Source organism: Paenibacillus sanguinis 2301083 = DSM 16941 (assembly GCF_000374825.1).
Lineage (GTDB): Bacteria > Bacillota > Bacilli > Paenibacillales > Paenibacillaceae > Fontibacillus > Fontibacillus sanguinis.
On sequence record NZ_KB895382.1, the window covers coordinates 1 to 55504 of the forward strand.

67 protein-coding genes and 1 riboswitch (1 of these 68 cut by a window edge) are annotated in these 55504 nt (G+C 50.9%); of the genes, 26 read left to right on the top strand and 41 right to left on the bottom strand.

All coding sequences use genetic code 11. The features are described 5' to 3' along the window. On the top strand, positions 1-258 hold a 258-nt coding region (locus tag C557_RS0112030), incomplete at its 5' end, for an integrase core domain-containing protein (RefSeq protein WP_018752118.1). A gap of 260 nt (positions 259-518) precedes the next feature. After that, on the top strand, positions 519-1472 hold the full coding sequence (gene dnaI, locus C557_RS0112035) for a primosomal protein DnaI (RefSeq protein ID WP_018752119.1): 954 nt from the start codon (positions 519-521) through the stop codon (positions 1470-1472). A gap of 138 nt (positions 1473-1610) precedes the next feature. Here dnaI and C557_RS24715 read toward each other — a convergent pair whose 3' ends face one another. Then, positions 1611-1766, bottom strand: a complete 156-nt coding sequence (locus tag C557_RS24715) for a hypothetical protein (RefSeq protein WP_018752120.1) — start codon at positions 1764-1766, stop codon at positions 1611-1613. 286 nt (positions 1767-2052) lie between these two features. On the opposite strand from C557_RS24715, the gene trxA reads away from it, so the two are divergent. Next, complete coding sequence (gene trxA / locus C557_RS0112045; RefSeq protein WP_018752121.1) at positions 2053-2370, top strand: thioredoxin; 318 nt, start codon at positions 2053-2055, stop codon at positions 2368-2370. Positions 2371-2481: 111 nt separating this feature from the next. Then, the gene (uvrC, locus tag C557_RS0112050; protein ID WP_018752122.1) at positions 2482-4482 is read left to right on the top strand and encodes an excinuclease ABC subunit UvrC; all 2001 of its coding nucleotides are present in this window, start codon (positions 2482-2484) and stop codon (positions 4480-4482) included. An 11-nt stretch (positions 4483-4493) separates the two neighbouring features. Here uvrC and C557_RS0112055 read toward each other — a convergent pair whose 3' ends face one another. Both C557_RS0112055 and C557_RS0112060 read right to left on the bottom strand, forming a co-directional pair. Further along, positions 4494-5654, bottom strand: a complete 1161-nt coding sequence (locus C557_RS0112055; RefSeq protein ID WP_018752123.1) for an epoxide hydrolase family protein — start codon at positions 5652-5654, stop codon at positions 4494-4496. Positions 5655-5749: 95 nt separating this feature from the next. Further along, positions 5750-7465 carry a CPBP family glutamic-type intramembrane protease gene (locus C557_RS0112060; protein ID WP_018752124.1) on the bottom strand — a complete coding sequence of 572 codons (1716 nt, stop codon included), beginning with the start codon at positions 7463-7465 and terminating at the stop codon, positions 5750-5752. Positions 7466-7959: 494 nt separating this feature from the next. Further along, positions 7960-8118, top strand: a riboswitch (cyclic di-AMP (ydaO/yuaA leader). Between the two features lie 105 nt (positions 8119-8223). Between C557_RS0112060 and C557_RS0112065 the strand changes: the two genes are divergently transcribed. Both C557_RS0112065 and C557_RS0112070 read left to right on the top strand, forming a co-directional pair. Continuing rightward, positions 8224-9558 (top strand): TrkH family potassium uptake protein, encoded by a 1335-nt coding sequence (locus C557_RS0112065; protein ID WP_018752125.1) that lies wholly within the window; start codon positions 8224-8226, stop codon positions 9556-9558. 16 nt (positions 9559-9574) lie between these two features. After that, positions 9575-10243: a potassium channel family protein gene (locus C557_RS0112070; RefSeq protein WP_018752126.1), complete on the top strand. Its 669-nt coding sequence runs from the start codon at positions 9575-9577 to the stop codon at positions 10241-10243. Between the two features lie 103 nt (positions 10244-10346). On the opposite strand, the gene C557_RS0112075 is transcribed toward C557_RS0112070, so the two are convergent. Next, on the bottom strand, positions 10347-11258 hold the full coding sequence (locus tag C557_RS0112075) for a LysR family transcriptional regulator (protein ID WP_018752127.1): 912 nt from the start codon (positions 11256-11258) through the stop codon (positions 10347-10349). Between the two features lie 215 nt (positions 11259-11473). Here C557_RS0112075 and C557_RS0112080 point away from each other — a divergent pair, with 215 nt between their 5' ends. From C557_RS0112080 to rpsN, 11 genes are all read left to right on the top strand, one after another. Further along, a complete protein-coding gene (locus C557_RS0112080) occupies positions 11474-12145 on the top strand; it encodes a succinate dehydrogenase cytochrome b558 subunit (RefSeq protein WP_018752128.1) in 672 nt (223 codons plus the stop codon). Positions 12146-12272: 127 nt separating this feature from the next. Continuing rightward, entirely contained in the window at positions 12273-14087 is a 1815-nt protein-coding gene (gene sdhA, locus C557_RS0112085; protein WP_018752129.1) for a succinate dehydrogenase flavoprotein subunit, read from the top strand. Further along, a complete protein-coding gene (sdhB, locus tag C557_RS0112090; RefSeq protein WP_018752130.1) occupies positions 14032-14817 on the top strand; it encodes a succinate dehydrogenase iron-sulfur subunit in 786 nt (261 codons plus the stop codon). Before sdhA ends, sdhB begins: the two co-directional genes overlap by 56 nt. A 546-nt stretch (positions 14818-15363) precedes the next feature. Then, on the top strand, positions 15364-15732 hold the full coding sequence (locus tag C557_RS0112095; protein WP_018752131.1) for a RidA family protein: 369 nt from the start codon (positions 15364-15366) through the stop codon (positions 15730-15732). A 203-nt stretch (positions 15733-15935) separates the two neighbouring features. Then, positions 15936-16085 (top strand): 50S ribosomal protein L33, encoded by a 150-nt coding sequence (rpmG, locus tag C557_RS24470; RefSeq protein WP_083930140.1) that lies wholly within the window; start codon positions 15936-15938, stop codon positions 16083-16085. 12 nt (positions 16086-16097) lie between these two features. Then, on the top strand, positions 16098-17297 hold the full coding sequence (locus tag C557_RS0112100) for a GTP-binding protein (RefSeq protein ID WP_018752132.1): 1200 nt from the start codon (positions 16098-16100) through the stop codon (positions 17295-17297). Between the two features lie 94 nt (positions 17298-17391). Continuing rightward, on the top strand, positions 17392-18099 hold the full coding sequence (locus tag C557_RS0112105; protein WP_018752133.1) for a metal ABC transporter ATP-binding protein: 708 nt from the start codon (positions 17392-17394) through the stop codon (positions 18097-18099). Then, the gene (locus C557_RS0112110) at positions 18045-18929 is read left to right on the top strand and encodes a metal ABC transporter permease (protein WP_018752134.1); all 885 of its coding nucleotides are present in this window, start codon (positions 18045-18047) and stop codon (positions 18927-18929) included. Before C557_RS0112105 ends, C557_RS0112110 begins: the two co-directional genes overlap by 55 nt. Beyond that, on the top strand, positions 18910-20151 hold the full coding sequence (locus C557_RS0112115; RefSeq protein ID WP_018752135.1) for a metal ABC transporter substrate-binding protein: 1242 nt from the start codon (positions 18910-18912) through the stop codon (positions 20149-20151). Before C557_RS0112110 ends, C557_RS0112115 begins: the two co-directional genes overlap by 20 nt. A 44-nt stretch (positions 20152-20195) precedes the next feature. Further along, positions 20196-20618, top strand: a complete 423-nt coding sequence (locus tag C557_RS0112120) for a Fur family transcriptional regulator (protein ID WP_018752136.1) — start codon at positions 20196-20198, stop codon at positions 20616-20618. A 22-nt stretch (positions 20619-20640) separates the two neighbouring features. Then, a complete protein-coding gene (rpsN, locus tag C557_RS0112125; RefSeq protein WP_018752137.1) occupies positions 20641-20910 on the top strand; it encodes a 30S ribosomal protein S14 in 270 nt (89 codons plus the stop codon). A 115-nt stretch (positions 20911-21025) separates the two neighbouring features. On the opposite strand, the gene C557_RS0112130 is transcribed toward rpsN, so the two are convergent. The 6 genes from C557_RS0112130 to C557_RS0112155 are packed head-to-tail and all read right to left on the bottom strand — an operon-like array spanning position 21026 to position 25057. Beyond that, on the bottom strand, positions 21026-21724 hold the full coding sequence (locus C557_RS0112130) for an ABC transporter ATP-binding protein (protein ID WP_018752138.1): 699 nt from the start codon (positions 21722-21724) through the stop codon (positions 21026-21028). A 22-nt stretch (positions 21725-21746) separates the two neighbouring features. Then, the gene (locus tag C557_RS0112135; protein WP_018752139.1) at positions 21747-22508 is read right to left on the bottom strand and encodes an ABC transporter permease; all 762 of its coding nucleotides are present in this window, start codon (positions 22506-22508) and stop codon (positions 21747-21749) included. Continuing rightward, positions 22483-23535 carry an ABC transporter substrate-binding protein gene (locus tag C557_RS0112140; protein ID WP_018752140.1) on the bottom strand — a complete coding sequence of 351 codons (1053 nt, stop codon included), beginning with the start codon at positions 23533-23535 and terminating at the stop codon, positions 22483-22485. Before C557_RS0112140 ends, C557_RS0112135 begins: the two co-directional genes overlap by 26 nt. A gap of 51 nt (positions 23536-23586) precedes the next feature. After that, positions 23587-24345 carry a class I SAM-dependent methyltransferase gene (locus C557_RS0112145; RefSeq protein WP_018752141.1) on the bottom strand — a complete coding sequence of 253 codons (759 nt, stop codon included), beginning with the start codon at positions 24343-24345 and terminating at the stop codon, positions 23587-23589. Positions 24346-24359: 14 nt separating this feature from the next. Further along, positions 24360-24707 (bottom strand): cupin domain-containing protein, encoded by a 348-nt coding sequence (locus C557_RS0112150; RefSeq protein ID WP_018752142.1) that lies wholly within the window; start codon positions 24705-24707, stop codon positions 24360-24362. 17 nt (positions 24708-24724) lie between these two features. Continuing rightward, positions 24725-25057 (bottom strand): cupin domain-containing protein, encoded by a 333-nt coding sequence (locus C557_RS0112155; protein ID WP_018752143.1) that lies wholly within the window; start codon positions 25055-25057, stop codon positions 24725-24727. A 140-nt stretch (positions 25058-25197) separates the two neighbouring features. On the opposite strand from C557_RS0112155, the gene C557_RS0112160 reads away from it, so the two are divergent. Next, positions 25198-25884, top strand: coding sequence for a Crp/Fnr family transcriptional regulator (locus tag C557_RS0112160; RefSeq protein WP_018752144.1), 687 nt, complete (start codon positions 25198-25200; stop codon positions 25882-25884). 73 nt (positions 25885-25957) lie between these two features. Here the strand turns inward: C557_RS0112160 and C557_RS0112165 are convergent, their stop codons facing one another. Genes C557_RS0112165 through C557_RS0112175 form a run of 3 tightly spaced genes read right to left on the bottom strand, consistent with a single transcriptional unit; the run spans position 25958 to position 28962 of the window. Continuing rightward, complete coding sequence (locus C557_RS0112165) at positions 25958-26980, bottom strand: CobW family GTP-binding protein (protein ID WP_018752145.1); 1023 nt, start codon at positions 26978-26980, stop codon at positions 25958-25960. 21 nt (positions 26981-27001) lie between these two features. After that, positions 27002-28012 (bottom strand): TIGR03943 family putative permease subunit, encoded by a 1011-nt coding sequence (locus C557_RS0112170; RefSeq protein WP_018752146.1) that lies wholly within the window; start codon positions 28010-28012, stop codon positions 27002-27004. Between the two features lie 14 nt (positions 28013-28026). Beyond that, positions 28027-28962 carry a permease gene (locus C557_RS0112175; protein WP_018752147.1) on the bottom strand — a complete coding sequence of 312 codons (936 nt, stop codon included), beginning with the start codon at positions 28960-28962 and terminating at the stop codon, positions 28027-28029. Between the two features lie 282 nt (positions 28963-29244). On the opposite strand from C557_RS0112175, the gene C557_RS0112185 reads away from it, so the two are divergent. The 4 genes from C557_RS0112185 (at position 29245) to C557_RS0112205 (ending at position 33114) form a co-directional block, all read left to right on the top strand. Beyond that, a complete protein-coding gene (locus C557_RS0112185; RefSeq protein ID WP_018752149.1) occupies positions 29245-29628 on the top strand; it encodes a DUF3024 domain-containing protein in 384 nt (127 codons plus the stop codon). Between the two features lie 129 nt (positions 29629-29757). Beyond that, a complete protein-coding gene (locus C557_RS0112190) occupies positions 29758-30579 on the top strand; it encodes an AAA family ATPase (RefSeq protein ID WP_018752150.1) in 822 nt (273 codons plus the stop codon). Between the two features lie 17 nt (positions 30580-30596). Next, on the top strand, positions 30597-31730 hold the full coding sequence (locus C557_RS0112195; RefSeq protein WP_018752151.1) for an NAD(P)/FAD-dependent oxidoreductase: 1134 nt from the start codon (positions 30597-30599) through the stop codon (positions 31728-31730). A 172-nt stretch (positions 31731-31902) separates the two neighbouring features. After that, complete coding sequence (locus C557_RS0112205) at positions 31903-33114, top strand: GTP-binding protein (RefSeq protein WP_018752153.1); 1212 nt, start codon at positions 31903-31905, stop codon at positions 33112-33114. A 1195-nt stretch (positions 33115-34309) separates the two neighbouring features. Here C557_RS0112205 and folE2 read toward each other — a convergent pair. Continuing rightward, positions 34310-35233, bottom strand: a complete 924-nt coding sequence (folE2, locus tag C557_RS0112210) for a GTP cyclohydrolase FolE2 (protein ID WP_018752154.1) — start codon at positions 35231-35233, stop codon at positions 34310-34312. A 210-nt stretch (positions 35234-35443) separates the two neighbouring features. On the opposite strand from folE2, the gene C557_RS0112215 reads away from it, so the two are divergent. The 4 genes from C557_RS0112215 to C557_RS0112230 are packed head-to-tail and all read left to right on the top strand — an operon-like array spanning position 35444 to position 39005. Next, positions 35444-36829: a right-handed parallel beta-helix repeat-containing protein gene (locus tag C557_RS0112215; RefSeq protein WP_018752155.1), complete on the top strand. Its 1386-nt coding sequence runs from the start codon at positions 35444-35446 to the stop codon at positions 36827-36829. Further along, positions 36826-37422: a nitrous oxide reductase accessory protein NosL gene (locus C557_RS23445; protein ID WP_040676905.1), complete on the top strand. Its 597-nt coding sequence runs from the start codon at positions 36826-36828 to the stop codon at positions 37420-37422. Before C557_RS0112215 ends, C557_RS23445 begins: the two co-directional genes overlap by 4 nt. Before the next feature lie 28 nt (positions 37423-37450). Further along, positions 37451-38272, top strand: coding sequence for an ABC transporter permease (locus tag C557_RS0112225; protein WP_018752157.1), 822 nt, complete (start codon positions 37451-37453; stop codon positions 38270-38272). Then, on the top strand, positions 38265-39005 hold the full coding sequence (locus C557_RS0112230) for an ABC transporter ATP-binding protein (protein ID WP_018752158.1): 741 nt from the start codon (positions 38265-38267) through the stop codon (positions 39003-39005). The genes C557_RS0112225 and C557_RS0112230 overlap by 8 nt, the downstream gene beginning before the upstream one ends. A 126-nt stretch (positions 39006-39131) precedes the next feature. Here C557_RS0112230 and C557_RS0112235 read toward each other — a convergent pair whose 3' ends face one another. From C557_RS0112235 to C557_RS23465, 27 genes are all read right to left on the bottom strand, one after another. Continuing rightward, positions 39132-39785 carry a M15 family metallopeptidase gene (locus tag C557_RS0112235; RefSeq protein WP_018752159.1) on the bottom strand — a complete coding sequence of 218 codons (654 nt, stop codon included), beginning with the start codon at positions 39783-39785 and terminating at the stop codon, positions 39132-39134. Further along, the gene (locus tag C557_RS0112240; RefSeq protein WP_018752160.1) at positions 39782-40099 is read right to left on the bottom strand and encodes a hypothetical protein; all 318 of its coding nucleotides are present in this window, start codon (positions 40097-40099) and stop codon (positions 39782-39784) included. The genes C557_RS0112235 and C557_RS0112240 overlap by 4 nt, the downstream gene beginning before the upstream one ends. Before the next feature lie 5 nt (positions 40100-40104). Continuing rightward, positions 40105-40389, bottom strand: a complete 285-nt coding sequence (locus C557_RS0112245) for a hypothetical protein (RefSeq protein ID WP_018752161.1) — start codon at positions 40387-40389, stop codon at positions 40105-40107. A 60-nt stretch (positions 40390-40449) separates the two neighbouring features. Continuing rightward, the gene (locus C557_RS0112250; protein ID WP_018752162.1) at positions 40450-40641 is read right to left on the bottom strand and encodes a hypothetical protein; all 192 of its coding nucleotides are present in this window, start codon (positions 40639-40641) and stop codon (positions 40450-40452) included. Positions 40642-40655: 14 nt separating this feature from the next. Further along, on the bottom strand, positions 40656-41549 hold the full coding sequence (locus C557_RS0112255; protein ID WP_018752163.1) for a pyocin knob domain-containing protein: 894 nt from the start codon (positions 41547-41549) through the stop codon (positions 40656-40658). Beyond that, positions 41549-41836: a hypothetical protein gene (locus C557_RS0112260; protein ID WP_018752164.1), complete on the bottom strand. Its 288-nt coding sequence runs from the start codon at positions 41834-41836 to the stop codon at positions 41549-41551. Before C557_RS0112260 ends, C557_RS0112255 begins: the two co-directional genes overlap by 1 nt. Next, positions 41833-42423, bottom strand: coding sequence for a putative phage tail protein (locus C557_RS0112265; RefSeq protein WP_018752165.1), 591 nt, complete (start codon positions 42421-42423; stop codon positions 41833-41835). Before C557_RS0112265 ends, C557_RS0112260 begins: the two co-directional genes overlap by 4 nt. Beyond that, entirely contained in the window at positions 42413-43501 is a 1089-nt protein-coding gene (locus tag C557_RS0112270; RefSeq protein WP_018752166.1) for a baseplate J/gp47 family protein, read from the bottom strand. Before C557_RS0112270 ends, C557_RS0112265 begins: the two co-directional genes overlap by 11 nt. Position 43502: 1 nt before the next feature. After that, complete coding sequence (locus tag C557_RS0112275) at positions 43503-43907, bottom strand: DUF2634 domain-containing protein (RefSeq protein ID WP_018752167.1); 405 nt, start codon at positions 43905-43907, stop codon at positions 43503-43505. Further along, positions 43894-44166, bottom strand: a complete 273-nt coding sequence (locus C557_RS0112280) for a DUF2577 family protein (RefSeq protein ID WP_018752168.1) — start codon at positions 44164-44166, stop codon at positions 43894-43896. The genes C557_RS0112275 and C557_RS0112280 overlap by 14 nt, the downstream gene beginning before the upstream one ends. After that, the gene (locus tag C557_RS23450) at positions 44166-45251 is read right to left on the bottom strand and encodes an XkdQ/YqbQ family protein (RefSeq protein WP_018752169.1); all 1086 of its coding nucleotides are present in this window, start codon (positions 45249-45251) and stop codon (positions 44166-44168) included. Before C557_RS23450 ends, C557_RS0112280 begins: the two co-directional genes overlap by 1 nt. Continuing rightward, positions 45248-45892, bottom strand: coding sequence for a LysM peptidoglycan-binding domain-containing protein (locus C557_RS0112290; protein WP_018752170.1), 645 nt, complete (start codon positions 45890-45892; stop codon positions 45248-45250). The genes C557_RS23450 and C557_RS0112290 overlap by 4 nt, the downstream gene beginning before the upstream one ends. Beyond that, positions 45889-48000 (bottom strand): phage tail tape measure protein, encoded by a 2112-nt coding sequence (locus tag C557_RS0112295; protein WP_169338228.1) that lies wholly within the window; start codon positions 47998-48000, stop codon positions 45889-45891. The genes C557_RS0112290 and C557_RS0112295 overlap by 4 nt, the downstream gene beginning before the upstream one ends. 164 nt (positions 48001-48164) lie before the next feature. Beyond that, complete coding sequence (locus tag C557_RS0112300) at positions 48165-48692, bottom strand: membrane lipoprotein lipid attachment site-containing protein (RefSeq protein WP_018752172.1); 528 nt, start codon at positions 48690-48692, stop codon at positions 48165-48167. 51 nt (positions 48693-48743) lie between these two features. Next, positions 48744-48911, bottom strand: coding sequence for a hypothetical protein (locus C557_RS24975; RefSeq protein ID WP_154656224.1), 168 nt, complete (start codon positions 48909-48911; stop codon positions 48744-48746). 23 nt (positions 48912-48934) lie between these two features. Continuing rightward, the gene (locus tag C557_RS0112310) at positions 48935-49369 is read right to left on the bottom strand and encodes a phage tail assembly chaperone (RefSeq protein ID WP_018752173.1); all 435 of its coding nucleotides are present in this window, start codon (positions 49367-49369) and stop codon (positions 48935-48937) included. Positions 49370-49399: 30 nt separating this feature from the next. Beyond that, entirely contained in the window at positions 49400-49864 is a 465-nt protein-coding gene (locus C557_RS0112315) for a phage tail tube protein (RefSeq protein ID WP_018752174.1), read from the bottom strand. A gap of 2 nt (positions 49865-49866) precedes the next feature. Next, a complete protein-coding gene (locus C557_RS0112320; RefSeq protein WP_018752175.1) occupies positions 49867-51183 on the bottom strand; it encodes a phage tail sheath family protein in 1317 nt (438 codons plus the stop codon). Position 51184: 1 nt separating this feature from the next. Then, positions 51185-51388, bottom strand: a complete 204-nt coding sequence (locus C557_RS23455; RefSeq protein WP_018752176.1) for a hypothetical protein — start codon at positions 51386-51388, stop codon at positions 51185-51187. Beyond that, a complete protein-coding gene (locus C557_RS0112330; protein WP_018752177.1) occupies positions 51388-51792 on the bottom strand; it encodes a phage tail terminator family protein in 405 nt (134 codons plus the stop codon). The genes C557_RS23455 and C557_RS0112330 overlap by 1 nt, the downstream gene beginning before the upstream one ends. A gap of 10 nt (positions 51793-51802) precedes the next feature. Beyond that, positions 51803-52279: an HK97 gp10 family phage protein gene (locus tag C557_RS0112335; RefSeq protein ID WP_018752178.1), complete on the bottom strand. Its 477-nt coding sequence runs from the start codon at positions 52277-52279 to the stop codon at positions 51803-51805. Between the two features lie 11 nt (positions 52280-52290). Further along, positions 52291-52626 (bottom strand): hypothetical protein, encoded by a 336-nt coding sequence (locus C557_RS0112340; protein WP_018752179.1) that lies wholly within the window; start codon positions 52624-52626, stop codon positions 52291-52293. Continuing rightward, positions 52626-52955, bottom strand: a complete 330-nt coding sequence (locus C557_RS0112345; protein ID WP_018752180.1) for a phage head-tail connector protein — start codon at positions 52953-52955, stop codon at positions 52626-52628. Before C557_RS0112345 ends, C557_RS0112340 begins: the two co-directional genes overlap by 1 nt. Next, positions 52952-53107 (bottom strand): hypothetical protein, encoded by a 156-nt coding sequence (locus tag C557_RS24980; RefSeq protein WP_018752181.1) that lies wholly within the window; start codon positions 53105-53107, stop codon positions 52952-52954. The genes C557_RS0112345 and C557_RS24980 overlap by 4 nt, the downstream gene beginning before the upstream one ends. Next, entirely contained in the window at positions 53107-54030 is a 924-nt protein-coding gene (locus tag C557_RS0112355; protein ID WP_018752182.1) for a hypothetical protein, read from the bottom strand. Before C557_RS0112355 ends, C557_RS24980 begins: the two co-directional genes overlap by 1 nt. A 2-nt stretch (positions 54031-54032) precedes the next feature. After that, positions 54033-54623, bottom strand: coding sequence for a DUF4355 domain-containing protein (locus tag C557_RS23460; protein ID WP_018752183.1), 591 nt, complete (start codon positions 54621-54623; stop codon positions 54033-54035). 169 nt (positions 54624-54792) lie between these two features. Beyond that, positions 54793-55504: the 3' portion of a minor capsid protein gene (locus C557_RS23465; protein WP_018752184.1), read on the bottom strand. It continues 284 nt past the right edge of the window; 712 of the gene's 996 nt are visible here — the last part of the coding sequence; the start codon falls outside the window, past its right edge; it ends in the stop codon at positions 54793-54795.

Sequence of the window (55504 nt, forward strand, 5' to 3'; positions counted from 1 at the left end):
CAACTTAACACGTATCGCATGAAGGCCAGCATGAGCCGCAAAGGCAACTGTTATGATAATGCTTGTATAGAGTCTTTTCATAGCATTCTGAAGAAAGAGCTGATTTATTGCAAGCGATTTAAGACCAAGCAACAAGCCTACGATGAAATCTACCGCTATCTTGAGTTTTTCTACAATCGCAAACGGATCCACGGTTCACTAGGCTATTTATCACCGGTTCGTTTTGCTGCGCAGTTCAATAAGAGAAGAGTCGGTTAAAGAGTGTCCACTTTCTTGACAGAGGTCCATTCCTCATGCTAATCATTATAAAATGGCCGATTTTTAGGAAAAAGCCCAAAATTAACATGAGAATTTCCTGTTATATGTGCTATTTGGTGAAATACGGGCGAATTAGCATGAGGATTTCCTGTTAGAGGTATATTCGTTTTTGATTTGCTTCCGAATGGATCATGTCAACCTCTGGTTTTTGTTTTAATTCAAATCTAGTGATAAAAAGATGGATAAGAAGGTGAACTGCCATGGATTCACTCGGAGAGTTGCTGACGCAAATGAAAAACCCGCAGCTTAAGCAACGACAGGAGGAGCTTGCTGCTCGGCTGCTGAACGATCCGCTGGTAATGGAGTTGCAGAGTCAGCACCCGGAACTGGACCAAAAAACGTTGACGCGTGGAATGGCCAAGCTGTATCAATATGTGAAGGACAGTAATCATTGTGCCAACTGCCCCGGTCTGGACCGTTGCCCTAATGATTTCTCAGGTCACTTCACCAGGGTTACAGTCGAACAGCTAGGAGAAACCTCGCAATTGGTGGATCGTCAGGTGCCGTGCCCCAAGCAATTGCAATATGAGCGGGAGCTTGCGGTCAAGAAGCGGATTCATAGCTTCTATGTAGATGAGCGGGCGTTGGAGCAAGGCTATGATGATGTGGAGATCATGGCGAAGGATGCGATTCGGGCGCCTGCGGTGAATCAAGTGTTTGGTTACATTGATGGGACGAAGGAGCAGGGGTTGACGGCCAAGGGATTATACCTGGAGGGAGCTTTTGGCACAGGCAAAACTTTTCTCATGTGTTATATGCTCCATGAATTAGCGAAGGAAGGTCACTCCGGCGCCATTGTGTATATGCCGGAATTTGTGGAAGAACTGAAATCAATGATGCAGGATAGCGAGAAGCTGCGCGAGACGGTGGAGACGATGAAGCAGGTGGACCTCCTGATCTTCGACGATATCGGGGCAGAAAACCTGAATCCATGGGTGCGGGATCATATCCTGGGGTCGATCCTGAATTACCGTATGAACCGCAAACCTACCTTCTACACCTCTAATTATTCCCTGAGTGCCTTGGAGAAGCATTTGAGCTTTACGAGCAAGGACGGAGAAGAGCGTCATAAAGGCCAGCGTCTAATGGACCGGATTGCGCCGTTCGTCGATGTCATACAAGTAAAGGGTGCAAATAAACGCGGACAGGGCTGATTATGGCCCTGTGTAGCCTGTGTAGCCTTGGATACCCTAAGCCCTCGTCAAACATAATCAAGAAGCCCCGTTCCCCTCTGGTGAGGGAAGCGGGGCTTGCTAAGTTGATTTGCTGGGAGTGGATGATTTCCAAGCACACTAGCTGCCGAGGAATTTGATGATGACCATGCCGAAGAAAATGATGCTCATCAGCGTGAACATGCCAAAGAAACCGTTCATCAAATCAAAAAAATCATTGCGGGGTTCTTCGTTGATATGTTGACGCGGGTCGTTTGTCTGTATCTTGGCATCCATGGCGATAGGCCTCCTCAAAATAAAGATTATATATTTTGAAAAACATCAATGATGCATGTCATAGACAAAGCCGTTTTTGGTTAATATTAGTATAACCAAAGCCCCTTCCATTTGTAAAGAAGGCTTGCTCACGCACTTTCTTTTTTTTAGTGGGTTGTGGTATAATGACTTGGCAGTCCCCTCGTGGTCTGCTCATATTTACTATCTCGTAAAAAACATGAGTTGTTCGTGGTCCTTGCTGGCATTGCCTTCAGGCCCTGGGCACAAACATAAGGAGGAATTGGTTATGGCCATCGTAAATGTAACCGATCAGTCTTTTAATAATGAGCTTGAAGGGCAAGCACCCGTTCTTGTCGACTTCTGGGCTCCGTGGTGTGGTCCTTGTAAAATGATCGCTCCGATTTTGGAAGAACTGTCAGGTGAAGTGGGAGATGCGGTGAAGATCGCTAAGTTGAATGTCGACGATAACCCGGAAACGGCTTCTCGTTTTGGTGTTATGAGTATTCCTACATTGATTCTGTTCAAGGATGGTCAACCGGTCGATAAGATCGTCGGCTTAAATTCCAAGGACACGCTGAAGAACCTGATTGCTAAACATCAATAAGTCAGGCTATCAGGCACATTGTCTGGTGCCTTGGATGACGCCTCCGGATGGACCGGGGGCGTTTTCTGTGTTAATTTATCGTAATAAGCAGAGGAGAAAGGAGGGGAAGGCATGGATTCCTTTACAAGTGAAGCGCTGGAACAGGATAAGGCGATGGAAGCGATTCGTCATAAGCTGGCGTTGCTGCCTGACTTGCCAGGTTGTTATTTAATGAAGAACAAGGATGGCTTGATTATTTATGTAGGTAAAGCCAAGGTTTTAAAAAACCGGGTCCGCTCTTATTTTACCGGCAGCCATAATGGCAAGACGCAGCGGCTTGTCTCCGAAATCCGCGATTTTGAATATATCGTGACCGGCAGCAATATGGAAGCACTTATTCTGGAATGTAATCTGATCAAGAAACATCATCCACGGTTTAACGTACTGTTGAAGGATGATAAGACCTTTCCATACATTAAAATTACGAATGAACGACATCCCCGGTTGGAAGTAACGCGGCGGGTGCTTAAAGATAAAGCAAAATATTTTGGCCCTTATCCTAATGCCTATGCTGCTCAGCAGACCAAGAAGCTGCTGGACCGTATGTATCCGCTTCGCAAATGCAACGTAATGCCCAAGGAGGTTTGCCTGTATTACCATATTGGGCAATGCCTGGCGCCCTGTGTTCAAGAGGTAACGCAGGAGACCTATGATTCCATGATCCAGGAGATCGTGTCATTCCTGAGCGGTGGACATGAGGAGATCAAGCGGGAGCTGCAGCGCAAGATGCATGAGGCGGCCGAGGAACTGCAATTTGAGCGGGCCAAGGAACTGCGTGACCAGATTATCAATATCGATGCCCTGATGGAGAAGCAGAAGATTACGATGAACGATGCCAAGGACCGCGATGTGTTCGGCTACGCGGTGGACAAGGGCTGGATGTGTGTGCAGATCCTGTACATGCGTCAAGGGAAAATGATCGAGCGCCACGCGTCGGTCTTTCCGTTCTACGGGGATGCTTACGGCGATTTCCTGTCTTATGTCACGCAGTATTACAGCGAGAATCCGGCGCTGCCCCAAGAGATTTTGCTGCCGGAGATGAAGGAGTCTGTTGATACGGCGGACGCTGGTACGTTGCAAGCCGAAGGAGCAGAGGTTGAAGCGAATTCCTCTGCCGATAGGGTGGAGCAAGAAGATACTGTAGCGGAGGCAGCTCTTGACGCGGATAGAGAAGAGGGTACTGGCGGAGAGAACTTCACGCTGGATTCGACTTCCGGAGCGGCTGCCCTACAGCAGTGGCTTGGCGTGAAGACGCTGGTTCCACAGCGCGGACTGAAGCGGCAAATGATTACAATGGCCACGGAGAATGCCCGAGTGTCATTGGACGAGAAATTTCGCCTCATTGAACGGGATGAAGAGCGGACCTCCAAGGCAGCCGAGAATTTGGGCAAGGCTATTGGCTTGGAGAAGGTTACGCGAATTGAAGCATTTGATAACTCCAATATCCAAGGAACTAATCCCGTATCGGCGATGGTGGTCTTCATCGACGGCAAGCCGGCTAAGAAGGAGTATCGCAAATACAAGGTCAAGACCGTGGAAGGCCCGGATGATTATGAAACGATGCGTGAGGTGATTCGCCGCCGTTACGAGCGGGTGCTGAAGGAGGACTTGCCCCGTCCCGATCTGATTGTCGTCGATGGCGGGAAGGGACAAATATCGGCCGCCAGCGATGTGCTGGAGAACGAGCTGGGCCTTGATATTCCAGTGTGCGGCCTGGTCAAGGACGCGAAGCACAAAACGGCGCAACTCATGGCTTATGATCCGCCGGAGCCGGTCCACCTGCCTCGTGACAGTCAGGAATTTTATCTTCTGCAACGCATACAGGATGAGGTGCATCGCTTCGCGATTACGTTCCATCGTGAGCAACGCGCCAAGTCGATGGTCACCTCGCAACTGGATGCCATTCCCGGAATCGGGGAGAAGCGCCGCAAGGCGCTATTAAAGCATTTTGGTTCACTCAAAAAAATAAAAGAGGCCTCCGTCGAAGACTTCCGGCCTCTTTCTATAGGGGATAAGCTGGCTCGCGAGATTATAAATGCCCTTCGGGACGAGGAGCCACCGGAGGAGTCATAAAGTTAAGTTTATCAAGCCGTATTTGCCTTTCTAAAAGGCCTGCAAAATGCCCGGATATCCTCTGCCATAAGCTCTGGTTCTTCCATTGCCGTAAAATGCCCGCCGCGTGGTATTGTGGTTATTGAAGCAATATTAAAGTTCTGCTCTACCCATTTTATTGGTGGCTGCATGATATCAGCAGCGAAAAGAGCAAGTCTGGTTGGTACCGATATATTCCCAATTGGCGGCAGCGAGTGGGTATTTTCATAGTAAATTGCCGTCGATGTTGCGATAGAATTTGTTACCCAATAGATCATGATATTTGTAAGTAGCTCATCTTTACTGAATTTGTTTAGAGGATCCCCGTTGCAATCGCTCCATGTCCTGAATTTTTCCAGAATCCAGGCGGCTAGACCAACTGGAGAATCGGCAAGCCCATATGCAAGCGTATTTGGCTTTGTGGATTGGATTGACATATAAGCTCCCTCATTGGCCATCCAATTTTGGGAGCTTTGTCTATATTCAAGCTCTTCTGCTGTAAGATGATTTACATCTTTTACTTGCAACAAGTCGCGGACAATACCGACATCTGTCAGGTGTATGCCATATAACAGTTCCGGGTGGCTTGCTGCCAGATATCTGGTGACTCCGGAGCCAATGTCACCGCCAGCGCCGACGAATCTTGCATATCCGAGTACCTCGGTCATCAATTTGGCCCAGAGTTCGGATATAATGAAGTTATTTACACCGCCATGATCAGGCATATCTGAGAACCCAAAGCCGGGCAGAGACGGAATAATGACATCGAAAGCATCCTCTGGGCTGCCGCCATGGTTTGCCGGGTCGGTAAGCAAAGGAATTAGCTTTAGGTATCGCATATAACTATCCGGCCATCCGTGGGTAAGGATAATAGGCAAAGGCCGAGGGCCCTTGCCATACTCGTGAATAAAATGCACCCGAGTTCCGTCAATATTGGTTCGGAATTGGGAGAATTGGTTCAATTTTGCTTCTTGTGCGCGCCAATCAAAGTGTTCACGCCAGTAAGAAACGAGTGATTGCAGCCAGGCTTGATCAGTACCTCGCTCCCAATCAACAGGAGTTAGGTTCTCCGGCCATCGCACATGTGCAAGTCGGTATTTTAAATCATCAAGAGCTTCTTGGGTTACTTTAATCTCGAAACGTTCAATGGGCATAGTTCTGCTCCTTTATCTAGTTTGTCAGCGAGGCTAAGAAACTATTGTGCCCGGGATAACTGGGGGCTAATTGTGCCGGCGTGCAATCTACTTGCTTACGGGGCTTCCAGCAGCTCCTCTTTTTGTTGCCTAGGCGGTTCCTTACGCTCCCTGCCTGGCGGGTTGAAGACATAAATGATATAAGCCACGATAGCCGGCAGAGCAATATAGAATACGCCAGCAGCGATATTCAGCGCTCCCCCCATAAACATCAAGTTCAGCGCCATCAGAATACTGTCGAAGATGACGTGGGAGAACACGGCGGCGGCGAAGCCGTAACGCAGGAAGACGAAGCTGAACAACAATCCAATGATGGTCAGTTCGATCGGTCTTGAAAAGACCGGATAGATCGGATACAACGTATGTCCCAGCGCCCAGATTAGCGTGGATAGCAAGCAGGCCACAAGGGTGCTGCGGAACATCTTCTTCAGCATCGGGATTCCAAACAACCGGTAGACGGCTTCTTCTCCGATCCCTGCCACCCAGGCCAAGAGCGGGAACAAGAGCGGATACACCATATTGTAAGGCGACTGGGTCGAATCGCTTGTCGACCAGGTGCCAATGGTCTTCTCCAGGATGAGGAAGATAATCGATTGTACGCCCAGCAGAATCAGGGCCCAGGCATAGCCATCGGTCATCGAGGCAAGCACATGACGTCCATATCCTGCTTCGCCCGCGCGCGGCCACGGATTCATTCCTTGCTGGCGCCATAATCCATCTCCGCCCACCAGTGAGAAGTAGAGGGCTACGGACATGCATAGGGTCGACACACTTTGGAAGACCAGCATGAAGACCAGCATAAACGGCTCGGAGCTTTCCTTCTCAAAAATAGGCAGCATGTTGAAAGCACCTATCATAGATAATACGAAATAAAGCGAGGTCAGGAAAATACCGCGTTTGAATGAAGTATGTCGTCTTGTTAGGACGCTATACACGATGGCAAGAATACCCAGGATAAAGCTCAAGAAGGAATAACCCGCAAAGGTAAGCCAAGTGGCGAGCGTCGTCTGCTTCTTTACATAACTCAAATGCTCGGCCGGAGGGGCAAAATAGCTTTCCAGCGAAGAGACGAAGCCATTTTCGTAATGGATTTGAATCTGCGCTTGGGAATCACCTACGGTATATCCATTTAAAGTATACAACAGGCCGACATCATCTTCTCCGGAAGCCAGCGTCAAATCAGCGTCAGCGAAGCCGAAGATAACCAGGTAAGGCTTGGCCATTTCCTCTTTCTCGGCCAGTGTCAAATCGCCCTCCCAGGACAACATGGTCTCGGGGGTCTCTGTCCCCAACTCCAGCATGTTCTGCTTATTCGTATTGTTGGCGGACAGAATTTCTTCAAAGGCAACAACCTGCCCGGAAGTCATATGTACATCGACGGTTAAAGCACTCAGCAGATCATCGGGCTGCTTGAAGAGAACGCGGAATACATCGTAAGGAAATTGCTGCTCATAGCTCTTCAGGTAGGAGGACAGCAGCTCCGCTTTCGTTAAATAACCCAGCAAATTAGAACGTGATTCGTAGGTAACGAGTGCCTTATCTTTAGACTGTTCAGACAAGTCCAAATGCAGAACGGATTGCACGAAATTCGCCGCTTGTTCTTTGGCTTGCTGTTTGCTGATGATCTCTTTGGATTGCTCCATCTGCAGCTGTTCCGAATCATTCGTAGGAAGCAACTCGACGGCGATAAATACGATTAGCCCTAGCGCAGCCAACAACCAAAGGGTACGGGGCTTCGGTTTGCGACCGGCAGGTTTCATGAAGAAATTCACTTGCACAGCTCCTTTTTGTTTAATAAGAGGTATGATTTCTACCCAAGTTCATCACAGTAAAGATAACACAGGTGAAGTGAACTTCGCCAGAATATCAGGTGAAAATATGAAAAGCGGCAATAAACCCGGCAACCCTTCGTATGGCTCAGATTCAGGGGGGCGTGGATGCAGAGTTCCCGCCTTTTCGCGATTTTCCCGTCTATTTAGGCTAAATGAAGCTTTGTCCTGGCAACAAATAAGGATTATAATCCATTTGATGAAAATGGATATGTAGTTCAAAAAGTCGCCTTCCCAGGACGAAGCAGTTCGAGAAGTGGATTCGACATCGAATCTTGAATTCACCCGGGACTTCCGTTGCTCACGTACCCAGTACGTACGCTGCGCTACTCAGCCCCTAGCTTCATTCAACCTTCTCGATCCTGAAAACCCGAATTTTTGAACGCCTATTGAACGCAATTAAGTGTGTATTGAAATTGAATGAAAGCAAATAATTGAAAATAAAATGGCCGAATTTCGATTGAAAACGGGGGAACCGGTTTTTTGGGGTGAATTTTGCTGAATCTCGCGAGCAGAGGCTCGCGGAGGAAGCAAATAGGGCAACTGTGCATGTCCGAATCCGTCAGCTAACCTCGCAGGCCTTTGCCGCAGGAACCAAACACCGAAAGGCATTGGATTTCCAGTGCTTTTTTATTTTTGCATTCTATCAAGAGGTCGTCACCTTTTGATCATGCAGTTCATGACAACAATGAGGTGAGCCTGTGGGATTACATAAATTGAATTTGTCTCCGCCCCAAATTCTGGTGACGGGATTTGCCCTGATTATTATGCTTGGCGCTCTGCTGCTGATGCTGCCCATTTCCAGTGTTTCCGGGGCAAGCTTGCCATTTATCGATGCCTTGTTCACGGCCACCTCGGCTACCTGTGTAACCGGGCTGGTGGTCGTGGACACAGGCACTTATTTCTCCCCGTTCGGACAAGTGGTCATTTTGCTGCTGATTCAAGTGGGTGGCTTGGGTTTTATGAGTATAGCCACGATGTTCTCTCTTGTATTCAAACGGAAAATATCGCTGCGGGACCGTCTGCTGCTGCAGGAAGCGATGAACCAGAATTCGATGGAAGGGATTGTTCGGCTGATTCGCAAGGTCCTGTTCTATTCCTTGATTATTGAATCCGTTGCAGCGTTGCTCTTCACCCTGCGTTTGGCTCTGGATATGCCTTTCGGGAGAGCTTTGTACTTTGGCCTATTTCATGCCATCGCCCTGTTTAATAATGCGGGCTTTCATTTGTTCGGAGGCAGTCATAGTCTGATGTCGTACGTGGCTGACCCGTTGATCAACGTGGTCTCCATCTTCCTGATGGTCTCCGGGGGCCTGGGCTTTGTCGTCCTGTCTGACCTGTTCGATATTCGCCATCGCCGCAAGCTGTCGCTCCATTCCAAGGTTGTGCTATCGATGACGGCAGCCTTGATCGTATCCGGGGCCTTGGTTATCTTTGTCTTCGAGTTCACGAATGCCGGGACGCTGAAGCCGCTGGACTGGGGCGGCAAGCTATGGAGTGCGCTGTTCCAGTCGGTGGCGCCGCGAACAGCTGGAGCCCATACGCTGGACATTGAAGCCCTCCGTCAGGCTACGCAATTCTTCATTATTATCTTGATGTTTATCGGGGCTTCTCCGGGCTCCACCGGGGGCGGCATCAAGACGACCACCTTCACGATTTTGGCCGGTGCGGTGCTGTCGATGATTCGCGGGCGTACAGACCTGGTACTGTTCCGTTATAGGGTGGTTCAGGAGCGGATCTTTAAAGCGGTAACCCTGACCATGATGTCGTTATTTTTCATCATTACTGTGGCCATCCTGTTGTCTTCCACCGAAGAAGCGGGGTTTCTGGCAATATTGTTTGAGGCGACCTCCGCTTTTGGGACAGTAGGCTTATCTATGGGAGTGACCGAGCACCTGACGACCATAGGCAAGCTCATCCTCAGCTTTACGATGTTCGCGGGACGTCTTGGACCGCTGACGCTTGCTTATGCACTGGGACCGAAGAAGGGGAAAGAGCCTTACCGTCATCCGGAAGGCAAAATGATTATAGGATAAGGGGATATTACCTTTCATGAGAACACAGCAGTTTGTAGTAATTGGGCTGGGACGCTTTGGCTCAAATTTGGCGCTGGAGCTGGTGGGCCTCGGTTATGAGGTGCTCGGCATCGACCGTAATGAGGAACTGGTTCAGGAGCTGAGTGATCAGTTGACACACGCCGTCGCCGCTGATGCCACTGACGAGGAAATGCTTAAATCGTTAGGGGTGCGCAATTTTGACTGCGGCATTGTGGCTATCGGCAATGACATCCAGATGAGCATTCTGGCAGCGATTTTGTTGAAGGAGCTTGGGATCAAGACGGTGGTAGCCAAAGCCATCTCGCTGCTTCATGGACGCGCGCTGGAGAAGCTGGGCGTAGACCGGATTATTTATCCCGAGAGGGATATGGGCATAAGGGTTGCCCACCAGCTTGTCACACCCAACCTGCTGGATTATATCGAATTATCCAAGGAGTTCAGCATTGTGGAAATGAAGGTCCCGGCTCGCATGCATGGCAAAAGCCTGGGGGAGCTGAATACACGCTCCCGGTTTGCCTGCAGTGTAGTGGCCCTTCACAGGGGCGATAGTCTCATGGTGGCACCGACGGCCATGGACCAGTTATGCGAGGGAGATATCATGGTGATTATCGGCGGGAACGAGAAGATGGAGCAGTTTGAGCATATGATCAATGAAGAAGCATAGTGAAGCAGCCGCTTGCATAGGTGTAAATCTGTGGGCGGCTGCTTTTTTTGTCTCTGTTGGATATGAGATATACGCAGGTTGAATGCTTCGGTCTTACGATGAATCACAATGACAAATCCCGAACCAGACGGTGACGTACCTGGGCAATCCATTCCTTCATGTCCCGGCTAAGCTCTGATTTGTCATCGTAGACGAGACAGGTCTCCCGGCGGGTCTGCTCCAGCTCGGGGATGGGGATGCTCAGCAGGCCGTTATCGCGCAGCAAGGACGCGCGCAGGTATGACTTGGGCAGCAACGCGACTGCTTTGCAAATGGGCAGGAGCCTCACGATGGCCTCGAAGGAGTCGATCTCCATCCGGATATCCGGAATGATGCTGTACCGTCCAAACAGATCGTCGATCAGCTTGCGATACCATGTGCCTTTAGAAAACACGATCATGGGCTGGCCGTTCAAGTCCTCCATGATGATGCGCTGATCCTGATAAATGGTGGACAGCTCCTGATCTTTGGGAACGACGAGCTCCAGATGGTCCTGGAATAAAGGCAGGCATTTGAGCCCGGTTTCACTGATAGATGAAGCAACCACACCGATATCCACCTTTTTGTGACGTACATAAGACACAATTTCATGCGTTTTTCCAGTTAACAGCTTAAGCTCAATATCGGGGAGCTTCTCCATCAAGGTGGTGACAAGCGGCGGGAGCGTTGTCTGAATGGTAGTCAAGCTGGCTCCGAGTGTGACCACGCTGCGTTCTGCCGTTTTGAAGCGGGAGACGGCCTGCAGGAAGGTCTGATGCCGCTGCCGCTGCTCCAGTGCATACAGGTAGGCCTCCTGACCGATGCGGGTCAGCTCCAGCCGTTTGCCTTTCCGGTGAAATAGCGCGATCCCCCATTCCTCCTCCAGCTTGGCAATTTTGCGCGACAGGGCTGGCTGCGAGATGTTGAGCACCTTGGAGGCCTGATTTAAACTGGATTGCTCCACAACTGTCGTAAACACCAAAAATTCCTCCAGCATGCTGCCTCCTTTTTATGGCATTTCAGGAATCTACAGGATTCCTTATGCACATTAGTTATAATAATTAATAAGTATATTGCAATTCCATTATAAGATGAAAAGGAGTAACATGAAAAGTGACACAAGTTGTTCACATGTTACCTTTGTTACAAACTATTTTACAATTGCGAAATTTGAAAAGAGATGCACAACCAAGGAAAGGGGTACACGCACTTATGAAAGGGTTTTATTCCAGAAAACTTCATTCGCTTCTGGGTGTCATTCCGTTGGGCGCTTTTCTGCTGGAGCATATGGTCACCAACTTCTCGGCGGTTGAAGGAGGCAGCGAAGGCTTCAAGGAAGCTGTAGCCTTTCTGAACGGCTTGCCGCTTGTATTGTTGCTCGAAATGTTCGGGATTTGGCTGCCGCTGCTATATCATGGCGTCTATGGCATGTACATCGCCTTTCAGGCCAAGCCCAACAACGGACGATTTAACACGGAGCGCAACTTGCGTTATCTGCTGCAGCGGATTACCGGTGTAATCGCCTTTGCCTTTGTGATCTGGCATGTGCTGGAGACACGGGTGCAGGTGGCGCTTGGTCGTGTATCGCATGAGGAATTGGGCGGTGTGATGCATGATATCGTAAATCAGCCTATCTTCTTCCTGCTATATCTGATCGGCATCGTCTCTGCGGCTTTTCACTTTACGAACGGCTTATGGTCATTCCTGGTGAGCTGGGGCATAACTGTGGGTCCCCGTTCGCAGCGCGTATCTTCTCATATTTGCATGGGGTTGTTCGCCATCGTGTCCGTGATGTTCATCTGGTCGCTGATTGCGTTCCGCGACGCGGAGTTCCAGGCGGGGGGCGCAGCGTTGCTGGAAACGATCAAGGCGCTTGCGGCCTAGGCCGCTTGCTCGGATAGTAAGAGCTGAAGTAAGAGACGGACGGCAATTGCCAAGGGCGAGCAGTCCAGCAGCCCGGCCTGGCTATCCGTCCATACGCACTACAAAACGTTTAGGAGTTGAAACAGAGATGGCTAAACAAAGCTTGATTGTTGTAGGCGGCGGCCTGGCCGGGCTGATGGCCACGATTAAATCGGCGGAGGCAGGCGTACCGGTGCAGCTCTTTTCCCTTGTGCCGGTGAAGCGTTCCCACTCGGTGTGTGCGCAAGGCGGTATTAATGGCGCCGTGAACACCAAGGGGGAGGGCGATTCGCCGTGGGAGCATTTTGACGATACGGTCTATGGCGGGGACTTCCTGGCTAACCAGCCGCCAGTCAAAGCGATGTGCGAGGCCGCTCCCGGCATCATTCATCTGATGGACCGGATGGGCGTGATGTTCAACCGTACGCCGGAGGGGTTGCTCGATTTCCGCCGTTTTGGGGGTACAAAGCGCCACCGGACAGCCTTTGCCGGGGCAACGACCGGCCAGCAGCTACTGTACGCTTTGGATGAGCAGGTACGTCGCTATGAGGCGGCCGGGCTGGTGACCAAATATGAGAACTGGGAATTTCTATCGGCAGTAATCGATGATGAAGGCATCTGTCGCGGCATTTCCGCACAAAATTTGCGTTCGATGGAGATCGTTACCTTTGCGGCGGATGCGGTTATTCTGGCCACCGGTGGTCCGGGCATTATTTTCGGCAAAACAACGAATTCCGTCATTAATACGGGTACGGCTGCCAGCGCGGTGTACCAGCAAGGGGTTACCTACGCTAACGGCGAGTTTATCCAAATTCACCCTACGGCCATTCCGGGGGACGACAAGCTGCGTCTCATGTCCGAATCGGCGCGGGGCGAAGGCGGGCGCATCTGGACGTACAAGGATGGCAAGCCATGGTATTTCCTGGAGGAGAAATATCCGGCTTACGGCAATCTGGTGCCGCGGGATATCGCAACACGGGAAATCTTCAGCGTGTGTATTGATATGAAGCTGGGGATTAACGGGGAGAACATGGTGTACCTCGATTTGTCGCATAAAGATCCGAAGGAACTGGACGTCAAGCTTGGGGGCATTATCGAAATCTACGAGAAATTTATGGGCGATGATCCGCGCAAGATTCCGATGAAAATTTTCCCGGCAGTGCACTATTCCATGGGTGGCATGTGGGTCGACTACAATCAGATGACCAGCATTCCCGGGTTGTTTGCGGCGGGCGAATGCGAATATCAATATCATGGAGCAAACCGGCTTGGAGCCAATTCGCTGGTATCAGCTATCTATGGTGGGATGGTCGCGGGACCAAAGGCGGTCGAATACATTCGCGGCTTGAAGAAGTCGGCGGCGGACGTCAATCCCGCGGTATTTGACAGCTTCCGCAAGGACCAGGTTGATAAATATGAGGGTCTGCTGGCGATGAATGGAACGGAGAACCCTTATGTGCTGCACAAGGAATTGGGCGAGTGGATGACAGCCAACATGACGGTGGTGCGTTATAATGACAAGCTGGAAGCGACTATTGGCAAAATTAAAGAGCTGAAGGAACGCTACGGGAAAATCAATATTAACGACACGTCCCGCTGGAGCAATGCCGGAGCTACATTTACCCGTCAGCTCTGGAATATGATGGAGTTGGCCGAGGCGATGACGCTGTCGGCGCTGCTGCGCAATGAGAGCCGAGGAGCCCACTATAAGCCGGACTTTCCGGAGAGAAATGATGAGGAATTTCTGAGAACAACCAAGGCGTCCTGGACGCCGGACGGACCACGGATATCATACGAGGCGGTGGATGTATCCCTGATTCCGCCGCGCATTCGCGATTATTCCAAGGACAAATTAGGAGGGAACACGGATGGCGATGACCGAAGCGGAAGTAAGCGGGAACAAAATGAAGGTGAAGAAGGTTAAATTCATCATAACGCGTCAGGATGAACCTGAGTCCAAGTCCTATATCGAAGAGTTCGAGCTGGACTATCGTCCCGGCATGAATGTGATCAGCGCATTGATGGAAATTCAGCGCAATCCGGTGAATGGAAAAGGGCAGACGACCGCCCCGGTCTGCTGGGAATCGAATTGCCTGGAGGAGGTATGTGGCGCTTGCTCGATGGTGATTAACGGCAAGCCACGACAGGCTTGCGCTGCTTTGGTGGATCAATTGGAGCAGCCGATCCGGCTGGAGCCAATGCGGACCTTTCCGGTCGTGCGTGATCTCATGATTGATCGTACCCGCATGTTCAACGCGCTGAAGAAGGTGAAGGCCTGGATTCCTATCGATGGCACGTACGATCTGGGGCCTGGTCCCCGTATGGCGGAGAAGAAACGGCAGTGGGCCTATGAGTTGTCCAAATGTATGACCTGCGGGGTTTGTCTGGAAGCCTGCCCTAATGTGAATGAAAAGACTAACTTTATGGGGCCTGCAGCCATTTCCCAGGTTCGCCTGTTCAATGCCCATCCAACCGGGGAGATGAATGCCGAAGAACGCCTGGATGCCTTGATGGAGGATGGCGGCATCGAAGGCTGCGGCAATTCACAGAACTGTGTTGTGGCTTGTCCGAAGGGCATTCCATTGACAACCTCGATTGCCGAAATGAACAAGGCCACAACCAAGCATATGTTCAAGCGTTGGTTAGGAGTTTAAGAGCAGCACATGCATACGATGATAAAAATGACATTCAAAAGATTCCGTTTTGAATGTCTTTTTTTTTGGATTAAAACAAAAACCAGAGGTTGACATGATCCATTCGGGAGCAAATCAAAAACGAACCTACCTCTAACAGGAAATCCTCATGCTAATTCACCTGTATTTCACCAAATATGACATATAACAGGAAATCCTCATGTTAATTTTGGACTTTTCCCAAAAATCGACCATTTCATAATGATTAGCAGGAGGAAATCCATATAAGTCCCCGATTCTGGCGGATTTAAGCTATTTAGCGGGAGTTTTTCCCTATAATAAGAAGAGGAACCCCCGAATAGAACCTGGGAACCAGCGGTATTCAGTGAATTCTTGGGATACGTGCATTGCACCTCATAAGTCTTGCTAACGATCAACCGCTAATTTTTAAATTGAGCTTTTTTTTAGAATAAATTCATCAGAACGCCATTAGATAAATAGGAACATTTGTTCTATAATTATGTAGCGTGTTCATTATAACCAATTCATTCAAGGAGTGGAATAGCAATGAGCAATTTAATTCGACATGAGATTAATGAAGAATATGCTTATTCCGGTTTTGTGGAAGCTGGAGATTTTATTTTTCTTAGCTTCTGCGTGGGCAATGTTGGAGGCTCGGTCGAAGACCAAGTGGAAGGTGCGCTCAATAACATGAGCGAGCGGTTAGCCAAGGTGAATTTATCTTTGGATTCTGTAGTGAAGATGGACGTACTGCTTAGAGATGTTTGGGATATCCCTGTCATGGAGAAGGTGTTCAAGCAACGATTTAAAGGGAATTATCCCGCAAGAAAAACCATTTCCACGGAATTTGCCCACGTAGGCGGTCCTGATGGGCTTAAAGTTCAAATTGATGCTGTGGCATATAAAGGGAAATAGCCTGTTATGGCGGCAAAAAGATAGAGAGACAGCGATTTTTGCGGTCTCTTTTTGATGGCTGCCCTTACTGACCCGGGGTGACGCTTGGCCACATCATTGTGTTATAAAGAGTGTCCACAGTTAACTTTCCCCGGTTGACACCTGGAAAACGAACATGTAATATAGTTAAATCGTAAAAATTACGAAAAAGGAGATGCTTTACCATGAGAGTTGTGATTACTTTAGCTTGCACGGAAACCGGAGATCGGAATTACACCACGACCAAAAACAAAAAGACCCATCCTGAACGGATGGAATTGCGCAAATTTTGCCCACGCTTGAGAAAATACACATTACACCGCGAAACACGCTAGGAGGCTTATCGTATGCTGGCGCAACAAACCGAAAGAATACCGGTCACCGTGCTAAGCGGCTATCTCGGGTCCGGCAAGACAACCTTGCTGAATCATGTCTTGCATAACCGGGATGGATTGCGAGTTGCCGTGATCGTCAACGACATGAGCGAGGTTAATGTCGATGCCAATCTGGTGAAGTCAGGCAATACCTTGTCCAGAACTGAAGAGAAACTGGTGGAGATGTCCAACGGCTGCATTTGCTGCACACTGCGTGATGATCTGCTGGTTGAGGTGCAGAAGCTGGCCGCGGAAGGCCGGTTTGATTACATTTTAATCGAATCCTCGGGTATCAGCGAGCCTGTTCCCGTGGCCCAAACCTTTACCTATGCCAACCCGGAATTGGATATTGATCTAACCTCCCTGGCCCGGCTGGACACGCTGGTAACGGTTGTGGATGCGAACCGTTTCTGGCATGATTTTGCTTCAGGAGAAAGTCTGCTGGATCGGGATCAAGCAGTCTCGGCTGCGGATTACCGCGATATTGTAGACCTGTTGATCGACCAGATTGAGACTTGCGATGTGCTGCTGCTCAATAAATGTGATCTGGTTGCCGAAGATGAGCTGGTCAAGCTGGAGGCGGTGCTTAGAAAGCTGCAGCCAACGGCCAAGCTGATTCGTACGGTGAACGGGGTAGTAAATCCGAAGGAAATTTTGAACACAGGGCTGTTTGATTTCGAGAAGACAAGTATGTCCTCCGGCTGGATTTCTGAGCTGGGCAAGGAAGAGCATACTCCGGAAACGGAGGAATATGGAATCGGGTCATTTGTGTACCGTAGCAGAGTCCCTTTCCACCCGCAGCGGCTGAGTTATTTCTTCAGCAATTGGCCGGAAGAAGTCGTACGGGCTAAAGGGCTGGCCTGGATTGCCGCTCGCGGCGACATGGCTGCAAGCTTGAGTCAAGCTGGCCCATCCATTCAATTCGGCCCGGCTGGTTATTGGCTGGCAGCGCTGCCGGAGGAGCAGCAGCGTGAAGTGCTGGCAGAGGAGCCGGGGGTGCGGGAGCGCTGGGATGCGAAGTGGGGAGACCGAATGACAGAGCTTGTATTTATCGGAGTTCAAATGAATCGGTCTGACATTGAAGCCAGACTTGGCCGTTGCTTACTGACAGAAGCTGAAATGCAGCAGGATTGGAGCAAGTTTAATAATCCGCTGCCATGGCCGAGGGAATAGAAGAATGGTAAATAAAGCATCTTTACAAATCGTAATATTTACGATAATATAATTCGGTAAATACGTAATTATTACGATTAAAGGAAGATGCTTTATGGTATTGTCCTCAATGCGCGAGGTGGTGTTTGGATATGGGAGCGAGCCGGTGATTGAAAATCTGTCGCTGGATATCAAGGCCGGGCAATTGATCGGTATCGCCGGTCCCAACGGTGCGGCCAAGTCAACCCTGCTGAAGCTGATGTTGGGATTGCTAAAGCCTTGGAGTGGCTCTGTCCAGTTCAACGAAGCGGACTCGCATGGAGCCAAGCTGGCGGTGGCTTATGTGCCTCAGCAGGTATCCTCCTTCAATGCGGGCTTTCCCAGTAAGGTTAGCGAGCTTGTTCGCTCCGGCTGTTATGCCAAGCTGGGCTGGTTCCGGCGTTTGGGGAGGGAACAGGAACAAATCGTTGAGCGATCCCTGAAGCAGATGGATATATGGGAGTTGCGGGATCGGAAAATTGGAGAATTATCGGGTGGACAAAAGCAACGAGTGTGTCTTGCCCGTGCCTTGGCTCAGGAGCCGCAGGTGCTGGTGCTGGATGAACCGGGAACGGGCATGGATGCGGCCGGCCGAGCCCAGCTATACGGCTTGCTGCGCGAGGATGTGAATCGGCGAGGGAGCACTGTGATTATGGTGACTCATGCGCTGGATGAAGCAAGCCCGTACCTGGATACCTTGATTAGCTTGGAGCGGAAGGAAGATGAAGGATGGCAATGTTCGGTTACGAATTTATGCAACGGGCCTTTTGGGCAGGAGGACTGATCGGAATTATTGCCCCTTTGCTAGGTGTGTATCTGATGCTCCGCCGTCAGGCGCTGATGGCGGATACGCTTTCTCATGTTTCCCTGGCAGGGGTGGCCCTGGGCTCGGTCCTTCATCTTGATCCTGCCCTTTGTGGCTTTGCCGTGGCCGTGGCCGGAGGAATTGTCATTGAACAGCTTCGTCGCTCCTATCGTACATACAGCGAGCTGCCGGTGGCGATCATTATGACGTCTGGTTTGGCTCTGGCGGTGGTATTGATGGGTATGCAGCAAAATTTGAGCAAAAGCTTCAGCTCTTATTTATTTGGTTCAATCGTGGCTGTCAGTGACACTCAATTAAGGTTGATTGCCGTTGTGGCGTTAATAGGCTTAATCTATTTCATCGGTCTGCGTCGGCCGCTTTACCAGCTAACCTTTGATGAAGAGACAGCCGCCGTATCTGGTGTGCGCGTGAAGCTGCTCTCCTTCTCCTTTGCCGTGTTAACAGGTATGACGGTAGCGGCTGCGATGCCGGTGGTTGGCGTGCTTCTGGTATCGGCTTTGATCGTGCTGCCCGCCTCGCTGGCGTTGCGGGTGGCCGGAGGCTTTCTGTCTGCGATATTTATCGCCATAGCTGTGGGCTTGACGGGCGTGTTCTCCGGTCTGACGGTCTCGTATGTGCTGGACACCCCGTCCGGCGGAACGATCGCACTGATTTTACTTGTGTTCCTGCTGATCACCATTTTGTGTCAGCGTGTCATGCGTTACAAGAATCGCCGGGGAGCCGGGAGGCAAGTTAAACAACAATTTAAACCAAAGGAGTCTATCAAACATGAAGTCTTGGAGTCATAGTTTGGCCGCATTATCCTTAGCCGCCATGCTGGTCATAGCCGGCTGCGGTTCAAATGGCAAGCAGACTGCTAACACAGGTGAAGCAGGCAATCAGGTTACGCCTGCTTCGTCCTCTACCGAGAAGCTGCTGGTCAAAACGAGCTTTTATCCGATGTATGAATTTACTCGCCAGGTTGCAGGTGATCTGGCTGAAGTAGAGAACTTGGTGCCTGCCGGAGTGGAGCCCCATGATTGGGAGCCCAGCCCGCAGGATATGGCCAAGATTACAGAAGCGGACGTCCTGGTCTACAACGGGGCTGGCATGGAGGGCTGGATTGAGCAGGTCCTGGATAGCATGACAGGCACGGATCTGATTACGATTGAAGCCAGTCAGGGATTGGAGATTATGGAGGGCGAAGGCCATAGCCATGATCATGGCGAGCACGCGCATGAGGAAGGCGAGCACGCGCATGAGGAAGGCGAGCATGGTCATGAGGAAGGCGAGCACGCGCATGAGGAAGGCGAGCATGGTCATGAGGAAGGCGAGCACGCGCATGAGGAAGGCGAGCATGGTCATGAGGAAGGCGAGCACGCGCATGAGGAAGGCGAGCATGGTCATGAGGAAGGCGAGCACGCGCATGAAGAAGGCGAGCATGCGCACGAGGAAGGCGAGCATGGTCATGAGGAAGGCGAGCATGGTCATGACCATGACCATGGGGGACTGGACCCGCATGTATGGTTATCACCGGCTTTAGCTATTCAGGAGGTCCGCAATATCGAGAAGGGTCTGGCGGAGGCTGCACCTGAACATAAGGATGCCTTCAAGGCGAATGCCGATGCTTATGTAGCCAAGCTGGAGGCCTTGGATCAAGAGTTTACGGATGGATTGAAGGACGCAAAGCGGAAGGACTTTATTACACAGCATGCCGCATTTGGCTATTTGGCCAAGCAGTATGGATTAACCCAGGTTCCGATTGCCGGGCTATTCCCGGAGCAGGAGCCGTCCGCTTCCCAGATGGCCGAGATTGTGGATTTTGCCAAGGAGCATAACGTCAAGATGATCTTTTTTGAGACCCTGGTGTCCTCCAGCGTGGCCGATACGATTGCTTCCGAAATTGGAGCCAAGTCGGCAGTTCTTAACCCGATTGAAGGGTTAACAGAAGAAGACATCAGCAAGCAGCACGACTATCTTGCGCTGATGCGGCAGAATCTGGAAGCCCTGAGGGCCGCGTTGAATGAATAGTTTGAACTGGATAAAGCATCAATGCCAATGAGGAGATGGAGCGGATGAAGAGCCAACGGGATCGCATGGTCCAAACAATGACAGACAAGGGTCTTCGCATTACGGCACAGCGCAGGCTGATTGCCGATCTGTTCTCCATTTCCACCGGCTTTGTGCTGCCCCGTCAGGTTCATACTTATATTTCCGAGCATATTCCGGGAGTGAGCTTCGATACCGTGTACCGAAACCTGCGCTTACTGGTGCAAATCGATCTTATTGAGCAATTTGATTTCCCGGAAGGGGTTCGCTTCAAGCTGCGCTGCGGCCCCGAGCATCATCACCACCATTTTATCTGCCTCAAATGCGATAGAACGTATCCGCTGGATTTTTGTCCAATAGAGAGCGGAATTTCTCCGCCGGAGGCGTTTGAAATTGTGTCGCACAAATTTGAAATCCATGGAATATGCGGGGAATGTGCCCGTAAATGACCGAATACAAGGAGGATTGAATATGGCTAAGAAATCGAAGGTCGTGAAAGAGTTGAAACGGCAAGCCCTGGTAGAGAAATATCAGGAGAAGCGCCGGGAGCTGAAGGAAAAGGGGGATTATGCCGCCTTGCAAAAACTTCCCCGGGATTCCTCCCCTACACGCTTGCATAACCGTTGCGGAATTTCAGGCCGCCCCCACGGTTATCTGAGTAAGTTCAAAGTATCCCGGATCGTCTTCCGTGAGCTTGCCCATCAAGGGAAAATTCCCGGAGTGAAGAAGGCGAGCTGGTAAACGGAACGATTTCCGTATCAATGAAATGACTAAGTGACAAAACCCTCCCTGCAAGGCAAAATCCGCTGGAATGATGAGCGGGCTTTGTCTTGATCAGGGAGGGTTTTGATTTGTATTATACCGAGCAGAGCTGCTCCAGAATCTCGGCACGCACCTTCATTAAATCGAGGTCCTTGAGCGAACGCTCTCCCTGGGGCGAGTCCAGAGCGATGCGCTGGGCGATGGTATGAGATTTTGCCGAGAGGATCACAATTTCGTTGCCCAGCAGCAAGGCCTCATCAATGTCATGCGTTACCATCACGATGGCGCAGCCGCTCCGTTCCCATAAAGCAATCAGCTTCTGCACCAGCTCAAAGCGAAGATGGTAATCCAGTGAATGGAACGGCTCGTCCATGAGCAGCAGGTTGCCGCCGTAATGGAAGGCACGGGCAATGGAGCAGCGCTGGCGCATCCCGCCGGACAGTTGATCCGGATAATGGTTCTGATATGAACCCAGACCCACCTCGTGCAACAGAGTTGAGATGAGGTTTGGCTCCGTTTCTTTTTGGACAAAAGCGATGTTCTCCCCTACCGTGCACCAAGGCAGCAGACAGTCCTCTTGAAAGACATAGGATACCTTCAAGTCAGGGTGAACGGTCATGTTGCCTCCATCCGCAGGCAATGTCTGAGCGAGAATGTTCAGCAGCGTGGATTTTCCGGCTCCCGAGGGACCCAGCACGCAAATGATTTTCCGTTGCTCGACGTTAAGATTGATATCGAGCAGCACCGGCATGCCTGAATAGCTTTTGGTTACATTTTGCAGGTGTACGATCATGTGAGCATGGATCCTCCCATAGCTATTTATTGGAATGGGCTACTCCGCGGGCTTTGTTGCGAAATATCCCTGTCATTAGCCACTTGATGATGTTCCAGAACAAAGCCATGAATAAGGCCAAGGCAAAAACCTTCCCGGTATCCAAATTTGTCCTTGCCTCCGATAATAGCCCGCCGATACCCTGTGAAGAGGTCAGCAATTCAGCCATCACAGCCAGCTTCCACCCTAATCCTGCCGAGGTGATCATCCCTGCTCTTAAGTAGCTGCTAAGGGACGGAAGCACGATCTGCAGCAGGACCTTTCGGCGCGGCACGTTGAATACCTGGGCCATACGAATCAGCTTGGCATCGATGTCGAGGAAGCCTTCATACAGATTGGTGAACAGCACGGGGATTGTCGATAACACTATGATAAAGATCGACGGCATGTCCGTTAGGCCAAACCAAATAATGGCGATCCCCAGCCACGCAATGGGCGGGACGGATTGCATCATATCAATAACAGGCTCGACATAAGGCTTCCAGCGTGGCCGCAGGCCGATCACCAAACCAAGCCCCCCACCTACAAGCAATACACCAAGCATACCTACTACAAGCTTGAGCAAAGTACGACAGACGGCGTAGTAAAAATCCCCTTCCCCCAAATAAGCGATGGAGGCGCGTAGAGTGTCCAGGGGACCCGGCAGGATAAAGGGTTCCATGCGGAGAGCCAGAAGCTGCCAAATCAGGCACAGGAGCAGAAGGGAAAGTCCCCTTTGACTAAGGCTGATAATAGAACGGCTCATCCGGGAGCTTGCCTCCAATGCTGTCCTCACTATAATGAAGCAGCGTCTCGTAATACTTGGTTAAGACTTCCCGGCTCTCCCAGGCAGGGGCAAAGTCCAGTGCCATATGAGGGATGGCTTGCTCTACCACCTTGGCATCCAGCTTCAAATATTGATTCGCCAATTGAGCGGCCTCCTTGGGATGGTCAAGCGTCCACTTAAGGGCCTTGGCGTATTCCTCCTGAAAGCGTGCAACCAATTCAGGAGCTTTGGCGATGACGGATTGCTTGGTAGCCAGACCAGCGTTGGGCAGATCCGTCTCCAGCCCTGTTACTTGCTGCCATTCCAGCTTGTAATCGGCGATGGAGCGCACCTGATCATTTTTCATCTGAATGGCTGTAATTTGCGGCTGAATGCTGACGATAGTAGAAGCTTTGCCAGACAGCAGCAGCTGGGGTCCCTCGGCAAGCTGGGTGTATTGCAAGGTCACGTCTTCTCCCGGAACCAGACCATGCTGCTTCAAGAAGGTTTGGGTAATATAATCGACAGGGGAAGATTTCATAGGGAGATATAGAGTGGTTCCTCTTAAATCCTCCCACTCCTTCACATTGGCATCTGTGGTCACCATCCCCATGACAGACCATGTATTGATGTTCATCAGCGCCAGGTCCATGCCTTTGTTATACATAATGACAGCATTGTTTAGCGGCAGGGCAAGAAAGCTTACATTCTCGTCTTTGGCCAAGGCCCCTAAGGTATCCATAGATTCCCAGACTTTAAAATCCATCTGAACGGATTCGCCCATTGCTTTGGAGTCGATCATTCTTAGAATGGGCAAAGATGGAGGGGAAGGTGGCCCCCCTATAGTCAGTGTTACTGGCTCTGCAGGCTCGGTCGTTGCCGCTCCTTCTGCGGACTCCGTTGTTGCTGGCTGCTGAGCATTATCCGGAGCAGCATTGTTCCGGGTACTGCATGCGCCCAATAGTAAAGCCAAGCCTAGCACGAAGCAGGCCAGGATGAAATTGTAAGGTTTGAAATTAAGCTTCATGACGGATATCCTTTCAAGCTTTTATAGTTAACGATCTATTAATGAGTCAAATCAGTCAGGCTTGCGGCTGCAAACGGCGATATATTGAAGGTCCTTGCCTGAGGTATTAAAGAAGGCATACATTTTCTTGAATTGAGGGAAATTCTCTTTCTTCAAGCCGTTTTTTACGATACGCAGTGCCCCCCAGATTCCTTCATCCCGAATTAGTCCCGTCGGCTTCATAAGCGACATATCACCGGATTCGTGGGCAACCTTGGTAAATCCAATTTCGGAAAAGAGTTCCTCCCATCTTGGTACAGGCAGCGGCTCCACCTGTACATGGATCGTCTCCCGCAGCTCGGCCAGCAGCTCATGCATATGCTCCTTCGTAAAGGTGATGTCATGCGTCAGCAGCAGGCCTCCCGGCTTGAGTACCCGGTAATATTCACGGACTGCCTTCTCTTTGGCAGCCGTATTCAGCATCGTCAGCATCGCTTCATTGATGACGATGTCGAAGCTGGCATCAGCAAAGGGGAGATTCATGGCATTAGCTTGCTGTACGTGAATGTACTCTTCCAGGTTGGCATTTTTAATATTTTGTCGCGCCTTGGTCAAGGCCTTGGCATCCATATCGATGCCTGTAATATGACATTGGTATTGCTTGGCTAGCTGAATCGAGGTTGTACACATGTTGCAGGCCACCTCTAGCACATGGCTGTTCTTAGTGATTCCGGCTTGCCGGATGAGCCAATTGGTAGCGACTACCCCACCTGGCCGCAGGCGCTTTTTACCCAGCTTGGCGAGAAAATTATGACCAACTTCCTTTTTCATACGTAGGCTCCTCCTTACGAATTGGGCTTGACGACCACCAGCAGCATTTGGAAAGCTTCGGTTGCGTAGAGCGCATGTGGCACGTTAGCGGGCATAACGATGGTTTCCCCCGCGCGCACGGTAAATTTCTCATCACCGATGGTGATCTCGGATTGTCCGGACAATATTTGCACCATGGCATCACCCGGTGAAGAATGTCCTCCTATAGAAGTTCCTTGGTCCAGCGATAAGAGCGTCATAGCCAGCTCGGGGCGCTGGACAAGCGTCAGGCTCGATACCTGCTGTTCTTCCACGGTAATAATAGCTTTCAAATCGATGACTTCGGATACGGGGAGCTTCTTAATATATTGGCCTTGTTGCATAGGACATGCCTCCTGTTTCAATATGATATTTGTAAAAACTTGCAGCCCGTAGGCGCAGCGAATTCATGCCAGGTGCCCGCCGGGATAATAATTGAGGCCCCAGCGGATAAGTGGCAGGCTTGCTGCTCTACCAGCATATTTACTTCTCCCTCCAGCACATGGATAAGCTTGGTTAAGGGAGAGGTCTCCGAGCTGATGGTTTCCTCCCGGTCCATAGCATAAAGCACCCATTCCTGCGAGATAGACGGAGAAGGGGCTGGCAATGATAAAATGCGGCTCGCGATTCGTCCAGGCTTGATCGCTATGAGTTCCTTTAGATCGAACACCGTATGGGTTGGTAGTTTGTTCATGTTTTCCTCCCTGCTGCTATTGAAGGCTGGCCTTCATCTGGTATAATGAGAGATATATAATGAGAATCGTTCTCATTTAGTGAATTGTAACAGAAGAGGCAGGATATTTCTGTTGCCATGGCAACAGGAGGTGAACAGGTATGCAACAGGAATTGAACATTATCGGCAAGACGGCCTTGTTCAGAGGATTTACGGGAAATGAAGTATTTATGGCCGTGAATTGCCTTGAGGGTAATGTAAAGGAATATGCTAAAAAAGAAGTGATCTTTCGGCCCGATGAGGTATTGGATGCGGTAGGGATTATTTTGAGCGGGCAGGTGTTGCTGTGCAAGGAGAATATCTCCGGCATGCGCCTGATCTTCTCGGAGCTGGAAGCTGGGGACATTCTGGGAGAGACGGCGCTCAGGACCAAGCGGGAGCATAGTGGGTACGAGGCGATAGCTGGTGCGGCATGCAGGATCTTGTTCATCCGAATCCATAAAATCGTGCGCCCCGGTGGGCAAACCTGTCAACTGCGGGGGCGCATTATTGAGAATATGATGGCCTTGCTGCTGGAGAATAACCGTTCCATGTATCATAAGCTGGACATCGTCTCCCACAAATCACTGCGGGACCGGATTTTGCATTATCTCAGCTTGCAAGCCAAAAAGAGCAATGCGCTTGCCTTCGACATTCCCTTCTCGCGCAGCGATCTGGCGGATTACTTAAACGTAGACCGCAGCGCGTTATCTCGGGAGTTGCAGCGTATGGCGGAGGATGGCCTGATTCGTTTTGCCAAGAATCACTTTGAATTGCTGGATGCGGATCAAGGGCTGGACTATGCTTGATGTTTAGGAGGCAACGGGCTATAACTAAAGCCTAAAGTCTATAACAACATGTATGCCGAGACCCTTAGGCTCATTAGCCTTTCAATGCTGACCACTGGGTTAGCAGCTTCTGCTCATCAAGCTCATACCCGATGACCACCAGATAATGCGGACCGCGATAGGTGCTGGACTCGTAGCGGAGCTGCTTGCCGACATATTGGATCAGCGTAACGTTCCCTGAGCTGCTTACCGGGAGGTATCCCTTGGCCCGAAGGACCTGGCTCCCTTGGGCCTTGAGGAATTTCCCCAGTTCCCTTAACGAGAAGGCCGTAGACTGAATGACGGGGAGATAAATGCTCTGAATGCGGGAGAAGGACGCGTTGTGTTGATGAGCTTGTTCATTCCCCTGTATATGAGCGGCGCTTGGGGAGCTGTGATGGTGTTGATGAGGTGCCGATACGACCTTAAGCCGGCTGGTAGACCTCGCCGAAAGCTGAAGGGGGAGCAGCCCCTCCAGTATGAAATCTCCCTCGATTTTTGCTTGAACTGTATGATAAATGGAAGCTGAGTCATTATGCTTGCGAATGATTTGCGTCACTTTGGTTAGCTGAGCTGGAGAGATCAGGTCGGTTTTATTGAGCAAGATCAGGTCAGCTACGCTCATTTGCCGCCGCAGCGTGTGAACAAGCTGCTTGTCAGAGGCAAAGATGCTGTTGTAATCCAGCGCATTTTCGCCATCGATGACCGTCACGATCCGGTGAAGGCGCACCTTATCCAGAAGCCCGGGTTCACTCATGGCATCTACAACCTCCTCCGGATTGGCAACTCCCGTGAGTTCCACGATGATGACGTCGGGAGCGAGGGCCAGCAGCCCTTCCAACGAACCGGTAATCTCGCTTTTTTTGCTACAACAAATACATCCGTCAAACAGCTTTTCCAGCGGTACATCCTTCGTCGCTTCCGCCAGAATGCGGCCATCCACATCCGCTTTGCCCAACTCGTTCATAAGAATGGCCGGCTTAAGCTGTCTGCCATAAGCTTGCTTGATCAGCTCCAGGAGCAGCGTGGTTTTGCCGCTGCCCAGAAAGCCGCTGAGAATAATGACCGGTGTCTTCATCTCTTGCTCCCTCCTTGCAATTTAATCTACCGAAGCATTCAGAAAGTCAAAGTTAGGATATATATATGGGTTGTCCGGGGCTTCAATGACACTCGATTCAGATACATCAATCTTGATGATGACGTTGCCGTTATATTCCGTTTGTCCAAGCGTACCCTTCAGCTTCACCCACGTTTCATCCTCGAGTTCAGGGGCACCTTCGTATTCCGCTAATACTCCGTAAGGCGTGGCATCTGCTGTACAGCATTGGACCGCGATGCGGCCAATAACGAATTGATGCTCCGCAAGCCCCGATTCCCGATAAATGAACCCGTTAATTTCAATCTCTTTGCCCATAAAGGCTTCCTTGAAGGTAACGATGGAAGAGAGCACCTCCATATAAATGTCGGGTCTGACCTCAATCATCGGCAGGACGTAAAGACGTTTGGCCAATTCAGCCAAGTCGCGGCTGAAATCGTCCTCGGCCACGAACAATTGGTCCAGATCCTCTTCGGTGGGCGGGGAGGGAGTTGTTGTTTCATTGTTCATCAGACCATCTCCCGCCTCTCCCGCTTCCGTCGATTCGGTTGAATCGGCAGCATCATCCATAGCAACCGCAGGTTGAGCTGGCTGAGCTGGCTGAGCGGGTCCGCCGCCATAGGCGGGAGCAACCGCACTAAGGATGATCCCTTTCTTGCTGGCAAAGGAACCGCCCAAAACGGTATCAGGAAGCAGGAAGCCCAGCAATAGCGGGAGAGCAATCAGTCCGTACAGCAAGCTGGCCCTCGGCCATGACTTAGCTGGAGGTGTGCTGCAGCAGTCGCACTCTACGACAGATCCCTTGTAGGTACGGTAGGCCAGGAAGCCCTGAATGACGGCCAAGGCATACATGAACAGGGCAGATGCTCCAACCAGCGGCCGGATGCGTTCCCCAATATAAAGCTGAAGGCTGTTGGTTTCGACCAGGTAGGCAATGTAGACGGATATGCCTAACAAAATAACCGTTCTGATGCTGTAATGAACTACGGTGGCGGTTTGTGGTTTGCTGTTCATAGCGAACCTCCTTTTTACGAAAATGTTCTGAGGAACAATTGATCCCATCCGATGCTGAGCGCGAGCACCACGATTATGATGATAGCCCCCAGTGTCATCACAAATTTGGTCTTGAACACGGACAACAGCATCAAGGTCCCTTTGAAGTCGAGCATCGGCCCAAGCACCAAAAAGGTAATCAGTGAGCCGGTGGCAAAGGTTCCGGTAAAGGAGGAGGCCACGAAGGCGTCCGAAGTCGAGCAGATCGAGAGAATATAGGCAAATGCCCCCATCATCAAATGAGAGGACAGCGGACCGTTGCCATAAGCCATCAGTTGCCCGGTATTTACGAAGGTATGAATCAATGCGGTAATCAGGGCTCCTAATGTCAAATATTTGCTCATTTCAAAAAACTCATTGGACATATGCATGGACAACGAGGTGATTTTCCCCGTCCAACCCTGATGCTGCAAGCTGCGATTTTCATCCTCTTGGTAGAGGGACTCCAGATTCCAGCGCAGCGGCTGATAACGGATAAAGCGGTAAACGATGAGCCCAATGATCAAGGCTGCGAGAAAGGCCAGCCCCATGCGGGAGTAAAGCACCTCCGGACGGCTGCGGAATGCGGTATATGTAGCGAAAAAAACGACGGGATTGAGTATCGGCCCGCTCAAAATAAAGACGACGGCAATATACACGGGCATGCCTTTAGCGATCAGACGACGAATGACCGGCACCATGCCGCATTCACAGATCGGGAACAACACGCCGAAGAAGCAGGCAAACAAAATACCAAGCACAGGATTTCGGGGGATCAGGCGCGAGATTAACTTTTCCGAGACAAATAGCTGTACCAGGGAGGAGGATAACACTCCCAGCAAAATGAATGGCAGAGCTTCAAGAAAGATGCTGATAAATATAGTCTTGAAGGTGAGCAGGTCGTTAGCAAGACCGTTAGGAAGCGATGACATGAGGTGAGGCTCCTTCATTAAGTAAAGATAAACGATTCGCCTTTCATTTTAATCGTAATGACTACAAATAACAAGAGGATTAAGCGAAGAAAAGTGGCAGGAGAGGCTTTATTAATCGTTAGTTAACAGTTGACAAAGAAAAGAGAAAATTATTATACTGATTACATCGTAAAAATTACGATTAAATCAAATCAGAATAACAGCATTGTGGTAAAAAAGCTGCTGAAGAGCGAGCCTTATTCGCTCATTACTATTCTAGACTGACGGGAGGAACGTAGGGGAATGCGCTGGAGTCCGGAGTTAAAGGTGGATGAATTGACGGTCCGCAGGGTAGAGCGGATTTTGGAGGGCTACATAGAAGCAAAGGTTCCGCGAGAGGTGCGTTCCTCTGTCCGTTTGACCTATGAGTGGAAGGCTGAGGGCTTGACCCTGATGGAAGAAAGACCCGACGCGCAGGGCCGGAGGTGGCATGGCATAGCGGTTGCTCGCTTTGTTCCGGAACAAGGCCGATGGCGCGTATATGCCCGGAATCCCGTCCAGGGCTGGGAACGGGTTCCATCGATTTTGCCCTCTGCGGACTTTGAATGTCAGCTGGAGCAGGTCGAACTGGATATGGACGGCCTATTTTGGCCTGTATTGGATGCGGACGAGGCCGAGCTGATGTAAATGGATTAAAAGTGTGGTGAACCAGTTGCCGGAGAGCCGGTATGTATGGTGCTGAAGCAGCGAGTGTAAGCCCATATCGGTCGCAGGCTCCCCTTAGTTCACCATGCTTTCTAAAGGAGAAGCTGGTAGATGAGCAACAAGAAGACTACAAATTTTCGCCTGCCCCGATCCAAGGGAACGGATGTGGCGACTTATTATACTCCCAAGGAATGTGAACGCAAGGTTAGGCGGATTGTATTTGCCCCGGTGAACCGTCAAATCGTGGAAGAATTCATTACGATCATAGGGATGAAGGAGAAATTCGAGCATTACGAGGTTCCGGTACCGAACAAAATAGTTATGTTTGGGCCGCCGGGAACCGGTAAGACGCTGACGGCCTTCTACATTGCCGCCCGATTGGGTCTTCCGCTGATTGTGGTAAGACTGGACGCCATCATCCATAGTCATCTTGGAGAGACAGGAAGCAACCTTCGCAAGGTATTCGATTATGCCAAGACCACACCCTGCGTGTTGTTCCTCGATGAGTTCGATGCGGTTGGGCGAACGCGGGACAACAATGATGAGGTGAAGGAAATGTCCAGGGTGGTCAACACGCTGCTTCAGTGCCTGGATGAATTTGAGGGCGATAGCATCTTTATGGCGGCCACCAATTTAGAGGAGGAGCTGGATCAAGCCATCTGGCGGCGTTTTGATACGAAGATGACTTATGCGATGCCGGATGATGCCCAGCGCAGCGAATTTCTCACCTTGCTCCTGAACGGGTTCGAGCAGGCAGAGCCCATGCATGAGACGGCCTCCGGGCTACTGGGCGGGTGCAGCTTCGCCGATATGGAGCAAATTGTGCTGAAGGCCAAGCGCAAGGCTATTATTGAGGACGGTGCGTTGTCCGGGCGGCATTTGCAGGAGGCTTATACAGAATACAAGCCGCAATTATGGACGGCAGGAACGTGAGAGGAGGCACAGGTATCATGGAAGAATCATGGGATTGTATCATTGTAGGCGGTGGTGCGGCGGGTATCGGATTAGGGTGCTTGCTGCAAGAGCTCAATATCCCCCGATTTACGATCCTGGAGCGGGGAAGCATTGGAGCATCCTTTCGCATGTGGCCCCGGGAAATGCGCATGATCACGCCTTCCTTTACGGGAAATGCCTACGGCATTCTTGATCTTAATGCGGTGAGCCTGAACACATCTCCAGCGTATACCCTGGGGACGGAGCATCCTTCGGGTGAGCAATATGCTCAATATTTGCAGGCGGTGGCCGAATATAAGCAGCTTCCGGTACGGACCGGGGTTGATGTGGCGGCCATACACCCTCAGCCGGAAGGCGGATTTGTCTTGGAGGCCTCAGCCGGAACGATGTACAGCACGTACGTCATTTGGGCGGCGGGTGAATTTCAGTATCCCGAGCTAGGCGGCTTCCCCGGTGCTGAATATGCTATTCACAGCAGTCTGATTCCGACCTGGGCAGATCTGGAGGGCGAGGAGCATTTGATTATCGGGGGCTATGAAAGTGGCGCCGATGCGGCGATACATCTAGCCCGGCTTGGCCGGAAGGTAACGCTCATTGACCGCAATACCCGCTGGATGGCCAAGGGCAGCAGTGATCCGAGCATGGAGCTATCCCCGTTTACCAAGGATCGCTTACGGGAAATACCGGATGGCCAGGTGGAGCTTATGGCAGGTTATGAGGTGCGATGGATTGAACCAGCCGAGGATCATAAGGGCTATCTGGTTTATGTTGAAGGGGCCTCCGGGGAAAGCCGCATGCTGAAGACCGCTTTACCTCCCATTCTAGCGGCTGGATTTCGGGGCAGCCTGGACCTGATTGCTGATCTGTTGGAGCAGGGTGAGAATGGTATGGTGCGGCTGAATGAGTTCGACGAGTCGACGGCGACACCGGGGCTATTCGTGGCCGGGCCCAGTGTGCGGCATAAGCATTTGGTCTTTTGCTTCATTTACAAGTTCAGACAACGCTTTGGTGTGGTAGCGGGGGAGATTGCCAGCCGGATGGGGCTGGATACTAAGGTGCTGGACGAATACTCTCGTCAAGGCATGCTGCTGACAGACCTGAGCTGTTGCGAAGAGAACTGTCAATGTTAATGGCCAGCCAAGTTATACTCAATAACAATTTTTTTGAACAAGAGAAATTTGTGAACAACAACGATTATAAGAACGTTTTCTCGTCGGCTTCTTTGCATGAGTTATAAGCTCAGCTTATATAGCATGATGAGGATTTTTCCGATAAATTCAGAAAAAAGGAGCTGCATCAGGTATGAACGTACCCGTTCGCGAGGTGGAGAAGGAGCAGGATAAAATCCCGGTGACGGTCTTGAGCGGCTATTTGGGCGCAGGCAAGACGACCGTTCTAAACCATGTGCTGAATAATCGGGAAGGGCTGAGAGTTGCGGTTATCGTTAACGACCTTAGTGAGGTGAATATCGATGCCGATCTGGTTCGTGATGGAGGAGGCTTGAGCCGCACCGAAGAGAAGCTGGTCGAGATGTCCAATGGCTGCATTTGCTGTACACTGCGGGATGATTTGCTGCAGGAGGTGGAGCGCCTGGCCCGGGAGAAGCGATTTGACTATATTTTGATCGAATCGACGGGAATTGGGGAGCCGTTGCCGGTGGCTCAGACTTTTACATATGTAGACGAGGATCAAGGGATTGATTTATCAAGCTTGACCCGGTTGGACTGCATGGTGACGGTCGTGGATGCCTATCATTTCTGGCAGGATTACCATACCAGGGAGACCTTGCGGGATCGCAGCCAGCAGGCGGGGGAGGAGGATACCCGGGGCGTTGTTCACCTGCTGATCGATCAGGTTGAATTCTGCGATGTCTTGATTATCAACAAATGCGATATGGTAAGTGAAGCTGAGCTGGACCAGTTGGAGCAGGCTTTGCGAAGCTTGCAGCCGAGAGCTAAAATGATTCGCACCAGCCATGGCAAGGTGGATCCGAAGGAGATTTTGAATACGCGTCTGTTTGATTTTGAGGCAGCCAGCACATCGGCGGGGTGGATCAGGGAGCTGCAACAGGAGCATCATACGCCGGAGACTGAGGAATATGGCATCAATTCGTTTGTCTATGTCCGGAAGGTTCCGTTTCATCCCAAACGGCTGCTGCAATGGCTCGCCACATGGCCTAAAGAGGTGGTGCGCTCCAAGGGGCTGATGTGGATTGCCACTCGCAACAATCTGGCGATCTCCTTCAGCCAGGCAGGCGTATCCCGCCAGCTTTCGCCAGCCGGATTATGGGTAGCGGCGCTGTCGGAGGAAGAACGGCTCGCTTATTTCGGCAGTGAATACCCCAAGACGCCGGACTGGGATGAGATATGGGGAGACCGAATTACCAAGCTTGTCTTCATCGGCGTGGGCCTGGAGCGGGAGCGGATAATCCGCAGTCTGGATGAGGCCTTGCTGACGGATGCGGAAATGCAGAGCAATTGGCGTGAGCTTGACGACCCGTTGCCGCCGTTTTAGAAGTGCGGTAAACGAAGAGCCGGAGGCGGGTATGGAGCGGAAATAACGGAAACAATAGAAACAATCTCTTTTAAACCTGGATTTTAACCTTCAGGTCGAAATTATTTTCTAAAATTAGAAAAATAAGGGTTTAATTGCAAAGTTAGGGTTCAACAGTAACATTCGGGTTAACAGCAAGTTAGGTTTCAACAGCGAATTCGGGATTTAACAGCAAGTTAGGTTTCAACAGCAACATTTGAATTAACAGCAACATTCAGATTCAACAGCAACATTCGGGTTAACAACAACATTCATATTTAACAGCAAATCGGTTTTAATAGCAAAGTTAGGTTTCAACAGCAAATTCGGATTTAACAGCGAGTGTCAAGCCCGTACCGGTCGCTCCCAGGCTCCTATATTGTTCGCCACACTTCTAGGGGAAGTGATTCCGTGACCTGAATTAACGGGAGGTCCCGTTGGAAAGTCCCGTTAGTTGCAGAAAAATAGAGGATTTATCTGATTTAGCGGGAAATCCTCCATATAAAGCTTGCTGTTTGGAGTGATGATACATCATTATAGGGAGGATTTCCATCTAAATTGTAAATTTTAAGAGAAATGGAATAATTAGATGGATGATTTCCCGTTAATCTATGGAAAGCCCGTGCCGTGCTAGTATGATGATTCGAGCAACCAGCAACCCAAGCTTTCACCTGCCACCGTTTGTTTATAAAAGGCAGGGTTGGATGCCAAAAAACCTGGATATTAAAAAAACTGGGTGTCAAAAAAAACTGGACGCCAAAAAAACCAAGGAACTCAGCAGACCAGACATCTGAACTCCTTGGTTTTTTACAAATATGGCTATTGCCAAAGGTATTTCTGACTAAATTTCAGCTATGGGCTACCTTTATTCTAGCCATGGTCCACCTTGACTTTAGCTATATACTACCTTCACTTCAGCCATAACCCACCTTCACTCTAACTATGGACTACCTTCACTTCAGCCATAACCCACCTTCACTTCAGCTACAACCCACCTTCACTCTAACTATGGACTACCTTCACTTCAGCTATAACCCACCTTCACTCTAACTATGGACTACCTTCACTTCAGCTACAACCCACCTTCACTCTAACTATGGACTATCTTCACTTCAGCTACAACCCACCTTCACTCTAACTATGACTACCTTCACTTCAGCTACAACCCACCTTCACTTTAACTATGGGCTGCCCTCTTGTCATAAGCGATTCTTGCCCAGGCATCATGCCTATGAATAGATTCCTCATTGCGGCATTCCACGGTGAAGGCTTGTACATCTTCCATCTCGTACATATCGGCCGCTACAAGCCGCACCATATCCTCCACGAACCTTGGATTTTCATACGCCTGCTCGGTGACTCTCTTCTCATCCGGCCGCTTAAGAACCGGATGCAGCGCACTGCTGGCATTGGATTCGGCTGCTTCCAGCAGCATCACCTTCCAATCCGTTGCCTGCAAGGCCAGCGGATCAACGACGGCTGTTACTGACACGATGCCCCGTTGGTTATGGGCACTGTATTCGCTGATCTCCTTGGAGCATGGGCATAAGGTTGTAACAGCCACCTGAAGGGCAATCTCGGCGGTATAAGCCATACCCTTCTTGTAGCCAATCTTGATGGTGACATCGGCATGATTAAGACCGCTAAGCCCTGTAACTGGGGCCGAGCGCTCATAGAACCACGGGAAGGTCAGCGCCATCTCGGCGTTCTCCTGCTCCATTCGCTCCGCCAGCTCACGGGTGAAGCTGCACAGCTCGGATAGATGGGTAGACCCTCCTTGCTGGCGGTATAGCTCCAGTTGCTCGGTTAATCGGCTCATATTAATGCCCTTGGACTGCTGCGGCAAGCTTGTCGTTAACGTAATCTCCGCAATGGAAGTTTGAGATGAAGGCTTAAGGTCGGATTCAATCTGAACGGGATGACGCACGCGGCTAATTCCAACCTGGTCAATAGGGAACAGATAATCTTCCCGTTGATTTTGCAAATCAGGCATCTGCTCCTTGACGGTGGGCTTATGACCCGGAACGGGGTCAGAGGAGCCGAAACGACGATGCCGAATTGCTTTGGCCGGCAGGAGCTTGGACGTATAGTTAGGTTGCATAGGAACTCCTTCACTTCAATTTTATTCGTAATAATTACAAATAATTATACTATATCGAAGTAAGCTGGTAAACAACTCTTAATATTTTTCAATCTCGCAATGTCACAAAAATGACAAATAAATGAGGTGTTTTTCCTGCTATATCACTCAAGTGGGCTATATTATGAGACAAAAGTTATTGCTTATGATGATATAGGGGTGTTTCTGATTTTGGAGAAATTAAGAAAATGGAGCTTCTCCACGTTAGCTGCTCTGCTTCTATTGGGCGGTATTGCGCTAAATCTCATGTGGACGGATACACTTGTCTTCGGCGAAGAGAATAAAGCAGTAACCCTTCCTTCTTTGCAGGAATTGATCGATCAGGCTAATCCGGGGGAACGTATTGTGCTAGATGCCCAGAAATACGCGGGGCCCGTCCAGATTGATAAACCGATCACTATAGAGGGAACAGAGGCTGTCCTGGTTAATGATCAAGCTGTCTCTGCCATGATTATTACCTCCGAAGGAGTCGCGGTGCAGGGACTTCGTATTGCGCAACAGCAGGGCGGGGAAGAAGTGGCAGCGGTTACGGTACAAGCCGACAGCTTCCTGCTGCAAGATTTACGCATAACAACCCGGGGCTTTGGCATCGTCCTGCGCGATGCGGACCGGGGAGTGCTGATGAATAATGTGATTGCTTGGGATAGCGGGCAGCAAGAGCAAGGCAAGATCCGCTTGGGAGAGAAGGGGAACGGCATTGATCTGTACAATTCCCACGAGAACCGGCTTGAGGGCAACCGGATACTCAGGATGAGGGACGGTATTTATCTGGAGAATAGCACGAACCTGAGCATTATGAATAATAGCATCGCAGGCTCGCGTTACGGTATTCATTGTATGTATATTAACGGCACCCAAATCATCGGCAATTCCGGAGAGTACAACATGACCGGGGCTATGGTGATGGGAGTCGCAAACGTCAGGGTTGCAGAGAATTCTTTTACCAGGCAGAGCGCCAATGTATACTCGCAGGGCATTCTGCTTTATGATGTCCAGTCCTCTGTAGTAGAGAAGAATGTCGTAGACGGCAACCGAGTGGGCATTTATCTGGAAATGTCCAGCGATAATGAGTTGATGAACAACTCCATTTACCGTAATTTTGTGGGCATTCAATTGGTTGATGCTGAGAATAATCTCATTCATCATAACGATTTTGTAGCTAATGTGATTGAGGCGGAAGCCAAAGACAGTGGAGCCAACCGGATAGAACGGAACTATTGGGATTCCGCACAGGTGCTGGACTTGAACCAGGATGGATTCAGCGAACTCAAGTATGCCATGAACCCGTTCTATGCCCAGCTTGTATCCAAGGATGCCGCTTATCAATTGTTCTTCCAGTCCCCGGGCATCGGCTTCTTAAGTGGCATGTATGAGGGAGAACGCAGTAGCTGGACTACCGACCTTGCTCCACGGATGTCGCTCAATATGCCACGGGCCACATCCGGTGCGCTGGCAGAGAGGGAGTATATCTCGGAGACGGCCTTTATGGCCATTATTGCCTCTATGCTGCTGCTCACATCCACATTAACTATCATTTATTCAGGAGGACGAAAATGATGAAACAAGGAATGCTTATCACAGCTATGCTGCTGGTACTGGTAGTACTGGCGGGCTGCGGTGCGAAAACTTATGCGGCTCAACCAATCAACGAGGATGTAGATGTATGCGTCATTTGCAATATGCAGGTGAAGGATGATGCCTATGCTACGCAAATCGTGACCAAGGACGGCAAGAGCTTGAAGTTTGACGATATCGGCTGCATGAATGAATGGAAAAAGCAACATGGGACGGACGATATTGGCATGGATTATGTGCGTGACTACAACGATAAGACATGGATTGAATTCGACAAGGCCACCTATGTTTACGATGCCTCCATTCGTACCCCGATGGCATACGGGATTGTCAGCTTCAAGGACGAGGCCTCTGCTGAAGCGTTTATTGCTGAACAAGGGGTAGGTACCTTGCTTAGCTCCGCGGATCTGGCTAATCATACCTGGGAGCAAAGCGGAGGGATGATGGATATGCACTCGCATGAAGACGGTGAAGAGGGCCACTCGCACGGTCACGGCGAAGAGGAACATTCGCATAGTGACGATAGTGACGCCGATACCGATCATGAAAGCCAAGAAGGTCATGGCGGTCACTAATTAATTTAAAGGAATGGAGCTACTGTGCATGTCGGATTTGCTTCAAATTGCCCGCAAGGAGCTTAAGGTAGGGTTTCGCAATCCGTGGGCGTATTCCTTCCTGATCCTATTCTCGGTGTTTAGCCTTTGCTTGCTGCTCATTAATGCTCAAACCGACATTAGTGGATATTCGGGAGTTACCGGAGCGATGCTCAGTCTGATTCTGTATCTCCTGCCTTTAATGGCATTGTTCCTTGGCTCCTTCTCGCTGACAGCGGAGAAGGAAGAAGGGAGCTGGTCCTTGCTGGCAACGTATCCGCTGGGCACCATGCCGTTCTTGCTCGGAAAATTTGCGGGCCTGGCGGCTGTGTTGCTGACGATTATCTCGTTTGGCTACGGATTAATGGGTGTCATTGCCGCATTGATGGGCCAGCGGTTTGAGGTGAACACATACCTGTTGTTTTTCTCATTTTCCTGTGGTCTGGTTCTGCTGTTTCTGGCGTTAGCTCTGATCATCGGCGCTTTATCCCGAAATCGCTGGCAGGCGATGACCATTTCGGTCATGGTTTGGTTCTTTGCCGTCATCGGCTGGCCGGCGATTCTCATCGCCGTGCTCGGATTTGTGCCTTATTTGTGGATCAAGCCACTTCTGGTGCTGCTGACCTTGCTAAATCCTGCGGAATTCGTCAGGTTGTTTGTTGTGGTTAAGCTGGGCGGGGGCTCTATCCTGGGCCCGGAATATTATCAATGGGTGACATGGATTCAAGGGCCAGGGGGAAGTCTGTGGTTTGCAGCTTTATTTGTTATCTGGCTGTTAGCTGCGCTGGGGATCGTGTACGCCATTTGGGAAAGGGGGAGAACACATGGCTGAACCGCTTGTAGCCGTATCGAATCTGAATAAGAAGATCAAGGGCCAGACTATCGTGCATGAGGTGTCCTTTGACGTGTCTGCCGGTACTATTGTTGGATTATGCGGTGGCAACGGAGCGGGAAAAAGCACGATCCTGCGCATGATTGCCGGAATCCTTCAGCCGACCTCTGGAGATATTCATGTACGCGGCTTGACGTGGAAAGAGGATAGAAGAAAATTTGCCGGGCAGATGGGCTATATGCCTGATGATTTTCAATTTCCGGCTGGCTTGACGGCGGAAGAAATCTTGTTGTTCTGGGCTTCGCTCCGCCGGGTGCCGGAGTCGCGGGTCCGGGAAGTGCTGGCGATGGCAGGCCTGGACGACAAACGAAATAAGCGGGTTACCACCTTCTCCAAAGGGATGCGGCAACGGGTATTGTTCGCTCAGGCCATGCTTTCGTCCCCGCCCTTAATTTTGATGGATGAGCCCACCAATGGCCTGGACCCGTATTGGATGCAGGAGTTTGTCTCAATCTTGAAGAGCGTAAAGCTGGAAGGCCAAACGGTGTTATTCTCGACGCACCAGCTGGACATTGCGGAAGAACTGGCCGACGAGGTGATCTTCTTGAACGACGGACGTATTTGCGGAGCAGGGACGGTGGAGTATTTCCGTGCGCTTTATGGCCCTCTTCCGCTACACCGCGCTTTTCAGCAAAGCTTGGGACTCGGGTTCCCGGGAGGAGCAAAGATGTAGCTCGGCGCGATAGTTTGCAAAAATCCGCATTCTTCTTTGCAAACTCCTAAATGAAGAGTTAAAGCGCCTTTAAAGCATGTATAAACGCAGCTGAACTGAAATAGTTTGCTGCGTTTATACAGTGAATCATCTTGAAATCGTAGCTGTCTTACTCTTATTGTCCCAATCAACCTGCAACCCAAGAGCCTCTCCAATAGCTCGTAGCGGTACATAAGCTGTACCATTGATCAGTACACCCTCGTCTATATCCTTACCATTTACGATTACCTTAGCTTTGTCCATCTTTTTCGCATCCTCTCCCATCCGCTTTAGCACGGATTGAATCTGTGTTGATGTAGGCCGTTTTCCTGCTCGATATTGTGCAGTCGTTAGCCCAAAGGTCATCTCAAAATGCGGGTAGTCTTTGAACTTCTTCCAATCTCCACCCCATTCAAAACCAAGTGACTTTGCAATCTCGACCACCTGCAACCAAGCCGGACTTACCTCCCAACTCACATTTTTACCGTCTGGTTTAAGCAAGCAAAAATCGATGGCCATCCCAAAATTATGATTACTGTAGCCACCTCGTGCATTGGTAACGATTTTACCCGGCTTCGTGCGGCCCTGCGCGTACAGGGCATCTTGCTCCGCTATGGTGCGTAACCCCTGGGTAATAAGAATCGGCACACCAGCTGCATAGGAGCGCTCAATGAGACGCTCCGTAGCCTGGCGGACGATTGGATATAGCCCTGATAATTTGGGGGTCGATTTTGCCTTTACGTAGTCCAGTGTCAATGTCATACGGCTTTGTCATCTCCTTTGCCTGGTGGATTAATTGCTTTATGTTGCATCTGCCCAGCCGCTGCCGCCACCAAAAAAGCATTAGCGAATGCCAATACATATACACGCCAATCGGCAGCATCAGCATCACCCATTGCTAACTGAGCTAGTGACAACACGATCCAAGCTGTAAGAACTGCATATATATCCGTAGGCAGCCAACGGGCAAAGCGGTCAATTATGCCTTTCGTGTATTGCACAACAAAATAAACAAGAAGGGATGCCCCGGCCATTGTGCCTAGAGCATCCCATGTGAAAAGTTGTCCATCTTCCACTTAAATCATCCCTCCCGGCCCGTCAGTGGCGGGTCCTCTACGTAGTTATCTTGCAGCCACTCCAACCCGCAAACACCTACCGTTCCCGTATTCGTTTTGTAGATAAACTGCCCGGGAGCGGCCACAATGGTGGTTGTACCGTTTTTTAGCGTGATGGATTGAAGATCACCTGTGTTAGAAAAGTCAACGGTGATACCCATACCTGTAAGCTGGATAATCGGCTGTATGGATGAAAAATCAATAAACTCATGAGCCTGTACGTAATCTTTTGAACGAAACATTCTGATCATTTATACCACCTCTCTACTTAAATAGCCCCCGGATCGGCTCCGAGGGCATAAAAAATACACCTATTTGGCGTCTGACTCCTGCGATGATTCTGGTAGCGGAACATCCTCAAAGGTTCCGTCTGCGAGTCTACGCTTGCCTAAATAAGACGAGTCGAATGAGTCAACCTCGAAGATATTATCGGCTACAGGAATGACTTGACTATCACTGATGGCATACACGATTCCACTATTATTAACTTGGATATATGGCATACATTTTCCTCCTATTAATTGTATTCGATGACTTCAAAATATACGTAAATTTCTAGTCCAGTTCTCATATTGTCTGTATTGCGTACTCTGACTGTTGTTGCATTATAAAGATAAACCGCTGGAGTTTGATAATCGGAACCAGCATTCACGTCGTCAAAACCATCAGTATAGTATCCAGTCAGATTGATTGAGGTTTTATTAACGTCCACAGCCGGGATTGTTACCGCCACAATACCATTGTCGTCTTGGGTGTGATAGTACAAATGGGCTGAATACCTCGTTACTTTTTTCACGCCACCACCCCATGTCTGCCAATTTGTCCATGTTCCACTTCTCATTTGCCTCCAATACGTAACTCCGGTATTAAAATTTGTCGCTCTCTGAAGCCGCCAAGCTCCGGGGTTAGCAGAATGCACAATATTCTCGACATAATGCCAATCCGTACTTGGAGCATTAGCCATGCTGGACCCATCGTAAAAACCGTTTTCTGTGATGCTGTTCAGATTGTTGGCAGATCGCGTAGCCCTCGGCAAGCTTGCGTTTTTAGCGTTGTTCTCCGCCGCATTCCACTTCACTCGCTCTGCCGCCGTAATGTGCATCGTCGCATTGTTGGCATGCGTTGACAGGCCAGTACCTGCCGCTGCCGCCGCTAAATTGGCGGCGTTGGCCGTGTTTTGGGCGGCTGCGGCTGCGTCATGGGCGGTTTTGACCGCTAACGGCGTGGCCGCCAGGGTCTCGCTGCTGCTGTTCGCACTGCTGGAGAGCTGCACAATCCCCGGAGTGGTCAGGCTAGCGGGCGGAATCTCAATGTTATCTACCTCGCTACGCAAATCATTGATCTCCTGCCCGATGCTGTTCATGTCATCCGGCTTCACCGTGTCGGACATTTTCCAATCTGTCTTGGCCATCAGTTCACTACCTCCTTAACTTCTACCGTTTGCAGCATAAGCGTGTCCGACGATACTGGAACATTGACCGCATTGGTGGTGAGAATGTTGCCCGCTGCATCCCGCAGCTCGATCAAGCTAATGACGGGAACGTCAGCAGCGGGAACAATATAATTGAGGGCTACCGTTGAATCCGTCACAGCCTTTTCCTCAAACTCGGTAATCTCGTAAGATTCATTCAAAACAACCTTGGCGATGCGCGTATTAACATAGGTTGCTACCTCCTGCTTGAAAGATGCCGTGATCATGTAACTTCAACCTCCGTTCCAAATGTGGCAAAGGACTCTTCGCCTAGCTTCCATGAATCGTTCAGTTTGTAGTTCCAGCCAATATCTCGCCGGATAATATGCTCTTCCAGTCCAATGGTGGTATTAATAGAAGTGTTTTGCTGGTAAAGGATATTGGCAGGCTTGATTGTCTGCACGGTGTGCCGGACTTCCTTGAACAAGTTCGCATTTTCAATGTTGGTCGTCACATACAAAACGAAGTTCGGCGGATCTACCGAAACGACGGTCATACCCGGGCCTACCAACTTGTCCAACTGTTCTTGCAGCCAGCGCACGGTGAAAGGTGGCTTCGTCCGGTAGCGGTTCAAAATGCGCTGCTTGCGGAACTCCAGGGTTTCCGTGGTCGAATCAGCTTGAATGCCCAGCATCAGCTCCCGCCGTTTGATCGCCTGAACGCCAGATGTCAATACAAACTGATCCGCGAAAAGCTGCTTTACCGCCGTCTCCAATTGATTCAGCTCTATATCCTCCGTTTGCCCAAGCTGCACAAACTCCAGCACGTCCTCATAGTAAGGAGGTAAATATCCCATGAAACGATCAGGAGGCATGAACGGTCACCGTCCCCATCAGCGGGATCTCTTCAGCGGCCAGCGTCATGTTGGCCGCTATCCCGCCCAGCATCGTGTCTGATACATCAATCACGCCAGGTACGGCCAATATGGCCGCCTCAATAAGCGCCACCCGCACAATGATTTGCTCCGTTGTGGCCCAAGTTTGCCGAAGCCCCAGCAGATAGGCCGTCACCGCTGACTCTATGGGAGCCTGGACTTGCCCGGCGGTGCTACCCTCGGCCAGAATAACGGTTGTCGTCACATCGACGGCCACACCGCTGACCCCCGCCACCGTGACCACATGCCCAATGGGGGCCGTGCCGTAGCCTTTGCCCTGGTTGGCCGTAGGATCAACGGCGGTCTGCACCGCCGATACAAGGGTGCTTGAAGGTGCTGACCAGTCCGCTGCAATGATCGTACATTTGACTGTCCCGCCACCGTTCCACACCGGGAAGACCTTAGTTGCCCCTACACCATCCATGGCATTTACGGTCTGCTCATAGTCCGCAATGTTCCCGCCAAAGGCAGGCTCATTAACCGTCTCATAATACCGCAGCCGCAGGGCATCGTCCGTCTCCTGATCCTCGCCGGGAACGATCACGTCCGCAAGCTCCGCACGAACCAATCCAGGCACGTAGTCAATGGGAAGCAGCGTCCCAAATTGCTGATTACCCACAATGCCCACCGTATCGCACAAGAGGTTGTACACCCCAAGGCTGATACGCTCCTGGACAACATAAGTTAGATCCTCGATGCCGAACCAGGAACCCATAGGCACATCCAGCGGCGCCTCATTCGCTCCGTAGAATAGCCCCTTGCGTACAGCAGCCGTTGCCGTTGCCCGCTGCACCCCAAACTCCGATGTGCGGCGGCTTAAGTAATCGTCGCTGGCCGTATCGGCAAAGGATACCTCTAGTACGGCATCAAGCTGAATGTATGTCTGGGCCAGCTCGGCGGCACAAGGAGCCAAAGCGTCATAGATGATGCTGCCAGCCCGTTTATCTACGTCATCCGCCACCCGGGACAACATCCGCTGAAGGATTGCCTCGAAGCTGTAATATGCGTCCTCAAACACGCTAGATCACCTCATTCAAAAATAGATTGCCGTACACCGTGACGACCGTGAAAAACACGGTGAGTCTATCCTGCTCCTGGCGAATGTCGAAGTCTTTGACCTCGTTAATACGTTCATCATAAATCAGCGCCTCTGTAATTATTCGGGCCAGCTCTGTGCGCGTGAAGCTTAGGCTGAAGCTCTGGCCGATGATGTTGTCAGCTTCTGACCCGTACGAGTCCGGGTAAATGACATGTCGCCAGCGTCCTGTACCCAAGGTTTTGATGATGAACTGTTTAACCGCTTCTAGGCCATCCACCATACCAGATACACGTCCGGCATCCCGGTCTAGTCGGTAGGTACGGCTGGGCTGGATCTCAGATGCAAATAAAGAGGGAATAGAGGCAGCGGATTCAGGAGTTAGCATAGCGTACCACCCGATCAGCCAAGTAATAGGTTTGACCACCTTGTACCGCGAAAATCAATACTTCATCCCCGGTTCTCAGGCCCGTCTCCAGCCTTTCGGCTACCAGGAGCAGCTCGGCGGGAATGATCATTCGCTGATCCCCAGCAAGCTGTATGGACAGCGCTGGAGGGGGCGAGACCACCACCGCCTCCAGGATGCGCAGCGGCATAGCGGAATCCACCGCCTGGCGGGCGGCTTCTTTAACAACCTGCACGAGCATTATGCGTCACCTCCAAAAAGTTCTTTCTTTAGGCGTTGGGCAAAGGTCTCAGGGTCGTCCTTTTCCTTGTCGCTCTCGCTGTCACCGTCGCCCGCTGCATCGGTTATACTGGCCGCATCAATCTCCGGCAGGTCGTCCGTACGATTGAGCGTCAGCGACATGGTATGTGTGTTACCGGAAAAGCTGTGCATATCCTGGTCAATGTAAAAAGCCCGATGTACTCCCAGCTCCGCCACGATCACATAGACCGCGCCGCCAGATATCACATCAGGTATGCCCAAGGCATCCACGGACAACGTTTCGCCTGGCTTCGCCCTGGCCCGCAAAGCTTGCTCGGCGCGGGCCATTAATTGGGCTTTATTGACGTTTTCCGAGACGTTCTCAAAGTATTGCAGAACCCCGTAAGACTTTTGAAGCCAACCCGCATCGACCTTGGCCGTGATGGCTTTTTTAGCTTCACCCGCGACCAGCTTCACCCGGGTGGCCGTCTCTTCTAACGTCTCACTTAGGGAATAGTCCATGAGATTAGCGCCGTCTTCAACAACCCACTTATGAGCCATATCCACACGTTTGACCAGATTGACCTTGCCTTTGCTGGCGTAAATGTAATACTTGACCCCCGTATGCTTGTAGGTGAGCGAGATGCAAGCCAGGATCATGTCAAACAGCGTTTGCCCCTCGAAGCTACGAGTGAGACGGTGAGGCGTGTCGGCAATCGTCCCCACGGGAATATCAAAGTCCTTGCAGATCCGGCGCACGATCTCGGCCAAGGTTTTGCCCACGAAGATGTAACTATCCGTATTTTGCGTGAGATAGATCAACTGGTCATAGGCTGTCAGGGACAGGCTGCCGTCCCGGGTTCGGTCCCTGGCGAAGATGGTTCCGCGAAATAGTTCTTCGCCCTTCCAGCGGAAAATAAGCTGATTGCCCATGTTAACCGGCTGCTTCTGGTGTAGCCCCCGCTGGGTGGATAGCACCGTTGCTGTGAGCGTCCGGGGTGCGGCCAACTTTTCCCCGGACCACTCCACCGATTGCACCGGGAGTTGAAACGTGCCGTCACTGCGCACCACATAAAGCTCCATCATTTCAGCTTCACCACCTGGCCGGGACGAATGACGTAAGGGGCGCGGATACCGTTGAGCTTGGCTAACGTCTGCCAGGCTACGCCGTGGCTTTGCCCAATCTTCCACAAGCTGTCCCCGCTGCGCACCGTGTAGGTGGCAGGCGTAACCCGTTCGCTGGGCCGGGCCGATGCGCTGCTGACGCTGGCGCTGGTTGTCCCGGCTGCCGTGGTCTTGGTCTCCAGCTTGCGGATTTTGATAAATTTGTACTCACGCAGACTCAAGTCAAAATAAATTGTGCCAACATCCCCGGCTACCTCCCGGTAGGTGTAATCTTCGATGGTGACCGCAAAGTTCCAGGTTGTTTCCGTGACCAAAAACCTGATCGGCTTCCCGGTGGCCTTCCAGCGGGATATTGTCGCGGCTGCCGCCTTGGGGTCGGGAATGTCCTTGTATGCACAATATGGACCCCAGGAGGAAGGGAACTGGCTGGAGAAGTCAAACGTCTTTAGCACCGGGTCATTGATAATAGCGACCTCACCGATTCCCGACACGTTAACGACCTCGGTCTGCGAGCTGTTGCCAATGGTGATCTCTTCCGGGTTGACCGGGAGCTGAAGGCGCTCGGCGTTGTTGTTATACGAAAGCCAAAACTCCATGCTCATACCTCGTACACTCCTTCAGGTCCTGTAAACAGTTCTTCGGTCATTTTGTCCTTTACCGCTCGAACGGCGATATATGCCACCCGCTGGGCGTCCATATCATTGCTGTAATGGTTATCGCCATTGAACTGTACCACGATATCCCTACGGCCCCCGCCCCGGCTTGGGTAGCGATGACCTGCCATCGAGCGGATCAGCTCCGCCTCTTCGGCGGGAAGCACTGTCTCGCCTTTGTGGAGAGCGGCGGGGTAGTTGTCAAAAGGAACGTCAGAAATGCCGTTAGCATGGGGGATTAAACCCGTGATAAAGGAGGGCATGGTGATGTCTCCAACGCTGCCCAACGAACCCATGAAGTCACTGAACTTTGTACCAATGTTGTCCAGCCAGCTTGTAATGGAAGCAAATTTGTCTTCGACCCAGTTCAACGGCTTTTCAATAGTCGATTGCAGCGCATCTGCAAAAGCATTCCACTTCGCTTTGATCCAGTTAATACTGTCGTTCCAAGTGTTTTCCAGCCAATCCATGTTACTATTCCAGCGGTTTTTCACATCCGTCCACCACTCTGACCACCAATTCCCCCAGGCGGTCAGGAGGGCGCCGATAACCAGCTTAATCTTGTCGATATTGCTATACAGCCATTCCATTTGGGCAAGGCTGTCAAAAAAAGCAAAAACCACCGCAGCGAGAACAGGAATACGGCCAGCAATGGAGCCGATGCCTTTGCCCAGTTTGACGACCCACGGCCACGCCTTGGCAAAGGCTTGACCGATCTTGACCCCCTTGGTGATCCCGCCGATGGATACGAGTGCCAACAATACGCCCTCTAAGATCGGCTCCAGCGTGTCCCAATTTTCAATGACCCATTGAATTCCGTTTACAAGACCTTCGCCCAGGCTAACGGCTAGATCTGCTATGGATTGTGTGAAGTTGGCAATCGCGACTTGCCCTTCGTCGCTTGCTGCCCAGGCGTTAAAAGCTTCAAAGGCCGGGGCAAGGCCTACCAGCGCTGACTTGCCGATACCCTCAATGAGTGACTTCATGCCGCTTAGTGTGTCATTCATCGGGGTCATGGGATTGGCTGACCTGAAGGTTTCAAACTGCTTCGTAAGCTCTCCGGCTGTGTCGGCCGTTAGAGCTAAGCCGTTAGCCATGTCCAAAATCGGGGTGCTGATGTCTTCGTATTTGGTGCCGAAAAGGTCTGTCCCATACCTTTCTCTATCTGCTGCACCAACTTGAGAGAGAGCGGCAGCGATTTCTGCTAGAAAAGCTTGCCCTGTAACATCTCCATTTAGTATTCCTTTGTACAAGTCCGTTGTTCGGCTTTCTCCCAAAAGCTTGCCCATTGCATTAATAGCATCTTCGTTAAACTCATTTAAAGATTTTATTCCCCACTCACGCAAAGCATCTGCAAGGACATCATAATTCCATGCCCCAGCATCTTGCCCGGCGATTAACCCTGACGCTAACTGTTCTGGTGAGATTCCCAGTTTAGCGAAGGTGGAAGCATATTCCGCATACGTATCGGCCAGATCGTCCGCCATATCGCCGCCGTTACGCCAGACGTATGACATACTGTCATAGGTGCGCTGGAAGTCAGCCTGCATTGAGTTATAGAAGGTGCTGGCAGCCCGGGAGATTTGGTTGACATCCATATCGGGATGCAAGCTGCTGAACATGTTGGCATACAGTGCTGACTCGGCCAGCATCTGATCTCGCAGATCCGTCTGCTGCCCGATCCCAACCAGAGATGTAAGGACATTTTCACGGGACGTTCCCGCTTTACTACCATAGTAGATATCCTGAACCGACTCGGAAAAGTAATCTCTAGGCAAGCCCGTAACTGCCGCCGCTCTCGCATCCATCTCGTACGCACTTTGTCCGGCAAATAACAAACCGCCGCCAGTAATACCAGCGACGGCAGCAACCTTGAGGGCCTTGTCTGCAAGTCCTCTCAGGGCAGTATCTATTTTTTCTATGCCAGGCGTGGCCTGGTCATTGAGTTTGACGGTGGCTGTGGTGATGCGTTGGCCCAGCCTGGATAGGGATGTACGGATTTTTTGCAAAGGCCGTGTGATGCGGTCATTCAATCTCAAACGCGGATTAATACGCATACGATTGAGCTTTTGCATCATCCGATTGGTTTTGTCCGTTTCCTTAGTAATGCGAGCTATGGCCTTCTGGGGTTTCAGTAACTTCTTGGTGATTCGGTCCCTAAAGTCAAAGACCGCCATAATTTTAGCCACTCATTACACCCCCCCAATAAAAAAGACTCCGGTTAGGGAGTCAGGTTCATAAACGTTTTCTTGTAAAGTTCCAAATGGTCACTATCTTTATTCAATACTCTTAGTACGAGATATCCATTAGTGAATGAACGATTTTGAGTTTTAGCTTCTCCCCAAAATTCAACATCTTCTTCATAAAGGGCCTGTGCTTCCTCGACTGTAGAAAATTCAAATAACCAAAATTCATCTTGACCACTCACTACATTATGGTTCTTAAATATCGCCTGCGCGATTAATCCAGGATAAGCTTCCTTATCGCCTTCATCCGTTTCGCGGTCTTCAAGTTCGTACTTATTAAGTTCCTCGAATGGTTTCAGAGCTTTACGGAAGTTTGCTATAGTTGCGCCGTCCCTTTCTGGAAGAGCGGCAGCTTCAGGCTCCTGCACAACAGGCTCTTGCTGTTTCTCCAGCGTAGGCTCTTCTTTAGCTTTGGCCGTATCAACACCCTGCAAGCTCTCGGCTTGCGTTGAGCATCCGGCCAGCAGCACCAGCGCAAAAAATAGTACAAATATTTTGTTCAATGTCTACACCCCCACACCATCATAAAGCAAGGCCATTGGCAAATTCAACCATCATTTTTTAGCTTTGGACTGGATGCGCTGCTGCTCCTTGCGCTGCCGATCCAACTCGACCGCCATACTCGCATACCAGAATGCTTTATGAGGGGTTTCCATATTCCACAAATCTACTAGATCGCGTGGCGAGTACCGCAGGCGATGTATGGCATAATGCGTATACACCGCCTCCCGATCCCCGCCGTCAATCAGTTTTTTGCGTCTTCCACCATTTCCTCGAAGTCGTCGTCAAGTCGATTGACACGCCGCACCGCATCCATCCAGGCCGCATATTCGCCTGGCACAGCCAATACGGCCTGTACCAAGTCAACGGGATCTTGAAGGCCGTAAGAGGCCAGCAGCTCCGCAGACTTAAATACGGGGAACACTGTGGATTCAATGCCTAGCTTGGTTGCGAAGCGGTTGTTATCAAAGGTTTCCGTTGCTGGCTTGCGCTTAGTGGCAACTGTGCGCTTTGTACATTCTGTGCGCAACTCGTCAATTCTGGCTGTAGTAACTGATTTAAAGACAAATGGAATCGCCTTGCCGTCCTTGTCTCGGTACCGATCCGTCACCACTTCCTCCAGTTCTTCGACAGGTTGCGCATTGCCCTTCATAAAAAAATCCATGTTACGTTCGGTCATATAGCATCCTCCTAATAAAATGTGGTACACCTAGCCAAGCACCGGATCGGTGAAGCTCTCTTGCAGATCATAGTCGTCAAACGTGAAGCTAATTTCTTCATCCAGCAGCGAGCTTTCTGTATCGAGCTTCGCCACGGTTACGCTGTCCAGGTTGACATTGCGCAGTACCGATGCCTGGCGCCCGATATTAGTCGTGCTATCGTCATTGATGATCTGAATATCAAAGTAAGTGTCAATGCCATCTTTAATGTACCGGAGCATGAGCTGACGGAAACGGCTTGTTGTGTAATAAATGGTCATTGTACCCGTGCCTGTCCAGCCAGCCGCCTTGCTCTGCGTACCGCGCTTACCCAGCACCTTGACCTCTTCTTTTTGCTTCTCTGCCGTTGCCTCAATTGATTTGACGTAGAACATTTCTTCCACCACGCCATCAAACGTTGCATAGGCTCGGCCCTCTTGACCCGATACAATATCCTTCGCCTGAAGGTATCCCATGTTTACACCACCTTAATCCGCATATAGATTTTCTCGACGCTATCCACGGGTTGGACAGACATCTCAACATAGACGCTATCCGATGCTGATCCAGCCAGTACGTTCAGGTCCGTTTGTGAATTAAAATTTTGGATTGCTCCAATACCCTGATAATTGGTTATTATGTTGGTCAGCTCCGCCCGCAGCAACCCACGACCGTCCGCATTGTTGCTAATCTTACCCAAGTAAAAGCGCTCGAAAGTGCTTTTAAAGTCGGTTGCAAGGCCGTCTAAAACCCGAATAACCCGATTTTTCGACCGCTCTCGCCCCTTAATCGGCGTGAAGCTGGTCAGGGTGTTAATGTCTTGCTCCACTAAGGCACGCCCCTGAGAAGGAACGAAGAGGAATTCTCCTGCCCGAAGAGCGGCAATGATCTGGCTATTGGTGTATCGGATATCTACGTCCACGGCATCATCATAAGCCTGATAGGTCAGGGATGCGTTGACGGCTGCCCCTGCGGTAGCTCCGGCCACCCAGGCCACGGCCTGCACCTTGTCAATCTTGGTTGTGTCTGCCAGCACTACGCCATTTTTGACGCTAATCACACCCTCATAGTCGGCGGCGGGATAATCAGGTAAGACAAGCTGAATCATTTTCCCTTCGTCTTCGCGCTGCCGCTTGATCCAGGCTGTATAAACGGCCTTCAGAGCAGCGTCACTGGACAGCAGCCCTACGGTGTTAAACTCCTGAACCTCAATCGCACCCAGGTACGCCGTATGATCGGCGTTGGTCACTGTGCCATCTGCGCCGCCTGCGAGTGGAGCGCCTGCGGTGGCCTCCAAATCTCCTGTGCCGCTGAAGGTGATCCAATCATTGGCTGCCAGGGCGGCAATGTCGGCTGCCGTCTGCTTATCGACTTCACGGCCCTCCAGTAGCGTCCGTACCTCAAAGCTGCCAGCAACGTCCAGGCTCTCCTGAATGATAATGGACAAATCATTGCCCCGAAGCCCGCCGTATTTGGCCGTGGCCGTCAGCTCACCGACCGTCACCGTTGCAGGCGTACCCGTGTTGAGACGATAAAGCAGCAGGGTAGATGCTCGTTTAAGTGCCTCCCGAACGGGCAGCAGCTCCGGCGCTGACAGATCGTAGCCTAAAATGCCGGATACGTCCTCACCAGCTTGCAGCAAGATCAGAGACTTGGACGGCCCCCATGAGAGCGCCAGCGGGAAGGTGACTGTGCCACGCTCACCGACTCCGGTCTGTAGGCTGCCGACCGATTCAAAGTTGATGTACACCCCAGGGCGCACTTTGTTCTGCGTTGTCCATGTACCTCCAGCCATGCTATTTCACATCCTTTTTGTTGTTCTCGATTTTTGTCAGGAAGCTTTTAACCGTCCCGGCTACCTGATCCGGTGTATAGGTCTTGCCATCGTCCAGCAGCGCCCTCAAGATGTCCTTTTCGCCAGGCGTAAACTTGGCGGAGGAAAGAAACTGCTGCTTGGTGTAGGCTGCTGGCCGTGGGCTTGATGATTTGGCGGTTGCCATTAAATCCCCTCCATGTGTTGCATTTTGTCGTATCCCTCCGGTTGCCGGAGGATCTGAAATTCGTACTGTATAAAAAAATGGAGAACACCATCTATGATCTCATGGCTCATGTTGCTACCCCTGATCAGGTCGTCCTCCACGTTGATTAAATACAAAACGTCATAAAGTTCTTCGGCCATCGCGTGCAAATCCCGGTTACGGGCATCAAAATACTGCACGTTAAAGCTGTGGTTGCGCCGAAATCTCCGATCCAGCAAGTGGGTGTGCGCAACCGGGAACAACTGCACAAAAAAACAAGGCTCCGTAAATCCCTGTTCAACTTCTTCGCCGTTGACCTCTATCGACACAAAGGCTCGGTCAAGCGCATCAATGACCGCTTGCCGCACAGTATTGACTGTGATCATATCCCTCACCTCAGTTAAAATGCTTGTCTAGATAGTCTTGCAGCATGTCATCCAGATAGGCAGGCAGCTCGCGCTCGATCTCTTCCAGGGAGATCTTGAGCATGAAGCGCCCTGGTACTCGGCCACCAGGAGGGCCGACCTGCATCCCGGTCTTGGCTCCCTTGCTGTACACAAAGGTTTTGCCTTGCCAGTACCCTGGGACAAAGTGGCTGCGGAAGCCATACTCCACGTCAGATGCGTATTCCAGGTCATTGATTACTTCGGCCTCCACGACATCCCCGATAATGCGGATCTCCCCAGGCTGCCAATGTTTGCGCAGATCCCCGGAGTTTACCGGAGTGCGGAGCTTAGCCCGGCCAATCAGTTCCTGCTGAAGCTTGGGGAGCAGCCAGCAAATGAAGTTGATTATGTCGCCCTCGGCCATCTGCTGAATACGCTCGGCCAATTGCTCCAGCTCACTCATATCCAGATACATCGACTTGCGCATAAGTAGCCTCCTTATGCCTTGGTTTCCCGGGTCAGCCCAATCTCTTGATGCGTGGCATAGACAAAAGGCTCCCCAGCTACATACCTACGTGTTTGGCCGCCCCGGCTTACATCAATCACACATCCTTGGGCGATGCTGTACGCCGGGCTGCAAAACAGCTTTGCGTCATACCGGATGTCATTTTGTACTGCCGTCTGGTTATTCTTTGCTAATCCGGTCTGACTCAAGAAACAGGGGAGAGCATCATGCAGCAGCTCAAGCTGCCGGATGGTTTCTCCCCCTTGCTTGCTTTTGACATAATGCCAGACCTGGGCGCGATCATTGTAATGCTTCCGGTGCCAGCTCATTACATCATCCTCGCACGGCGGTAATGGTTAAGGCGGGATCTGATATCCAGCGGAATGGTCTCCGCCGTTAATGCGTAGGTTACGCTGGTGTCCCCGATCTTTTCACTCTGGATGTTCGCCCGCTGTTGCCAGGTGTAGGCAGCAAGCTGCTCCACCAGGCTATTAGCTGCAGCGGGGATGTCCCGCCGATGACAATAGTCCTTAAAAAAAGCCTGGGCATCCTCCAGCCGCAATTGCAACTGGAGGTCCCTGGCTTCGTCTACCTCGGTCAATGGGATGTCCGCCCGGAGCTTGACGCGCTGGAGGGGAGTCAGTTCTTCCAGGCTCATTTCTCGGGTTCCTTCGGCGGCTGTTTGTCTGCCTTGGCGGGTTTTTCTTTTTCCTCGGTAGACAACAAAGTATAGCCCTGGTCAATGAGAGCATCCCGCTTGCTTGCGGATTCGGTCTGCTTAATGACGTTGAGACGTTTGAGGGTATACATTACAACGCCTCCTTGATGTTCGCCCGTACCGCAGCGAGCTTATTCTTAGGAATCCACAAGTCATGATACTTGCGGTAATCAATCTTCCAGGCGTGGGCGCTCTGGTTGGTTTCCGGGTCGAATACGCGCGGTACGTCCGTTTTGGAGATGGCAAGCGGCGCAGTCTTCGCTGTAATTAGCCAGTTAATATTTTTGGCTGTATCCGCTGGAGAAAAACCGCCTTGAGTTTGCCCGGCGGTTGAACCGTCATGGAAGATATATTCCGTCTTCATTCGTGCTGAAGGTACAGGCTTCAGGATGTGCCCATCCAGTGCCTTGATCTTCATATCGATCTCACCCTGCTTGAAGTTAACAACATCAATCCGCTTTTGAATTTTGTCAGAAGTGGTGAGAATGGACGCGATAGTAATCGGCAAAGTGATGATCAACTGAGCGCCTTCGCCAACCTCATCCTGCACCGCCGCAATGTCGGCCAAGAGCTTGGCAAGAATCGTGGCTTCTGTGGGGGAATAATCACCCACGGCCTTGCTGGCCGCAATTGCTTTGGATGCAATCGTGCTATAGCGGTAAGCATCCACCTCGGGAATGACCTTCGTCCGCTGGAATTCACCAAGCACCACTCCCGCCGTAGCAACAAAATTACTCTCGTCTACGTCCATGGCATCCAATGTAAAGGTACGGCCCCGGTCCTGTGTGAGCTGCTGTGTTTCCCATTCCAGGCTCACGCTACCCTTTACAAAACCTTCGCCCCGGTCGTAGTCGCCCAAGCCATCCATCAGGATAGAAGGAATCTTAACCTCACGGCCACCTGAATACTTGACCAGGGCGGCATTGGGTTCCATCCAACCGGATGTGGCTTCTTCAATTAACTGCTTATCCAGTTCGGGTTGAAAAATTTCTGCGTAGTTAATGCTGTTTGCCATAATTAGAATCCTCCTTTAAGTGCGCTTGCAAAAGATGATCTTGCTTGCTCGGAAGCGGTCGGCGCTCCTGCTCCGCCACCTGTTACCGGGGTTTTGCCCTTCAGGCGTTCCTCGACGGCAGCCTGTACAGCCTGGTCAAAGGTGGTCTTGAAAGTATCAATTCGCTTAGCGGTCGCTTCAGCGTTCTCGCCTAGGACAAAATCAGCGACCGCTGCGGGTAGGCCCTTTTCGGTGAGTGTCTTGATGGCTTCATTCTTCAGCTCACGGGTAGCCATCGCCTGTTCCTTTTTCTCCAGGTCATCCAATCGCCGCTGAAGCTCATACTGCTTGCGTTCATCCTCTGACATCTTCGCCAACTTCTCGGCCTCGGTCAGCTTGTCGGCCAGTTGCTGCTCATAGGCTGCCTTGGCCTCGGCCTTTGCTGCTTCGACCTGGCGGGCTGCTTCCTCCGCTGAAATGGTTGTCGGATCGGCGGCGGGAGGGGCAGCAGGATCAGCAGCGGCTGCGGGATCAGTGGCGGGTGGCGTTGCTGGATCAGTTGCGGCAGCACCGCCACCTTCTCCGGCTCCAGCGTCTGCATTGAAATTAGGCATAAAGAGAAAACTCCAGAATCGTTTATTCATATCGCAAAGTCACTCCTAAAATTTAATGGTATCTATGTCAACGCCGCCCCCAAGTAGTGGGGAGCAGCGGAAGGGTCTTTAATTACCCTTTAAACGCCTTTAATTTGCTTTACAAGATTCGACCCGGGCAATTCTGCCCCTAACTCTTAGAACGGCTTGTACGGCGTTTCTGGCGGCTCGTTTTCTTAAGCTCTTTAACCTTATCTGCTCCGTGCCGATCCAGAACATGCTCTTTATGCCAGGTATCGTAAGTCATGTTCCCCGGCACGTAGTAGCCTTTGCCCGTTTCGGCATCTCGGGCAAAGCGTTCTGCCGCCCGCCCAGCCCTATAGGGTATCGTGGTTGATCGGCAATTAGGGTGCATAGGTGGGTAGTTTTTTCCGGGCTGCGCCTCGTCCAGCGGGAAATGCTTGCCGTCCAGGCTCTGGCATTGATCGCTTGTGCGTAGATCCAGCGTAGCCAAGAATTGATATTCTTCGATGCCGCTTTCCTTGTACCCCAGCTTTGTTGCCTGATTATAAATATGTGTCGTCTCGGTGCGGATCAGTCGCTGCGCCCGGCCAAAGGTGGATTGCATCGATGCGGCCAACTGCTCCGACATTTGCACTTCGGGTGTCCCCAATAGTACACCCTGGTTAATGATGGAGCGCACCTTTTTGGCAAGCAGCCGCTGGTGCTTCCAGATCCGGCGGGAATAACTCTGCCCACTCCAGGCTGTGGATATAGCCCTGTCTACATAATGGGGAGTCAAGACGAAGAAGTTAGCCCCTGCGCCGATCCCCTTTTGTATACGAAATACAGCCCGATAGTATGCATCGCTGTAGACACCCGTTAGCGTCTCCTTGGCAAGC

Excerpts from the sequence above, each read along its gene's own strand:
- C557_RS0112055 (WP_018752123.1), bottom strand. The coding sequence starts at position 5,654 with ATGCCCATTGAACGTTTCGAGATTAAAGTAACCCAAGAAGCTCTTGAT.
- C557_RS0112245 (WP_018752161.1), bottom strand. The coding sequence starts at position 40,389 with ATGATCAGAATGTTTCGTTCAAAAGATTACGTACAGGCTCATGAGTTT.
- C557_RS0112335 (WP_018752178.1), bottom strand. The coding sequence starts at position 52,279 with ATGCGCAAGTCGATGTATCTGGATATGAGTGAGCTGGAGCAATTGGCC.
- C557_RS24715 (WP_018752120.1), bottom strand. The coding sequence starts at position 1,766 with ATGGATGCCAAGATACAGACAAACGACCCGCGTCAACATATCAACGAA.
- rpsN (WP_018752137.1), top strand. The coding sequence starts at position 20,641 with ATGGCTAAGAAATCGAAGGTCGTGAAAGAGTTGAAACGGCAAGCCCTG.
- C557_RS0112105 (WP_018752133.1), top strand. The coding sequence starts at position 17,392 with ATGGTATTGTCCTCAATGCGCGAGGTGGTGTTTGGATATGGGAGCGAG.
- C557_RS0112230 (WP_018752158.1), top strand. The coding sequence starts at position 38,265 with ATGGCTGAACCGCTTGTAGCCGTATCGAATCTGAATAAGAAGATCAAG.
- C557_RS0112315 (WP_018752174.1), bottom strand. The coding sequence starts at position 49,864 with ATGGGATACCTTCAGGCGAAGGATATTGTATCGGGTCAAGAGGGCCGA.
- C557_RS23455 (WP_018752176.1), bottom strand. The coding sequence starts at position 51,388 with ATGGCAACCGCCAAATCATCAAGCCCACGGCCAGCAGCCTACACCAAG.
- C557_RS23445 (WP_040676905.1), top strand. The coding sequence starts at position 36,826 with ATGATGAAACAAGGAATGCTTATCACAGCTATGCTGCTGGTACTGGTA.
- C557_RS0112320 (WP_018752175.1), bottom strand. The coding sequence starts at position 51,183 with ATGGCTGGAGGTACATGGACAACGCAGAACAAAGTGCGCCCTGGGGTG.
- C557_RS0112185 (WP_018752149.1), top strand. The coding sequence starts at position 29,245 with ATGCGCTGGAGTCCGGAGTTAAAGGTGGATGAATTGACGGTCCGCAGG.
- C557_RS0112070 (WP_018752126.1), top strand. The coding sequence starts at position 9,575 with ATGAGAACACAGCAGTTTGTAGTAATTGGGCTGGGACGCTTTGGCTCA.
- uvrC (WP_018752122.1), top strand. The coding sequence starts at position 2,482 with ATGGATTCCTTTACAAGTGAAGCGCTGGAACAGGATAAGGCGATGGAA.
- sdhB (WP_018752130.1), top strand. The coding sequence starts at position 14,032 with ATGGCGATGACCGAAGCGGAAGTAAGCGGGAACAAAATGAAGGTGAAG.
- C557_RS0112160 (WP_018752144.1), top strand. The coding sequence starts at position 25,198 with ATGCAACAGGAATTGAACATTATCGGCAAGACGGCCTTGTTCAGAGGA.
- C557_RS0112150 (WP_018752142.1), bottom strand. The coding sequence starts at position 24,707 with ATGCAACAAGGCCAATATATTAAGAAGCTCCCCGTATCCGAAGTCATC.
- folE2 (WP_018752154.1), bottom strand. The coding sequence starts at position 35,233 with ATGCAACCTAACTATACGTCCAAGCTCCTGCCGGCCAAAGCAATTCGG.
- C557_RS0112235 (WP_018752159.1), bottom strand. The coding sequence starts at position 39,785 with ATGACATTGACACTGGACTACGTAAAGGCAAAATCGACCCCCAAATTA.
- C557_RS0112155 (WP_018752143.1), bottom strand. The coding sequence starts at position 25,057 with ATGAACAAACTACCAACCCATACGGTGTTCGATCTAAAGGAACTCATA.
- C557_RS0112250 (WP_018752162.1), bottom strand. The coding sequence starts at position 40,641 with ATGCCATATATCCAAGTTAATAATAGTGGAATCGTGTATGCCATCAGT.
- C557_RS0112225 (WP_018752157.1), top strand. The coding sequence starts at position 37,451 with ATGTCGGATTTGCTTCAAATTGCCCGCAAGGAGCTTAAGGTAGGGTTT.
- sdhA (WP_018752129.1), top strand. The coding sequence starts at position 12,273 with ATGGCTAAACAAAGCTTGATTGTTGTAGGCGGCGGCCTGGCCGGGCTG.
- C557_RS0112340 (WP_018752179.1), bottom strand. The coding sequence starts at position 52,626 with ATGAGCTGGCACCGGAAGCATTACAATGATCGCGCCCAGGTCTGGCAT.
- C557_RS0112130 (WP_018752138.1), bottom strand. The coding sequence starts at position 21,724 with ATGATCGTACACCTGCAAAATGTAACCAAAAGCTATTCAGGCATGCCG.
- C557_RS0112280 (WP_018752168.1), bottom strand. The coding sequence starts at position 44,166 with ATGCTCGTGCAGGTTGTTAAAGAAGCCGCCCGCCAGGCGGTGGATTCC.
- C557_RS0112330 (WP_018752177.1), bottom strand. The coding sequence starts at position 51,792 with ATGATCACAGTCAATACTGTGCGGCAAGCGGTCATTGATGCGCTTGAC.
- C557_RS0112115 (WP_018752135.1), top strand. The coding sequence starts at position 18,910 with ATGAAGTCTTGGAGTCATAGTTTGGCCGCATTATCCTTAGCCGCCATG.
- C557_RS0112175 (WP_018752147.1), bottom strand. The coding sequence starts at position 28,962 with ATGTCATCGCTTCCTAACGGTCTTGCTAACGACCTGCTCACCTTCAAG.
- C557_RS0112260 (WP_018752164.1), bottom strand. The coding sequence starts at position 41,836 with ATGATCACGGCATCTTTCAAGCAGGAGGTAGCAACCTATGTTAATACG.
- C557_RS0112255 (WP_018752163.1), bottom strand. The coding sequence starts at position 41,549 with ATGGCCAAGACAGATTGGAAAATGTCCGACACGGTGAAGCCGGATGAC.
- dnaI (WP_018752119.1), top strand. The coding sequence starts at position 519 with ATGGATTCACTCGGAGAGTTGCTGACGCAAATGAAAAACCCGCAGCTT.
- C557_RS23450 (WP_018752169.1), bottom strand. The coding sequence starts at position 45,251 with ATGATGGAGCTTTATGTGGTGCGCAGTGACGGCACGTTTCAACTCCCG.
- C557_RS0112295 (WP_169338228.1), bottom strand. The coding sequence starts at position 48,000 with ATGCGTATTAATCCGCGTTTGAGATTGAATGACCGCATCACACGGCCT.
- C557_RS24980 (WP_018752181.1), bottom strand. The coding sequence starts at position 53,107 with ATGTATACCCTCAAACGTCTCAACGTCATTAAGCAGACCGAATCCGCA.
- rpmG (WP_083930140.1), top strand. The coding sequence starts at position 15,936 with ATGAGAGTTGTGATTACTTTAGCTTGCACGGAAACCGGAGATCGGAAT.
- C557_RS0112140 (WP_018752140.1), bottom strand. The coding sequence starts at position 23,535 with ATGAAGCTTAATTTCAAACCTTACAATTTCATCCTGGCCTGCTTCGTG.
- C557_RS0112120 (WP_018752136.1), top strand. The coding sequence starts at position 20,196 with ATGAAGAGCCAACGGGATCGCATGGTCCAAACAATGACAGACAAGGGT.
- C557_RS0112095 (WP_018752131.1), top strand. The coding sequence starts at position 15,364 with ATGAGCAATTTAATTCGACATGAGATTAATGAAGAATATGCTTATTCC.
- C557_RS0112110 (WP_018752134.1), top strand. The coding sequence starts at position 18,045 with ATGGCAATGTTCGGTTACGAATTTATGCAACGGGCCTTTTGGGCAGGA.
- C557_RS0112075 (WP_018752127.1), bottom strand. The coding sequence starts at position 11,258 with ATGCTGGAGGAATTTTTGGTGTTTACGACAGTTGTGGAGCAATCCAGT.
- C557_RS0112100 (WP_018752132.1), top strand. The coding sequence starts at position 16,098 with ATGCTGGCGCAACAAACCGAAAGAATACCGGTCACCGTGCTAAGCGGC.
- C557_RS0112195 (WP_018752151.1), top strand. The coding sequence starts at position 30,597 with ATGGAAGAATCATGGGATTGTATCATTGTAGGCGGTGGTGCGGCGGGT.
- C557_RS0112145 (WP_018752141.1), bottom strand. The coding sequence starts at position 24,345 with ATGAAAAAGGAAGTTGGTCATAATTTTCTCGCCAAGCTGGGTAAAAAG.
- C557_RS0112190 (WP_018752150.1), top strand. The coding sequence starts at position 29,758 with ATGAGCAACAAGAAGACTACAAATTTTCGCCTGCCCCGATCCAAGGGA.
- C557_RS0112345 (WP_018752180.1), bottom strand. The coding sequence starts at position 52,955 with ATGAGCCTGGAAGAACTGACTCCCCTCCAGCGCGTCAAGCTCCGGGCG.
- C557_RS0112135 (WP_018752139.1), bottom strand. The coding sequence starts at position 22,508 with ATGAGCCGTTCTATTATCAGCCTTAGTCAAAGGGGACTTTCCCTTCTG.
- C557_RS0112205 (WP_018752153.1), top strand. The coding sequence starts at position 31,903 with ATGAACGTACCCGTTCGCGAGGTGGAGAAGGAGCAGGATAAAATCCCG.
- C557_RS0112290 (WP_018752170.1), bottom strand. The coding sequence starts at position 45,892 with ATGAGCATGGAGTTTTGGCTTTCGTATAACAACAACGCCGAGCGCCTT.
- C557_RS0112265 (WP_018752165.1), bottom strand. The coding sequence starts at position 42,423 with ATGCCTCCTGATCGTTTCATGGGATATTTACCTCCTTACTATGAGGAC.
- C557_RS23460 (WP_018752183.1), bottom strand. The coding sequence starts at position 54,623 with ATGCCTAATTTCAATGCAGACGCTGGAGCCGGAGAAGGTGGCGGTGCT.
- C557_RS0112275 (WP_018752167.1), bottom strand. The coding sequence starts at position 43,907 with ATGCTAACTCCTGAATCCGCTGCCTCTATTCCCTCTTTATTTGCATCT.
- C557_RS0112310 (WP_018752173.1), bottom strand. The coding sequence starts at position 49,369 with ATGACCGAACGTAACATGGATTTTTTTATGAAGGGCAATGCGCAACCT.
- trxA (WP_018752121.1), top strand. The coding sequence starts at position 2,053 with ATGGCCATCGTAAATGTAACCGATCAGTCTTTTAATAATGAGCTTGAA.
- C557_RS0112355 (WP_018752182.1), bottom strand. The coding sequence starts at position 54,030 with ATGGCAAACAGCATTAACTACGCAGAAATTTTTCAACCCGAACTGGAT.
- C557_RS0112165 (WP_018752145.1), bottom strand. The coding sequence starts at position 26,980 with ATGAAGACACCGGTCATTATTCTCAGCGGCTTTCTGGGCAGCGGCAAA.
- C557_RS0112080 (WP_018752128.1), top strand. The coding sequence starts at position 11,474 with ATGAAAGGGTTTTATTCCAGAAAACTTCATTCGCTTCTGGGTGTCATT.
- C557_RS0112170 (WP_018752146.1), bottom strand. The coding sequence starts at position 28,012 with ATGAACAGCAAACCACAAACCGCCACCGTAGTTCATTACAGCATCAGA.